We start from the raw sequence: 57671 nt of genomic DNA on the forward strand, positions 1-57671 counted from the left end.
GAATTCATTGCAATTTGCTATCTTTCGGACATGGCGGATAATCATAGCTGATTTTCCGCAACGAGCCATACACAAAACCGTTGGGCAACATACAAAAAGCCCACCGCACAAACAGCACATTTGGTTTTTGCCGACACGAAAGCCAACGCTGAAAAAACCAAAAGAGCTGTTTTTTGCCAACGCTCGACAGAAAGACATAAAAAAAGTAAATTTTATTCCAAATATGTTAATATCTTTGCGTAAAACAAAAACATCTTGACAAATATTGAAATAAATAGAATCAAGGTCGCTCTAGCAGAGACGAGAAGAAAAAACAAGTGGTTAGCTGAACAACTTGGGAAAGATGAATCAACCATATCTCAGTGGTGTTCAAACGCAAGACAACCATCGTTAGAGAACTTACACAAAATTGCTCTTGCATTAGAGATTGACATTCGAGAACTTTTAAATCCAACAAAAACTAACAATGACTAGCAAGAAAACATACATAGACCTTTTCGCAGGTTGCGGTGGACTTTCTCTAGGATTGTATAATTCTGGATTATGGAAAGGAAAATTTGCTGTTGAAAAAAGTCCAGACGCTTTTGAAACGCTAAAATATAACTTGATTGAGAAAAAAAATCATTTTGAATGGCCAAAATGGTTGCCAAAACAAAATCACGACATCAATGAAGTAATTAAAAATCATAAGGACAATTTAAAATCACTAAGAGGTGAAATCGACCTTGTCGCAGGTGGTCCACCTTGCCAGGGATTTTCAACAGCAGGACGAAGAATTGAAGGAGATTCAAGGAATGAATTAATTAAGTCATACATCAAATTTATCAGACTGGTTCAACCTAAGGTTATCTTTTTTGAGAATGTAAAGGGTTTTACACAGAAGTTTGACAAAAACAAAATCAAGGGAAAAATCTATTCTGAATACGTTACTAATGCACTTGAATACGATTCTCCAAAAGGCGATTTTCAGGGTTATAAAGTTGAGGGCAAACTGATTGATTTCTCAGAGTTTGGCATTCCGCAAAAAAGAACAAGATTTATTTTAGTTGGTGTTAGAAAGGATATTGCCAATCAAGTAACGCCAAACGGTTTTTTTGAAAAAATCCAAAAGCAAAAAGAGACATTTTTAATTAAAAAAGGAATTGGGTTAACAAATTCGTTGGAGGATGCTATTTCAGACTTGCTAAAAATTAATGAAGTTGTTTCTCCCGATACAAAATCATTCACAGCAGGTCTTTACAATCCCATTCAATCAAAATATCAAAAATTACTTAGAGGTGAAGTTGATTCAAAAATTCCAGACAGTCACAGATTTGCAAAACACAGCGAGGACACATTAAGAAAATTTGAGTTTATTCTCCAAAATGCCGAAAAGAATAAAACACTTTCAAACGAATTAAAAGAAAGGTTTAATCTTAAAAAGAGGACGGTAATTCCGTTATCAGGTCAAACACCTACCCCAACAATAACAACTTTGCCAGACGATTATATTCACTATTGTGAGCCTAGAATTTTTACAGTCCGTGAATATGCAAGAATACAATCCTTTAATGATTGGTATGAGTTTAAAGGAAAATACACTACTGGAGGTAAAAGAAGAACTCAAGAAGTTCCAAGATATTCACAAATTGGAAATGCAATTCCCCCACTTTTTGGCGAGCAAGCTGGATTAATTTTAAACTCAGTTTTAAATGGATAAGGGTAAACTAAAATTTGATGTTAAAACTGGGATGAAAAACATCATTGGTAGAGATTTAATTACTGATGATTTCATTGCAATCTATGAGCTCGTAAAAAATTCTTATGATGCGTATGCTGATTATGTAAAGATTTCTTTTAGCAAAAACGAAATTATCATTTCTGATAATGGAAAAGGGATGTCTAAAGATGATTTGGAAAAGAAATGGTTTGCAGTTGCTTATTCAGCGAAAAAAGATAATACAGAAGATAATGATTTAAAACGGGATTCGCATTTAAATAATCTAAAGTCGAGAAGGTTTTATGCAGGAGCAAAAGGTGTCGGGCGTTTTTCCTGCGATAGATTAGGCGAAGATCTTGAATTAATAACTTCCAAAATCAATTCCAACATTACGTATAAAGTAAATGTGGATTGGCGTGAATTTGAAAAGGATGCCCAACAAAGCTTCGGTTCAATTGAAATTCCATTTGAAGAAATTGGGAATGAGAATATTTTTCCTCAAAAAAAAACTTACGGAACAATACTAAAAATAAAAAATCTCAACTCAACCTGGGACAAGGGAAAACTTCTAGAATTGAGAAGGTCACTTGAAAAATTAATCAATCCCTTTTCAAAGGTAAACTCATTTAAAATTGAAATTGTAGCAGAGGAATTTATTGAAGTAGATAAAGATTCCGGAAATAATAGAAAAATCAATGGTGTGATTGATAACAGTATCCTTAAGGTACTTGACATTAAAACTACTCAAATTGATTTAAGCTTAAAAGATGATACAATTACAACCAAAATTATAGACAGAGGTACACTAATTTATCATATAGAGGAACCTAATAATTATAAATCAATAATAGATGATTTAGAAATCAATCTTTATTTTTTAAACAGGAGTGCTAAAATTAATTTTGGGAAATTAATGGATATTGAACCAACAAATTATGGGAACGTCTTCTTGTTTAAAAATGGATTTAGAGTACAGCCTTATGGAAATGTTGGTGATGATAGTTGGGAATTAGATAACAGAAAACAACAAGGGTATAATCGTTTTTTAGGTACAAGGGACTTGTTCGGAAAAGTTGATTTAACCACAGAGAACTTTGAACAATTCAAAGAAGTTTCAAGTAGGGATGGTGGTTTAGTAGGCACTCTCGGAAAAAAGATTCTATTTGATATATTTAATGAAAAGGCATTTTTAAGGCTTGAAAGATACGTGGTTGGCGTTTTATGGGGTGAAGCATTTAAAAGAAAGAAGTATTTTTTAAACGAGGAAATTGCTGAATTGCAAAGAGAGGGATTAAAACAGGATAAGGATAAGGATACTTACGAAGATGCATTAGGTAATATTGGGAGTAAGATTGACTTTGTAAATCTAATCAAGACCTTAAGCGATGATAAAGAAATTAAAATTATCGATTACAATAAAGACTTGGTAAGTTTTGTAAATGAAAAGTTAGATATAGTACAGCCTAAATTTATTGCAGAATTAGAAAAAATAGCAGAAAAAACGAATGATAAGATTCTTTTAGACCAAGTAAAGTTAACTGAGGATAATTTTAACAAGCTAGCTAAAGAAAAGGAAGATGCTGAGAAACGTGAAGAAGAAGAACGCAAAAAGCGTATTGAAGCTGAAAAACAAGCTGAAATAGAAAAACAGAAAAGAGAAGAAGCTGAAAGAAAACAAAAGATAGAAGAAGAAAAAAGAAGAAAAGAGGAACTTGAAACTTTAAAAAAGGAAAAAGAAAGAGCTGAAGCAGAATTAGCTAAAATTAAGGCAGAACAAAGAGCTCAAGAAGAAAAAGAAAAGAGCAAGAATTTATCTGATAAATTAAATATTGAAACTAAAAAAAATCAATATTTAAACGCTACCCGAAAAACACTTAGTGATGATGCTGAACAGCTTGTTCACTCTATTGATTTATATGTTGGTAATGCTTCGACTTACATCAATGAATTGATTACATCAAATATCAGTGATGAGATTAAGACCAAATTATATTCAATAAAAAGCAATATTGATAAAGCTATTAAGGTTTCTCAAATTATAATTAAGTCGAATTTCGACTACAAGTTTACTAATCAACGCGTCAACTTGCCAAAATATATTTCAGAGTATCTAGAAGATTTGTCTGTTTCATTCAAAGGTCTAAAAGTGAAAACCGTTAATGTTATAGATAAATTTGTTTTAATAAACCCGATTGAAATTGATATCATATTAGATAATTTGGTTTCAAATTCTAGAAAAGCGAATGCCAAGGAAGTTATGGTAGAGTTTAAAATAAATGGCAATAAATTAGAAATCTATTACTATGATAATGGTGATGGAATGCCTGAAAATTTAGTTAAAAACTCTCAATCAATTTTTGAATTAGGTGTTCGAGAATCAAAATCGAAAGGCTCAGGTATTGGGATGTTTGATGTCAAAAAAAGAGTTAATAGTTTAAAGGGAACCATAGACTTTATTGGGAATAATGTAAAGCTCAAAGGGGCTTGTTTTAAAATTGTAATCTAATGAGTCAAGTTGAATTGAATTATTTAGTTTTTGATGATGATTCTGATGCTCCAAATCAGTATAACAATAAAATAACTATTGAAGGATGTCAAGTTAATCCTATTGTTATAAATCCAAATGATTCCTTTAATGTTGATACGAATGAATTTGAGTTTGAAAAGTTTAAAACAGAGGTTTTAGAAAAATCAAAAGGAAGAAATATCAACTTAATAATAACAGATTGGAACATCATACCAGATAATACAGATGGATTTGCAGGAATTAAAGGTTGGGATATAATTGAAAATGTTTTAGAAATTAAAGACAAATGGAAAAGTAAAACTTTCTTAGTTTATTCTTCTGACATTAAAAAAGCCTCTGATTATGTTATTGGAAAAATAAAAAATGAATTAGAAAATCAACCTGATGATATAATCCCTGCACTTAACTTTATAAGTAAGGTAATTGAGTTAAAGGTTAAGTTTTGCAGAAGAGACGATCAGCGTTTTCAGGAAATTAAAACATTACTTAGAGAATCAAATACGATTTCAAATGTTGTTTTAGATTCCGTTCTTTCCTTTGATTCAAATATGGTAATTAACACGGGAAATTCTGATTTTGATGGTAAAAGAATTGCAGATATTCTCAACACAAATAGCCTAGATATAGGAGGGTTAAGATTCATTAAGGAATTTATTGATTTATCCATTTCACATTATTCTAGACTGAATGAATAATTATGACAAAATATTAATCCTTCACGCTTTAGATAAGTCAACTAACTTTTTAAGCGTTTATGAGGATGAATTCAAAGATTATTACTTTTCTTTTAATTCAGAACAAGAATCTATAAACCGTGCAAAAAGTCTATTGGGAGACTTGGAAGGGAAATCATTAATTATTTATCTTGGTCACGGGAGTTCTTCAGGATTATATGAACCTGATGATAGTCATACATATGAAAAGTATTTCCTAGATGCTACTTGGGGAAATTACTTTTTTGACCAACACGACATATTTTTATTAAGCTGTAAATCAAATGAATATATCAAGAAAATATACAAATCAAATTCTTCTATTGGTTTTGGCAATATCATAAGTTCAAAATTTGAATTAGACCATCACAATGAAAGTAATACCGTAAAAATTCCTTTACAGCAATGTGATATAGAAAGATTTAATGAAATCTATGTAAACTCCTCAATCAAAGTCATTAAAAAACTCATCAATAATGAAATTTACTTTTTTGATGTTCCTAAATACTTTCGGTTTATGATTAATTCTGATATCAATCAGCTTTTACTTGATAAAAACAATTCTAATAGACTTCATTTCTCACGACTATTATTTGATTTTAGAAATGAGTTTTTGTACAAGAAAAATCCAAAAGCTTAATAATGAAGATTTCCTCAAGCAACAGCCACACACATTGCCAAGCCACACCGGCCAACGCTCAAACCCAAGCTTGGCAAAGAGTGTTTCTGCCCCTACGCTCAAAAGAAAAAGAAAAGTACGATTGCCCAACAATGGCTATAAGCAATTGCTTGTTATCGCCTACTTCTGAAAATCCTCACGGATTTTCAGTTTGGTGTGTACTTGCAAAGTTAATCGCTAAACCACGCAACTACTCATAGCCGAGACCGTTAGCGGTCAGCTGAAAAATAAAACAGGAAACGAATGTTAAAGAAAATACTTATAGGAATATCAATTGTAATCGGAATTGGAATTTTGGTTTTTATGGGTTGGACTTTAATGGTTGTATCAGCTTTCGGTGGTTTTGATAAAGATTATTCAGTTACTGACTTAAAGGAAAATTTTGAGAAGAACAAGACAGAAATCTATGAACTTAAAAGATACTTCAATGAAATAGTACCAAAAAATAGGTTTGTTGAAATCGAGTTTGATAATGACAATACTTTGGGGCGATTTGGAATTAAAGCTTTAGACTCTACAGCAGGAAACCCAAACGGACCAATGTTTTTGGAGTGGGACTTAAAAACGAATACTGCGAAAATGGATAGCTTAATTGAACCAATGGGTTGGACAAGGGAAACTTTAAAAACACTTAAAGAAAAGCTAGATAAAGCTGACTGTATCCAAATTGAAAGTGGAGAACCAACCAAAATTGGATTTAAAAGAAGTGGAATGGGAATGTATTCATTTAACGTTTTTGACCAACCAATTCCTGATAACTTGATTGAACAGTATAATGATAGTTGTACATATATTTTAGTGAATAGAAAACTTGTTTTAGAATACGGTGGCGGAGCAATTGGAAGTCAGTGTTTCTACAACTTGGAATAGAAAAAAAATAAAGCCGAACCGCTAACAATGTATATAAAAAAATAGGCGAAATAGTTGTAAAATAAAGCCTTTGGACTCGTTTCAAACTTTGTGCTTAACCGAAAGTTTAGTGCTTCGAAATCGCCTACTTTTCATATACTAACCGTTATGCATAATATAACCAAATGAAACACTCAATTTTTTTTATCATTATTACCTTTTCCACAAGCTGCTTCTGCCAAAAAGCAGATTCTTTGACTCCTGAAGAATTAACCCTTGCATTTATCAAAGACTATTATGAATGGAATGAATATGCGTTTCGGACGGATAGGGGAAATGGAAGTAACGATGCCGAGATAGAACGTAATTATCGTAAGATCATTCGTAAATATTGCATTCCACAGAAAGATTATCAGGGCATTACTTTTGGATCAGAATCGAGTCATCATCCCGAATATGAAAAAATTGTAACTACGGACTCAAAGGAGTCAAAAGTTATTATAAAAACCCATTTCAACGATCCTAATCATCCATATAGTATTGCAGACTGGGAATATCACTTTCTTTTTATAAAAGGCAAATGGCTTTTAGAAGAGGTCTATTACATAGCCGAAGAAGCAAAATATAAAGCTCTTTGAAAATATACCATGCACAACATTTCAAAATGAAAAAAATCAACTTCTTTTACTTTTTAATTATTATTTGCTTTAACATGTCGGTTTCACAAAACCGCATCGTTTATACGCTTAATCACACAACAAATTCAGGGAAAATCAATATTGAAATGGAATTTGATACTTTAAAGGCAAATTTCATAAAATTAGTAATCCCAAGAAGTGGACCTGGAACATATGATCTCACAAACTATTTGGCATTTGTTAGTGATGTTAACGGTTATTCTACTAGTGGAAAGACCTTGAAAGGGCTTATTGGAGATGGCTCATATTTCATCTTTGAAGAAAAGGATGAAATGCTAAATAAAATTAGTTATGAGGTTGATGTAAAAAAAATGGAATTGGATTTGTTGGGAGCATTTGCAAGTTCCAAAATGAGAGAAGACTACCTTGGCATTTTGGGTTATTCTGTTTTTGGTTTTATAGAAGGATATCAAAAGAATGGGATAATCTTAAAGATTAACACAAACAAAAATTGGCCAATTTTTAGCACTTTAAGACCCGCTATCGATAGAAATAAAGGAGTAGACACTTACGAGGTTGATAATTTTGATATACTGGCAGACGCACAATTTTTATTAGGGAATGAAGTCCAAGTCTATCAAGTTAAAGAATCCAAAATTCCGCTATTTGTGGCAGCTTATGCAGAAACACCAATCAGTGTTGAGGAGATAGGAAGGAGAGGCTTATTGTCCCTCAACGGACTGGAAGATTATTTCGGTTACATCCCTATGCCACATTATACAATGTGCTACGAATTTCTTAAGCCATTATCTGAACATCACAGCTATGGTTTTTCAATGGAGCACCTAAACAGCATGACGGCCAGCTTAAATATTTCTAATGCAATAAAAGAGTATGATGAAAATGCCCGAATTGGTGGAATTGTTCATCACATGGGGCATTCGTGGCTTCCTTTACGATCATATGGAACAGGGTATCGTCCATTTGAATGGCAAACAGCACCAATTATAGAAACCATTTGGTTAAACGAAGGCTTTATTTGGTACGTTAGCTTTTACAATGTATTAGGCTTTAAGAGAATTTTAAATTTTTTTAATTCAACAATTGACGAGGCTCCAGAATATATTCAGGATAAATCATTAAAGGATTTATCTATATTAGGTTCCACTCAATATTCTATGGATTTTAGAATAGGCAAAAACCTATTTTCAAGAGGTGCGCTTTTAGCACATGACCTTGATGTACTAATACAGAAAGAGACAAAAGGTGTAAAATCATTCAAAGACGCTATTCTAGGTTTATTGAAATGGACTGAAGTCAATAAAAGAGCATTTGAATATAATGAAATTGAATCGATAATGTCGAAAAGTACTAGTGTTGATTTAAGTAAAGTTTGGAACAAATGGCAAAAGCCCATAAGAAATTAAAAACGTTGTGTAACCATGGCTATAAGTAATAGCTTGTTCTCGCCTACTTCTGAAAATCCTTGCGGATTTTCTATTTGGTTTGTATTTGCTAAATTAGGTGCTTTAAACACGCAACTAACCATACCTAAACACGTTGTGCTTCATTATGACCAACCAATAACCAATGATAAAATTTTTTAGAAAAATTAGACAAAACTTACTTTCAGAAGGAAAAACTGGAAAGTATCTGAAATATGCCATTGGAGAAATCATACTTGTTGTGATTGGTATTCTAATTGCTTTACAGATTAATAATTGGAATCAAGAAAGTGAAAATAAAAAGCTGGAAATAATTTACATGAATTCTCTAGCAAGTGACTTAAAAAAAGACACTTTGGATATAAGTCGTATTACTGAAATACAACTTGAAGATAATAAGACTACAGAAAAATTATTAAAAAGAATCTATAAACCGTCCAGTAACATTGATACCATTATAAAAATAGCAAGAAACGAATTAGATGATGGTTTTAAAGTTAAAAGAGACTATTCAAATAACACCTTTAACACCATCATATCATCAGGAAATATTAATCTTCTGAATAAAGATTTAATAGATAAGTTAATGGACTTAAATAGTATTCAAGAAGACCAATTAAAACGATTTGAGAGTAATCTAGATACTTATAAAAATGTAAGTACTTATTATGCACAGCATTTCAGTTATTCAAAGGGGCCAACAGGTAATATTGTTGATGAGATTTTATGGAATAACGTTAATGAAAAAGTTTTAGTTAGTAGTCTTTCTAATTCGCTTACACAGCGCAAATTTATGTTTGACAACACCATTAGAGGACATTTAAGAGTAAAGGAGAAATCTCGAGAAATATTGGAACTAATTGAAAAATTGCTGAAAAAATAACGAAAGCAAAACAATGTATAACCACAATTCCGAGCGGATTCGACTGCGTCCGAATCCACTCGGAATTGCTAACGCCAGTTATAAACCGAAAATTAACGCATATTAACCCGTAACTGACGGTTATACGAGACCGTTGTAATTCATTATGACCAACCAATAACCAATGATAAAATTTTTTAGAAAAATTAGACAAAACTTACTTTCAGAAGGAAAAACTGGAAAGTATTTTAAATATGCCATTGGAGAAATTATTCTTGTGGTTATTGGAATTTTGATTGCTCTTGGAATCAACAATTGGAATGAAGAGAATAAAATCAATAAAACAAGAACCCTAAAATTATCTCAAATTAAAAGTGATTTAAGAGCAGATGTTGTGTCTTTAGAAGAAGGAATTTTAACTAAAGAAAAAGAGATAGCCACTTTAAAAAACTATCATGATAGATTATCGCAATCTAATGCCTCGATAGACACTTTAGATAAAATAGTATATACTGAATTTGTTGGTACGATTAGAATTGGATTTTCTGGTTTTAACAATATCACTTACAATTCGATGGTACAATCAGGAGAGTTAGGAATACTGAGTGATGATCTTATTAAAGATTTATCTAACTTAAATATTCTACAACAAAAATCAATAAACAGTCATAATGACCACTGGGAAATATATTTAAAGCGTAGTCAAAGTTTCAATGCTAATTATCCTGTAAAAGGGAAACTACATGTTATTGGAGGTGGTCCTTTGGGTGATTATTTAAGAGAGCATAGAGACGAAAAGAACTTTATTGTTTCCTTTAATGAAGTCTTTTTAGCCAAAATGCTAATGTACAATCAAAACCTAGTTCAACACAAAAACATATTAGAAATTACAAAAGCTATTTTAAAAAACCATTTTGCAGAATGATAAAATTCTTTAGAAAAATTAGACAAAACTTATTGATGGAAAATAAAACTGGTAAGTATTTTAAATATGCTATTGGAGAAATTGTGCTTGTGGTTATTGGGATTTTAATCGCGCTTCAGATAAATAATTGGAATGAAACTCGGAAAAGTAACCGATTATCGGAAGAGTTTCACCAAAAACTCGCTGATGAATTAGATGCTGTTAGCATTAGATTTGAAAATGATGCTGAAAGAGCGTCTCAACTTGTTAATTTTATTGGTAAATCTGTTATCATATTAAGGAAGGGAGCACTAACGGAAAAAGGAAAAGACACACTAGATTTTACTTTAGGCAACTTTTTTCAATTTGTAAGAATAGAGGGGAAACTTAAAACTTTTCAAGAATTGGAGAGTACCGGTCAATTAGGATTAATCCATAATAAAGAATTAAAATTTAAAACATTTGAGTTCTTATCTCAATTCGAAGCGGTTAGTAAAATGTATGACCAAATAGCTGATCAAGTTAACGATACAAAATTAGTTGACAAACATGTAACTTTAGTATTGGATCCAAATTCTATGTATAGCAAACTAGATTATGATTTTATAGATTTAGCTGAGGATAAATTCTTAATTAACAGACTAGCAAGATTTGGGTATTTCTGGCAAACAAAACAGGCATTTTCCAAAACTATTTCTGAATCTTCCAAAAAATTAAAAGAAGCATATATAACTCAACTAAATAAAAAATAACGAAAGCACAACACCGTGAATAATTAATGGCTAGGTCACTGCCGACTTACGAAAATGCCGCAGAAATTTTCTATCTATGATTTGTTTGCTAACTTTAGGGCTTATCCACGCAACTAACCATACACAAAACCATTGCCATTCATTGCTAAAAAACCTAACGCAAATATTTTGAAAATTATATTAAATGGAAATAACTGAAATCAGTGTTCAATTCAGAAGTACAATTGAAATTAAATTCGATAATCATAAATCAATCTTGATTGATGGCGAATGGACAATGACTCCTGCATTTTATGCCAATATAAGCTCAATTAAAAAATGGAAAAAACCTTTTGATAATGTTTTAGTTACGGATTTAGAAAAAAGAGAAATAATTGATAAAACAATCAAATATTCAAGAAAAAATGGTCCATTACCAATCTATTTTGATTGAAAAATAAAACTTAATTTGTCGGACTTTTAGCTTGTTTTCGAAATTAAAACTCAAGAAAAATTTGACTGACAAACAGTAAATAACTGTTGCGACGAACTGACGAGGGAATCGAAAAAAAAGTTTACGACTGACCAAAAACTGATAAAAAACAGCGAAATGCCAACACCGAACAAAATTAATTGCTTGCTTTTTGCTCACTTACGAAAATCCCCGCGGATTTTCTCGCAACGAATTTATATCCAAACCGTTAGCACACATTTTATAAATACAGTATTTAAAATAATTACACCATGAAAATATTAATATTAGCCACCTCTTTAATATTCTTGATACAATTTGAAGTGACAGCTCAAACAGAATTCATATTAGAACCGTCACAGAGTATGATAATGACGGGTAAAGGACCTGGGCAAGACGGAACAATTAATCCCTATATTGGACAAAATTGCTATGCAATAGTAAGAAATATTGGAGATAGACAATTCTCAATCAGAGTTCAACAAGACGGAAAGATTATTGAAGAAATTTCTATTCTTAAGGGTGAATTAAAAAAAGTAAAACTTATAAAAGGTTATGAACTTTACTTAGATCCAAATCCAGAAGGAATAGCAAAGGCCAGCGTTGATTATGAAAAAATAGATGAATAAAAAACGTATGCTAACACCGTTTAAAATTAATTGCTAGCGCAAGTCTACTTACAAAAATCCTTGCGGATTTTCTATTCGGTTTGTATTTGTTAAATTAGGTGCTCTAACACACAAGGAAATCATACACAAAAACGTTAGCCACAATCATAGAAAATGAGAATATATAAATCAATATTTATAGTCATTTTATGCTTAATCTCTTGTCAATCACAAGAAGAAAGGAAGAAAGATTTCATCTCATTTGATGGAATTAAAATTGCTTATTCTGACCATGGAAACGGAAAAATAGTTTTACTAATTCATGGTTTTATAGTCGATGGCAATTGGAATTGGGGAACATCGGAATTAAAAAAACAACTGATTAAACAAGGCTACAGAGTTATTATACCAGATTTAAGAGGTAATGGAAATTCAGATAAACCTATTGATGAAAATGCTTATAAAAATAATGCCGAGATAAAAGATTTAATGGCACTAATTGACCATTTACAATCTGATGAATATATGGCTATAGGGTACTCAAGAGGCGCCATTGTTCTTGCAAACTTAGTTACTAAGGATAAGCGCATCACCAAAGCTGTATTTGGGGGAATGGGAATTGGATTTACGAATCCAACTTGGCACAGACGAATTGAATTTGGAAATGTCTTTTCCGGACGGACTGAGCCTAATGACATGACAAGAGAGGCTGTAGAATTTGCAAAAGATCTTGATGTGAACTTCAAAATAATGGGCTATTTACAGGACTATCAACCAGAAACAACTATTGCGGAACTTAATAATATTGAGGTGGAGACTTTGGTAATTTGCGGAGATGATGATTTAGATAATGGAAATCCGAAAGAATTACAAGAACAATTACCGAATAGTAAATTGAGTCTCGTAAGTGGAGACCATATGAGTGCACCTTTTTCAATGGACTTCGCGGAAACGATTATTGAATTTCTTAATGAAAAATAACAGTAGCTAACACCGTGTATAATTAATAGCTAGGTCACTGCTGACTTACGAAAATTCCGTTGGAATTTTCTATCTGTGATTTGTTTGCTAATTTTAAGGCTTAACCACGCAACTAACCATACACAAATACGTTGTGCTTCATTACCAAAAACAGCTAACCAATGATAAAATTCTTTAGAAAAATTAGACAAAACTTACTGATGGAAAATAAAACTGGTAAGTATTTTAAATATGCTATTGGAGAAATTGTGCTTGTGGTTATTGGTATTCTGATTGCCTTATCAATTAATAATTGGAACCAGAACAGAAAGGAGAATAATATTGAAAACAAAATTTTAGTAGAAATCTTGAATGGCTTAAATGAAGATTTGATTGACATAAGAGCTAATATGCTTTTCCATAGAGTTGGTTTAAAAGCTTGTAGATATTATCATGACATGTTTACTAACAAGCAAGTTCAAACAGATTCAATTCAATATTATTATAAATATTTAACCATGGGCTTCATCTCAATCCAAAACAAATCAGGTTATGAATCATTAAAATCAAGAGGTCTTGAATTAATTAAAAATGATTCTTTGCGAATTGAAATAATTAAGTTATATGAACAAGATTATTCATTTATTAGAAAGTTGGAGGAGCAAGACCCAGAAGGGAACTTTTACGATAACTATTATAAAGAAATTAACAACCACGTTTCACCCCACCTGATATTTGATAGAAATGGTGAAATAGAATCCATACAACTTCCTTTGAATATAACAGATGCTAATCAAAAAAAGATGTTAAGTTATTTATGGAAAATGAAAGATGATAGAACATTTATATTGAAAACCTATTCAAAGATCCTGGAAAAAGTATTGAGGCTACAATCAAATATAGAACAAATAAAAACGAAAGGCTAACACCGTGTATAATTCATTGCTAGTACTTCCCTACTTACGAAAGCCCTCGCGGACTTTCTATTCGGTTTGTATTTGCTAAATTAGTTGCTTAAACACGCCACCAATCATAAACAAACACATTGGCAACAATTAATACCAAATGAATAGTAAGAAAAAAATCATTAGAACCTGGAAAGGATGGACTTCACTAGAAAACGCCGCTAAGTATGAAAATATGCTTATTAATGAGGTGTTTCCTGAAGTGAAAAGAAAGGGTGTTGAAGGTTTGGAGAAAGTCAGTATTTCGACAATGGAAAAGAATGATGAGATGGAGTTTTTTCTTGTGCTTCAATTTGATTCGTTAGAATCTGTAAAATTGTTTGCTGGCGAAAAATATGATACTGCATATATCCCAGACAATGCAAAACGTGTTTTATCGAGATATGAGGAGACTGCACAACATTTTATCTTAAAAGAAGAATTGATATTAACATAAAACTTTTTCCAAAAAATGTATAAACGGCAATAAAACGACCGTTTATAAGCAACCATTGACAATCATTGACCAAAACTCACCGGAAATAATAAATTGAACCAAATGAAAAACTTAAAATATCTATTAATTCTGACTTCGGTAATGATGTTACCCTCATTTGCACAAGAATATAATTTCATCAAAGAATATTTGGAACGATTAGAAAAATCGAAAGAATATTTAATTCTTGTGGCTGAAACAATGCCAGAGGACAAATATGAATTCAAAGCAACACCTGAATCAATGAGTTTTTCAGAAAATTTAATGCATATCGGTTGGGCAATGGACTGGCATAGTCAATCATTAATGGGTGGACGTGAAGCCAGAAACTGGAATACCGACACGGAACTCAAAGTGGACAACAAATCAAAAAAAGAAATGATTTACAAAATCATTGAAACCTTTGACAAAACAATAGAATTCATCTCAAATTTTGACCCGAATAGACTTGATGAAAGATTGGACTATTTTGGAGCGAACAGAACAAAAAGACAGATTTTATTATTACTTGCCGACCATATTACCCATCACCGAGGACAAATGCTTGTCTCAATGCGACTAAACGGTTTAAAACCGCCAAGATATGTTTTGTACCAATAATCGAAACAGGGTATTAAATAGGAATCTAAAAAACAGACCGTAAAAATGGAGAAAACAACGAATTGGCTACACCATATGAAATTAATTACTTGTTGTACCATAAACAAGGTTAGTTCCTTTATTCGTTGGCTTCTGATTTTCTGTCGGAAAATCCTCGAACGCAAACTCGTAACTTTCCATAAACAAATAGATTGACAATCATTAAAAATTAAATTTCAGGAAAAAACCAAATTAAGTTGTTATATATAAAAACAAATTATGAAATCATTTATTAGACTTAATATTATTCTTTTATTATTATTCAGTCTTGCATGTTCAAAAGATGACAACCTACCAAACTCAGAGCTTGAATTAACTGTCACTGATGCCGATGGTAATATTTATAACACCATTAAAATGGGCAATCAAATTTGGATGTTAGAAAATCTCAAAACAACAAAATACAATGATGGTTCTCCAATTACCCTTTATACTTTTGAAGAACATGGCATTAATTGGGGTAGTTTAAATAACCAAGAAGCATTTTACCAATGGGCATCTACTGAAGATTTAAATAATGTAGTCGACCAAGAATTACCTTTTGATTATTATGGTGCAATGTATAATCATTTTGCAATTGAAAGCGGTAAGTTAGCGCCAGAAGGATGGCGCATACCTACTGAAGCTGATTTTAGGGAGCTAGAAAGGTTTTTGGCAAGTGAGGGACATGAAGGCAATGAAGCAACCGTACTAAAAACAGAGACAGGATGGCTTCCAGGTTTTGGTGGCGGAACAAATTTATATGGTTTTAATGGTTTGCCAAATGGTTATGTTAGCGCTGTCGGAACTCCAACTTTTGGTCAAGGCGTTTGTACTTGGGCTACCTCTGATTTAATTGGCGATAACTTACCATCTCAAAGAAGAATTTTGGTTCAATTATTTGATCAAAACACTATATTATTTGATGATGCAGCAATTCAAATTGGAGCAGGAATTAGGTGTATTAAAGAATAACTTGCCCATAACTTTTAAAAATAATTTCTTGGATATAGCCTAATGCTAAAATTCTCGCGGATTTTATTTATCATTATTTATTCACTAACTTTTGTGCTTTAAACACTTACCCAATTATATACATGCACTTATGTGTTTTTAAATGAAAAAATATGGAAGCATTAAAGGAATTTTTAGAATTTGAGCTTATTAGTATTGGTGAAAATAAGATAAGGGTTTATACATTAATGACTATTCTATTGATTTTTCTAATTACCAAATTAATATTATGGTTAATTAGGAAAGCGCTATTTGTGAAGCGTAAGTTCAAAAAACTTGACAAAGGAAGTGCTTATGCCCTATTTCAAATCATTAGATATGTAATATGGGTCATTACAATCGGGCTTATTTTAGAAACTATTGGCGTTAAAGTAACGGTATTAATAGCCGGTTCTGCAGCTTTACTTGTTGGGATAGGATTAGGATTACAGCAAACATTTAATGATATCATATCAGGAATAATTTTACTTTCAGAACAATCTATAAAAATCGATGATGTTTTAGAAATAGATGGCGATGTGATAAGAATTCAAAGTATTGGAATAAGAACTTCAAAAGGATTAAACACAGATGATATTTCTGTTATAATTCCAAATTCATTAATTACAACTAATAAAGTAATAAACTGGAGCCACCAGACAAAAAAAACTCGCTTTAGAATTGATGTTGGGGTTGCTTATGGAAGCGATGTGGATTTGGTTATTAAAATTTTGGAAGAAAGTGCCTTTGAGCATCCAGATATATCTGACCGGGAATTAACTGAAGCTCGATTAGTGAATTTTGGAAATTCCTCATTAGATTTTCAAGTTTTGTTTTTTAGTAAAAATATATTTAGAATAAATAAGGTAAAAAGCGATATCCGTAGAATTATTAATCAAAAATTTACTACAAACAAGATCGCTATACCTTTTCCTCAAATGGACCTGCATTTAAAGTCAAATTATACTGAATTATTGAAGAAGAATAATTAAAAACACCACAAAACGAGGCTATAGTTAATGATAGCTGAAAATTACTACTCGGAATTTCATTCCTTTTTGGTAAATTTATAGTATGACAGCCAAGACCGTTGCCAGTAATTAAAAAAAACTCTAATGAATACATCAGCAGTCCTGTTGACCATTTTCTCTTTTTTGGTTTTAACATCTTGTTCAAAAAATTTGGCTTCTATTCAGGATAAAACAACTGAACAAATTTCGGCCATATATCAAATAAATAAAAATGTTTCATACGGAGCAGATGCCGAACAGAATATGGACATCTATCTTTCCAAAAACGCAAAGTCATATGGAAAGAAGAATTACACCATTGTTTTCCTACATGGAGGAGCATACTATTTTAGCGACAAAAGTAAAGAAGAAAGATACATCGAGCCTTATTTGAAAAAAGGATTAAATGTAGTAAATATGAATTACCGATTAAAAAGAGGGATTCCAATTGCTACTAAAGATTTAACAAACGCTTTAAATTTTCTAAAAGCAAATAATAGCGTCTACGACTTGAACTTGAATAACATTATTGTAACAGGTTTTTCTGCGGGAGCTCAAATAGCTACTAATGTTGGTGTTTCTCAAAACAATGTTAAATATCCAAATAAGTTAAATGATGGAATTGAAATAACTGGCATAATCAACTTTTCAGGTCCTGTGGATGGACTGGATGTTATAGAAAAGATTTTTGTAGACCACCAAATTGACTTATTCAGTAAGGCAGGCCATGCCCTTTTTCCTTCAGAAGGTTATGAATCAAAAGAAAAAATAATAGTTTATGAACCGATAACATATCTTGACAAAAAAGACCCACCAATTTTTATATGGCATGGAGGAAAAGACGACCAAGTTCCCCCTGAAACATTCGCGAAATTTGTTGAAGTTCTTAACAACAAGAAAGATTTTGTAGATTATAATCCAGATGGTTTTCACAGTCCAAACCCAATGGAATTAAAAAACGCTTACATAAAGATTTTTACGTTTTTAGATAACATGTGAATAAACTACCTGCTGGCAAAAATGGCTTTAAGTAAATACTTGGTACAAATTACATCCGAAATCTTAACTGATTTTTGAGTTTGGCTTAATTAGAAAAAAATAGTTAAATGAAAAGAGCATGCGTCGTATTCATAATTTTATATTCGTTTTTGGTATTAATATGTTCTTGTGATAAAAAAGATAAAACGAAAAATCTTAATAATGAGAAAATTGAAAAAACAACTGTTTCAATTTAAAGTATTAATAAAATGATTGACAAGCAATGGAAGCTCAAATGGGCTGATGAATTTGATAAGGAAATTATAGACTCCAATAATTGGACTTTACAAGTTGTTAAGGCTGGGAGGTTTAATGATGAATGGCAGCGTTATACAAACAGTAATAAAAATGCTTATATAGAAAATAATTGTTTGGTTATAAAAGCTATACATGAGAGCGACAAACACGGTTTAAACCAATACACTTCTGCAAGAATTCACACTGCGAACAAGCAATCTTGGAAATATGGAAAAATAGCTGCTCGCATAAAACTTCCACAAGGCAAAGGTATATGGCCTGCTTTTTGGATGCTAGGAGCAAATATAGACGAAAATGGAGGGGATACGCCTTGGCCTCATTGTGGAGAAATTGATATTTTAGAATTATACGGTACTAAAGACGATGGCCTAATTGAATCTAATGTTCATTACGCAGATCCTTCAGGTTCACATGCCATGATGGGAGCTACTTCCTTTAAATTAGATAATGGTAAATTTGCAGATGAGTTTCATATATTTGAATTAGTGTGGAATGAAAAACAACTTAGTTGGTTTGTAGATGGCAAACAATATGCTGAGATGGATATTTCATCAGATGAATTCACGGCGTTTCATAAAGATTTTTTTATTCTTTTTAATTTAGCTGTAGGAGGAACTTATGCTGGCAGACCAAATAATACAACTAGCTTCCCTCAACATATGTATGTTGATTGGGTGAGAGTTTATGAAGAAATAATAGACTAAGTTTAAAAAAGCAATAAATAATTTCTAATTATCGCCCAATTCTAAAAATCCAAGCGGATTTTTAATTCGGTTTTTATTTGCTAAATTAGTTACTTAAATCACACAATTACTTATCGACTAAAGGGTTTTGAGGCAAATTGAAAAATCTAAGCATTTTTTAAAAAACGAAAAAGCCGAAATCCTTAAAAAGTAGGCACAAAAAAAATCAGAATGATGAAAAAACAAATCAACCAACTGACTTTACTCGCAACACTTTTTGCATTGGCTTTTGGATTCCAAAGTTGTGAACAAAAAGAAAAAACGAAAGAAGTTGAAAAAGAAGTAACAATTGAATCGGAAAAACCTGAATACTTTTTACTTCGCCCTGAAGTAGAAAAAGCTTACGGATATTCACACGCCGTAAAAATCGGAAATGATATTAAAATCTCTGGGGCAGTGAGTATGGATGATGAAGGAAATCCAACCGCAATTGGAGACATGGAACAGCAAATGAAAAACTGTTACTCTGACTTGGAAAAAATATTAAAACACTACGGTTGTACATTTGATGACGTAGTTATAGAAAACATTTTCACAACCAATATGCCTCTATTGCTAGAAAAATCGGGGTTTAGAGCTGAAATTTACAAAAATCATTTTCCGACTGGTTCTTGGCTTGGAGTTAAGGAATTAGCGCTTCCTGAATTTATGGTTGAAATCGAAATGGAAGCGCATAAATCGGAATAAAATACGTAGGTCATTCAGCGCGTATAATTAATTGCTTTAATCCTCCTCCTTGCGAAAATCCTTTTGGATTTTCTATACGATTGTTATTTACTAAATTAATGAATTAAATTACTTAAAAACAAAAATGTTATGACCACTATGTGCTCTGCATTTATTCATAAATAACTTAGTTCCAATGACAACAATCAGTGGTTTAGATTTTATTGTAAAGATTGATGAACTTCAAAAATCTGAGTTTGTAGCAAAAAGCTATTCTGGCGAACTTTTGTCGAATCAAGTGCTTTTAGAAATTGAAAAAAATTCTTGCTTATAACTCAATAAAATCAAAATGCAATTGGTCATAGTCCAAAACATGATTATTTACCAGTCTGCATTATACCAAGATTGTTCTAGATAAAAAATGAGCATATACTTCAGTTAAAAAATTAACTTTTTGTTTACTTTTAACTTACCTTACAAATAAACCAAAGGCAATACGTGAAGATGTTATAGCCCCAACACTTTTGTTATAATGAGGTACTACTTTAAAGTCTTCCCAAGACAGTTTATATGAATCATACCAAGTAATAACAGGTTATTATCCAACCGAAAGAAAACAAAAAGAAATAACTGTTAAAACAAAAAAATTAAATGCCATAATTTTTACATTGGCACCACATCTTAAAAGGGAAATAATTCTTGTTTATTGCTTTACTTCAACAATAGTTAAATTATCGTATTTTACTAAATACGCGCTATCATTATAATAACCTCCAAACATCTTCTTTTTATATTCAAATTTGTTTTCCACATATTCTGTTAAAGGTGTGTTTTTAACAGATAAATACAAATTCTCCGATGTTACTAATCGTAACACCACATCCATGGTTAAATCGAAACCCTTTACAGCTCTTTTATTTGGCGTTGTATTGTAAATACTTTTATAAGTTTTTACAAACGAATTCTTATCGTTTTCATTATACTCTCTTGAAGATGCAGCAAAATGAAATTGTAATTTTGACAAGTGCGTATTGTTTATTTGATCACCCTCAAAAGCTGAATTAATATTTGTGGTCACCAATTTAATTTCAATAGGTTTTTGTTGTAATTCAATATTTTCTTTATTGTTTAAGGAGGCTAGAACACTGGTTACATTGGATGCAAAACCTTCATTTGTGGTTTCTAAAAAAACTATATTTTTGCCAGGTTTCAATACGTTTTGTATATCTTCTTTGGTAACGAAAAACTCATCTTTACCATCCTTATTTTTACGCGAATATATTTGCCTTGCTCCATTAAATTCCCTTTTCAAATCGTTGCTTACATTGATGGTTTTAGAATCAGAAATAATGATTATATTCTTTGGTAGCGTATCGGATTTTATAAAGTCTATAACCTTTTTTTTCAATAATTCATCAGATGGTTTAGATTGAAAAACATTATCATACAAATTTAAGTTGGAGCCAATAGGCGAGAATATAGGTGTATTGTATCGTCTTAATTCTGAAGCTGCTTTATCAAAAGTCTCGGAAGTTAACGGACCTATTACGGCATCTATATTTTCAAAATTGTTTTCCTCAATTATTTTCGAAACTTCACTCACTTGGTACTTTGTATCAAAAACATCCACTTTTAAGGAGATTCCCAATCTTTTCAAAGAGTCTAAAGCCACTAAAACCCCCGAATAAAAATCTAAAGAAGCACTTAAATAAGGGTCATTTTTTATACTCTTTTTTGTATCTGCTACAGTATCAAATTCTACCCTATTCAATCTAAAAGGTAACATTAAAGCTATATGTTTTATTCCATAATCTGATATGCTATCTGTTAAATTTACCCGTTTAGAGTCCGTAATTAAAATACCATCCGCTAAATTTGAATATGGTATTTTCAAAATCATACCATCTTTTAAACCACTTTCTTTTAAACCTGGATTTAAAGCTTCCAATTGTTCTTGGTCTAATCCTAATTTGAGCTTTAAACGATAAAACCCTTCTTTGGGCATTACTTTATAGTAGCTGTATTTATCGTCAATCTCCTTTACGCTCTCAGTTTCAAGGTTTGGTACATTTATAATTTCGCCCTCTTTCAAAACTTCTTGCATAGTAGGGTTAAGTGCTTCCAACTCTTTAACGGTAATTCCAAATTTATAGGCAATACGCCATTTTCCTTCTTTAGGCAAAACGGTATATTCTTTTGTTAATTTAGGCGCTTCTACGATTTCAGTAATTTTAAACTTAGGTATTTGAAGTTTATCACCTTTACGCAATGGGTTGGCATATAAGAATGTATTATATTTCTTTATGTCATCCTCTGTTATGCCATACGCTTTTGCCAAACTGTATAAAGTTTCCTTGCGCTTTGTTTTATGCTCTGTAAAGCCTTTTAATTCTTTTTCTATGGTGACTTTCGGCGGATTTGCTTTAGAAATAGGAATGATTAAAATGGTGTTAGGTTTTAACTCCTTTTTGGCATCTGGATTCAGTTGATAAATATCAAAAGGAGTTACATAATATCTCTTTGCAATTTTTTCAATCGTTTCACCTTCTTTAACTTGATGTGTGCTGAAATTTTGCGCATTAAGTGATGTAAAACCCAATGCTAAAACAAAAATTAGTGTTAATAAAAATCTATTCATATTATAATAATCTGCTGAACATAAATATAATGAAACATGCTTAATGTTATCATATACGTATGTTTTTTACTTTTAGGATGACGGTAAATAAATCCTATTTCTGCTTTAATGGAGTGCACATAGCATGCCAAAAATTACTCCCATTCAATGGTTGCAGGTGGTTTTGAACTAATATCGTAAACTACCCTATTAACGCCTTTTACCTTATTTATTATATCGTTTGATGTTTTTTGAAGAAATTCATATGGCAAATTCACCCAATCGGCAGTCATTCCATCAGTACTTTCAACAGCTCTAAGCGCGACACATTTTTCGTATGTACGCTCGTCTCCCATGACACCAACGCTATTTACAGGAAGCAACATAGCACCTGCTTGCCAAACTTTATCATAAAGTCCCCATTGTTTTAAACCATTGATAAAAATAGCATCTACTTCTTGAAGGATTCTAACTTTTTCAGCGGTTATATCACCCAAAATACGAATACCCAAACCAGGCCCAGGAAAAGGATGACGACCCAAAAGCTCAGGATCAATGCCTAAAGTGGCTCCTACTCGCCTTACTTCATCTTTAAAGATAGCCCGCAGTGGCTCCACTATTTTAAGTTTCATAAAATCGGGCAAACCGCCTACATTATGATGACTTTTTATAGTAGCTGATGGCCCTCCGGTAGCCGAAACACTCTCTATTACATCTGGATAAATGGTGCCTTGCGCTAACCATTTAACGTCTTCAAGTTTATGAGCTTCATCATCAAAAACCTCTATAAAGGCATTACCTATAGCTTTTCGTTTTTTCTCAGGATCTTCGATACCGGCTAAAGCATCCAAAAACCGTTTTGAGGCATCAACGCCTTTTACATTAAGCCCCATGCCCTTGTATTGATTCAATACACTTTCAAATTCATTTTTGCGAAGTAAGCCATTATTTACAAAAATGCAGTACAAATTTTTACCAATAGCCTTGTTTAATAAAACCGCAGCTACTGTAGAATCTACACCTCCAGAAAGTCCTAAAACCACTTTATCATTTCCGACTTTGGATTGAATAGCTTCAACGGTTTCTTCAATAAAAGAATCGGGTGTCCAATCCTGCTTGATGTCTGCAATATTGACCAAAAAGTTTTCCAACAGTTGTTTACCATCAGTTGAGTGGTAAACTTCTGGATGAAACTGAATTGCATAAGTGGTTTCACCTTCAATTTTAAATGCTGCATTTTCAACATCATGGGTACTCGCCAATAAAATACCATTTTCTGGTAAGTGCTTAATGGTATCACTATGGCTCATCCAAACTTGACTACCTTCTTTAATTCTGGCAAAAAACGGCTCTCCCTTTTGAATGAAAGATAGATTGGCTCTACCATATTCCCTAGTATTTGATGGCGCCACTTCACCCCCTGAAAAATGGGCTAAATATTGTGCCCCATAGCAAACCGCTAGCATAGGTTTTATACCTCTAATTTGAGATAAATCAGGATGTAAAGCTTCTTCACCTCTTACAGAAAACGGACTACCTGAAAGTATGACCGCCTTATAATCTTGAATATTTTCTGGAATTTTATTGAATGGATGAATTTCGGAGTAAATGTTGAGTTCCCTAACTCTACGGGCAATAAGTTGTGTGTATTGCGATCCGAAGTCTAAAATAAGTACCTTGTCGTGTTGCATGCGCAAAAATAGGAATTGATTTTTTATTGAGGAATTACCTATCGTTCTTTTATCAACAATTTTTAAACCATTGAATTTAAAATCATTTTTATATCCTTTTCTGTGGTATCTGGATTTATGAAACAAAAGCGGGATACGGTTTCAAAAGTGTCACCTATTTTCCATTTTGTAGGTGTTACCAAGGCAAATCCCTTTTCATGATTTTCGTATGTCCAATGTTTATAATCATCCGGTAACCAACCGATTCTTCTGTATAAAACGCATGACAAACTTGGTTCCCTGACCAATTCTACGTGTGGCATATCACTAATTATTTTTCCTGCAATTTGCGCCAATGCAATACCACGTTCCACCGCTTGCTTATAACGATTAGTGCCATGAGTTGCCAATGAAAACCATAAAGGTAAACCTCTAACCCGACGTGTTAATTGGATTTGATAATCGGATGGATTGAACCCATGTGCACCTTCATCTTTGAAAATATCTAAATAAGAACCTTCTTGGGAATGCGCCTGTTTAGCCAACTCAGGTTTTTTATAAATAACGGCACCACAATCGTAAGGCGAAAACATCCATTTATGAGGATCGATGGTAATGCTATCTGCCTTTTCTATCCCTTTAAATAAATGACGAACAGAGTCTGCCACCAAAGCACCTCCGCCATAAGCAGCATCTATATGAAACCATAAGTTTTCCTTTTCACAAATAGAAGCAATACCTTCCAAATCATCCACAATACCTGCATTGGTTGTTCCTCCTGTAGCAACAATTGCAAATAAGCGCTGTTTTTGGTGGGGTGTTAGATTATTAATGGTTATTCGTAAAGCATCTGCTTCTAATCTATCTTCTGTATCAACCAACAAAACATCAATATCAGCTACTTTAGCCATGGCTTTTATAGATGAATGGGCTCCGATTGAAGTAATTATCAAACCCTTCTCTTCCTTATTTTGTTCCTTTAAGCTTCTCCAGTACTCCCTTGCGGTTACAATTGCTGAAAGGTTAGCAGCCGTACCACCACTTGTAAAAACTCCAAAAGCACCTTCGGGCATACCTGTTAAAGAGACTATCCATCGCATAGCTTCATTTTCACAAAAAATACCTCCAGCACCTTCCATCCAATAAGCCCCATGAATACTGGATGCCGATGTCACCAAATCGAACATCACGGCTGCTCTAGTAGGCGATGCAGGAACAAATGCCAAATGCCTTGGATGATCAATTGGAACATTCGACTTAGTTAAATACTTTTTCCAAAGTTTAAATGCTTGCTCTCCCCCAATACCTTTTTTTGTTATTGTTTCTCCAACCAGTGCTTTAAGTTCTTCTTCCTTTTTGGGCTTCCCAATTTTATTTTTAGTGGATGATAACCTGTCTATTACGTATTTCATAACATCCATGGTCATCTCAATCAAATCTATGTCTATTTTGTGCATAATTAAATCGTCTTAAAGTTGAGTTTCATCTGTATTGAGTAAATTTAACATTAACCCACGAATTATCGATTGAATAAGATTCAATATTAATAAGGTTTGATATGTATTAATGATGACGTAACTACTACCTGATCTCATGCGAAATTAGTTAATGCTTAACTAAATATTATCAATGAATTAGTTCTAAAAAATTGTCAAGAACTTCAAAATATTGCAAGAAAGTTTAAAAAAACTGGCGATCCCAGCAGAAAAAATTAGGAATATCCAAGGATGAATCTTTACAAAATTTGGTATTTATCCTTTGAGTGTCAAAACTATAAACTCGCTATTTAAAGGCTCCAAACATTCAACCAATGTTGGTATTAGATTTTCACCATACTCTAAAAAAAACTCTGAAAAATTAGTGTTACGCTCTTGCAAGCTGGCATTCGGAAACAACTCATTTTGGATGATTGTTATTCTAGAAACCTCATCGTCTAATTTCCTTTTTTGGGCCTTTAGCAAACGTTTTTCAAGATTTTCCAGTCCTTTTATTTGTTTAACTTCTTGAGCTTTTACGGCACCTAAAAACGAATTATCGGTCTGTTTAGCCAGTTTGTATAAATCTTGAAATTGGTTCACTAAATACTCCTTTTGAGTGGAGAAATCAATATCAATACTTGAAATTTCTTTTACTTTTTTACTTACAAGTTCATCTTGATTTAAAAAGATGTCTTCATGAGAGATATGTAGTCTCTTAAGTTTTTCACTTTGCTTTTCAGTTTGAATTAAAACCGAATTTCTCAATAATAAAATAGGGAATGGAACTTGAACTTTATCGAAATACTCTTTTAATTGAAACCAATAGGCCAGTTCACCACCACCACCAATATAGCAGAGGTTTGGTAAAATAACCTCCTGTAATAATGGTCGCATGATAACGTTGGGAGAGAATCTTTCGGGAAAATCGCTTAGCTCTTTTAGTATCTCAACCTTATTCCAAGTAATATCAGTATTTACAACGCCATAAACACCATCTTCAAATACAATACGCTCTCTTAAATTTTCTTTTAAATAAAATAAATTTATATTTCGCGGATTTACTTGAAGTTTATAATTTTGAGGTAATTCATTTATTTTTTTATTTGTTTCTGAAACGGACTGAAATGACGTTTGATTAGTCAATTCTTCTTCTAAAAACGGAATAAATTGTGCTTTTAAATCTTTATCATGAGCATCTATGATAACCAACCCATAGTCCCTAAACAATTCATTTGACAAAAAGCGTGTTGCATCAGCCAAATTAGTGTGTTCCAAATAGGCTTTACTGAAAAGTTCTTTTAAGTATTCAGCATTTTTGGTAGACCCTAACTCTAAAGAAAATAAGTCAAAAACAGCCTCCAACCCATCCGTGGACAATTCACCAACAGCACCATTTGAATTTTTATTCCATTGTATTTTTTTTCCTTTAAAATTGAAATAATTGATTTCTTCAAAATCATGATCTTCGGAAGCCATCCAATACACAGGTACAAAATTACAATCTGTATATTTCGCTTTTAATTCTTTAGAAAGATTGATAGCAGATACTATTTTATATAAAAAATACAGAGGTCCCGTTAACAGGTTTAGTTGATGCCCAGTAGTAATAGTAAAGGTGTTTTCAGAAGATAAACTTTCAATGTTTTGAAGTGTTAATTCCGAAGCTTTAATGTTTTTATATTGATTTTTGAGAACTTTTGTTAAGACTGTTCTTGATTTTGAAGAAACCGAAAGACGCTTTTCTTCAATTTGATTTTTAAAATTTTCAATATTTGGAAAACGATTATAAAACGGTTTTAAATCTGATTTTTCGTCTAAATAGTCACAAATTAACGATGAGAAATAACCTGTTTTATGAAAAGGAATTGAATTTTGCTGCATACTAAGTTTAAAAATCATGTAAATATACAGCTATTCTGTTTTTTGAAATCTAAAAATTACGTTAAGAGTTTAATTATTGAACGATGAATTGATAGGTTCCAGAATCTGAAGTGTTTCCTAATGAGTCTTTAGTAATAACTTTCCAATAATAAATGTTTCCAGATGTTACAGGTACATTTGTTTGGGTAGCTGTAATATCCGAAACTTTGATATTAGGATTTGCGCTGGTACCAAAATACACGTCATAACCTGCAATATCATCATCCACATCGCTTCCCGTCCATTGTAAAGTAACTGAGCTCGTTGCAGCCAAATTTTCTGCCATATTTGGTGCTACAATAACTGCTGGGAAAGGTGCATAAGACTGCACTCCTGGTCCAGAATTATAAAATTGCCAAGTAGGGCTTCGTTCTGTTTTTGAACCCTTTACTGATACAATAAACCATTTGTATGGTGTGGCACGCTGCAATACTATTGGTATGATATCGGCACTAGTTTCTTCTTGTATAACATTGCCAGTTAAAAGATTTTCTATGGTTATTTTATAATTATCAGAGCCATTGGCTTCCCATTCAAAATACACGGTACTCTCGGTTGGCGTTACATTGCTTCCGATATTGCATAACATATTTTCCTGTGGGAAATATAGTTTTACACCGCCATCAGTTCCTTCATTTCCAACTAATTCTGGATTTTCTTCACCATTACCTTCATCGGTTGAAGATTTACTACATCCAAAAACCAAAAAAGCGAAGCAAAAAATAAATATTATGTGTTTCATTTTTTTACAATTTTAAATGTTGAAACAGATGATTTTGATTGCACTGAAACCGTATAAATTCCATCAGACAAATGACTAGTATCAATATCAACTGTGTCCAAATTATGATTCACAATATCTTTGGAATATATCAATTGACCCAGATAGGAATACATGTTAACATGTATGTTTTCCTTATCCATATTTCCCAAATAGAGATTGATACTTTCTTGAAATGGATTAGGATATACAAACACTTTATCTGAAACCAAAATGGTTTCCTCATAAATACCTTGGCACTCAAAATCTGTACTAACTTTGATGCTATTTTTTCCTTCCTGTAAATTCAATGTAATTTTAGAATTGGTGGTATTGAATTTCAATCCATTGAAATTGATGTTATAACTTGAACTACCAGACATATCTATGGATACTGTTTTGCCATTATTTATCTTTCCTGTTAAAACACTTAATGGTTCTGGCTGGCTGATTACTATATCATAACAACTTATATAATCTGGCCATTCTTCTATGGTGATACACATTTCATAGGTGCCTGCCAATAGATTTAATATATCAATCTCATTGGTGAAATAGTATGCCTTATTAAAATCATCCTTAGTTAAAGTTGCTGTGTAATTATAGTATTGAAGCGTAGAAATATTTATTTTTCCATCGTTATTATTTAAACAGGTTTCACTTGTTATTAAAATGGTAAAATTATTGTTTGGCAAACTTAAAATGGAGCAACCAAATAAATCTACCACATCACCAAAAGGTGTGTTTGGGCATTGATCATCTGCATTCGCAACGCCATCATTATCGGCATCAGCGCAAACCGTTTGGTAATTGGCCGTTGCATCTTTAAACCAGCCATCGAAATCACCATTGGCATTTGTAATGACTGTGAATGGATCATCCACTAAAATACAACTCAACAGAGGATTATTGGTAGCATTAAAAATTTTAAGATTTTGATTATTGCCATTTTGAATGTTTAATTGGTCGCTAACAAAAAGATTGGATTGACAATATAAGCTTGTTAAATTGAGGTTGTTTATGACTTGAAGCGAATCCAGTTGATTATTCGAGCAATTTAATGTTTGTAAACTAACCAAAGCATCCACATTTAAAGACGTCAACACATTTTCTGAAACGTTCAAACTAACCAAGTTTACATTTGAGTTTAAATCCATTTGAGCTAAACTGTTATTTGAAAGATTTAATGTTATCAAATTAACGTTTGAGGTCACATCAATACCTGTAAATCCATTACCTGAAGCATCCAAATTTGTTAAAAGGATGTTGGCACTTACATCCACATTTGTAATGGCGTTACCGGTAATGTTTAAACTGCTTAAACCCAAGAAATCCTCTATACCTGTTAAATCAATAATACCTTGATTGCTCACATTTAAGGATGTAATGTTGCTGATATTTGAAGTCAATACATAATCATCTAAAGTACCTGAATCGTAGCCTAGTGAGATGAGAGCTTGCTCAAAGGCATCATCAGGCACATAAGTTTCTCCATAATGACATTCAACAGAATAACTTGCCGTGGCATCCTTTAACCAATTGACTCCTCCTGGGGCATTACCAGTATCGGTTTCAATACAGGTTAAAGTGGCATTATTTTGTACATTCAAATTTAATAAACTGGTATTTTGTCCGTTTTTAAGATTGAGACTTTCCAATACATTTGATAGACAACTTACATTGGTTAATGCCGTATTTAATTGAAAATCCAAATCTATAATTTGATTGGAATCGCCATTAAAAACTTGCAACGTTGGTATAACACTGGCATCAAATTCTGTAAAAAGGTTGTTTGAAATATTTAAGTTTATCAGATTTGGATTGCTACTCAAGTCTAGATTAGCTAATGAATTATTTGAAGCATTAATTTGGGTTAAATTGATATTTTGAGATAAATCTACTGTATTTACAGCATTGCTTGAAAAATCTAAATTTTGTAACGCAATAAAATCTTGAATCCCTGTTAAATCTGCTATGTTATTTCCGCTAACATCTAAATTGGTTATAACCTCAATAGTAGCGGTCAAAATATAATCGTCCAAAGGTCCAGCATCATATCCTAAGGTAATTAAGGCTTGTTCAAAATTATCATCGGGCACGTATGTTTCACCAAATCTACAATCCACGCTATATTGAGCAGTAGCATCTTTTAACCAACTGGCACCAATATTATTGATGTCATCTACTTGAATACAGGTAAGGTTTGGGTTGTTGGTTGCTGAAAAATTGATTATCTCACTATTGATTCCGTTTTGGATATTTACAAACTCTAATTGATTACCAGAAACATTAATCGTTATGGAATCTGGGCAAAAATCCAAAGGATTATTTTGGTTTTTAGTTGGACATGTACCTGTTCCCAAAGTTGTTAAATCGAAATCGCCCGTAATTAGATTATTACTACAGTTAAATGTTTTAAGTTGATTTAAATTGTTAGGTAATTGTAAAGCAGTTGTTTGATTGTTGCTTACATTAAGCTCTATTAAATTATTATTTGTACTGATGTTTAAATCTGATAATTGATTATTATTGAGAGACAATTGCTTTAAATTCGGGAAATTATTTAGTATGTTTAACTGGGTTATTTGATTACTATCTAGGATTAAACTTTCTAAAACAGGAGACGTTAAATCATTAATTTCTACCAATTGATTTTGTGAACCTGAAACGGCTATTAAATTGGTTTTACCAGATAAGTTAACATCTGCCAAATCGTTATCTGAAAAATCCAAAACTTCCAATGCACTATTTGAAGTAATATCAAGCTGTGTTAATGTATTGGATCTACAATTTAAAGTGGTTAATGCCGAATAATTAGTAACCAAAAGCGTATTTAATGCATTACTTGAACAACTCATTTTAAGTAATGAAGTATTAATAACCGTAGCAGTAGATAAATTAGTTATTGGGTTGCTATTACAATTAACCTCAACCAAATTAGTGTTATTGCTAATATCCAAAGTGGTTATATCATTGTTGGAACAATCAAGTTCTTCTAAGTTCGTATTTAATGATATGTTTAGATCGGTTAAGTTATTATTCGCACAAAATAGTTTTGTTAAACTTACTGTTCCAGAAGTATTTAGTAGTCCATTAGTATTTGCAGGATTATTGGTTAAAAAATAATTGGAACCACAATAAAGATTTTGCAAATTACCCATATTGCTCACATCCAATTCATCTAAGTAATTGTTACCACAATCCAATTCTGTTAATGATACAAAAGCTTTAATGCCTTCAAGACTTTCAATATTTTTACTATTGACATTCAATGAGGTTAAATACTCAATATTAGCCGTTAAAACTTGATTATCCAAAGCTCCAGAATCGATTCCCAAATCAATTAAAGCCCGTTCAAAATTGTTATCTGGAATGGGCGTGTATCTATTGTTGGCACAATCGTCATTATAACTCGCCGTGGCGTCTTTTAACCAACTTCCAGGGATGCTTCCTATGACGGCAGTATCCACATTTATACAAAACAAATTAGAATTGTTGGTAGCATTGAACGTGGTTACATTGATGTTATTTCCATTTCTGATATCCAAAAATTCCAATGCATTATTATTACAAATAATGCTTGTTAAGGCAGTATTTTCGGTTAAGTCTAATTGAATAATAGCATTATTGGAACAATTTAAAGTAGTTAATGCTAAAAAATCTTCAATACCAGTTAAATCGGTAATATTGTAACCGCTTACATTTAAATTAGCTACTCCAACAATATTAGCAGTTGGAACATAACTATTGAGGGTTCCAGTATCAAAACCTAAGTCAATTAAGGCTTGCTCAAAAGCATCATCGGGCACATAGGTTCCACAATTAATTGCATAAGATGCAGATGCATCAACAGCCCAAGTAACACCCCCAGGCACAGTTCCAGTATCAGTTTCAATACAAGAAAGGTTTGGATTATTTATAGCACTAAAATTAGCAAGATTTCCGTTTTGACCATTTTTTAAATTTAAAACTTCAAGGGTATTGGAATCGCAATTAAGATTAGTTAAAGCAGGATGATTGCTTAAATTCAATGATTTTATATTGTTGTTAGAGCAATTCAAATTATTGATCGATAGATTGTTGCTCAAATCTAAGCCAGATAACGTATTATTAGAAACATTCAGAATTGTGAGATTGGTATTGTTACTCAAATCTAAATTAGTTAAGCCATTAGATGAAGCATTCAAATTCACCAACGAGGCATTGTTGGAAAGATTGATTTCATCTAAATTATTATTGATACAATTAAGTGTTTGTAACGCAATAAAATCTTCAATTCCTATTAAACCATTAATATTTGAATTTGAAATATCAAGCGTTGTAATTGGATTAATATTTGATGTTAACACCAAATTATCCAACACCGTATCATAACCCAAATCAATTAAAGCTTGCTCAAAATTATCATCCGGCACATAGGTGTAAATATCAGTACAGGTAGTATCTGAATAGTAAGCCCAATCATCTTTCATCCAATTAGAGTTAGGCGTAAAACCCGAATCTACTTGAATACAAAATAAATCAGGATTGTCCTGGGAATTAAATGAGGTTAGTAAATTGTTATAACCATTGGCAACAATTAAAGAATTTAGTTGATTATTTGATATATTAATGGATGATGCGCCCTGACAAGCAGTAACTGGATCGGTTTGTGGGTCTGGGCAAATTACCGTATTAATGGTACTTAAATCTAAAGTAGTTAATAAATTATTGGAAGCGTCTAGTGTTTTTAGATTGGTATTTGCCGATAGATTTAAGTTAGAGATTTGATTGGAAGCGCAAAATAAACTTTCCAGATTTGAATTGTTATTTACATTCAAAACACTTAATCTATTACTTGAAATTGCTAAAGAGGTTAACTCGGTATTTTGACTTACATCTATGGCACTAATTCTATTATTAGAACAAGTCAGACTTTTTAAAAGAGAATTATTGGCAACATTAATTGCAGTAATTTGATTATTAGAGCAATCCAAATCCTCTAAATTGGAATTAGACGTTACATCTAAACTTAACAATTGATTAGAACTACAGAGTAAAGACTTTAAGTTTGCATTATTTGAAATATCAAGACTTACTAAATTATTGTTATTACATATTAATGTTTCCAATGCATCAAAATCCTGAATTCCGGAAAGTGTGTCAATGTTTAAATTACTAACATTTAAAATAAGCACAGAATTGATCCTGTTCGTTAAAACCAAACCATTACCATCTACTCCATCTCCCATACTTGAGCTATCTCCAATATTTACCGTATTTCCATTGGCATCATGAGTTTCTAAATAATTTTCAAAATTAGCATCTGGTATAGACGTATTTTGTGACCACATCATGGATACGGCAAAAAAAGAAACTAAAAAGAATGTTAGATTGTTGTTTTTCATAAACTTGACTAGAAGCCTTATTGCTTAATGTCTGCCCTTTTTATCAATCGCTTTATGATAATGTACTTGCTTATCTAATTTTTTCTGAATCTCATCAATAAAACGCTCTCTGAACTCTGTATCGTTATCAATCCTTTCAAAAAACTCTCTGTTTCTATCATATTCTCCAAACTCAGTCATTGTTTTTCTGGCGTATGCTAACCCATCTTCTATGTCCTGTCTGGTTATTTCGAAATAAATGATTTCTGTTTCAACAGCTTCAATTACTGTAACCTTTCTGTCCGAATGGCTGTTATGCACTACTTTTTCTCCTTCATTTGTAGTCGAATCTGAACTAACTTCACTACTAACTACATGTCCTGATTCAATTCTTGAAATATTTGTCAATATTTCTTCTATTTGTCTTTTTAGAGTGTTGATTTCTTGAGCCTGTTCGTTCACTTTGTTTTCTAGCTTCCCAAGAATTAAACCACTATCGTTTCTATTTAATCCAACCGCTACATTTATTAAACTAAAGCCAAAAGAAACATCACTTTCAGACCATGCGACACCCACAATATCTTTAATTTGGTTTATAGTTATTAAGGAAGGTTTTACTGCGATACCAATTCCATCATTTTTTCCACTAGGAATTATGTAATCTCCAATATTTACTTTTCCAAAAACTTTAACAGGAACTTGCCCCATAAAAGCCACTTTTTCATATTGGTTTTCTTCATTTTGCTGTGGCATATTACCCAAAACAATGGGTTTATATGAAACCACCATAATTCTCTCTGCACCAGCTAAATTTTTTGATATTTTACCGCCTTTAACACCAACAACATCTCCATAAGTCATTTTTTCACCTATATTTTCTCTCAATAGATATTCGGCATAATCTCCAGCACCAGAAGCATAAGTAACTCCTTGAAAGGTATCCTTATTGTTATTGTAAGTAACCAAATTATCAATGGCTATAACCTCTCCAGCAATGGCAACTGCGGTTTTAACTGCCTCAGCTACAAGTCTGAATTTAGTACTAATAATAAATGATGGAGGCGGAAGTGCAACACATGGAATTGGACCTACACATGGAGCTGCTGCTGAAGCTGCAGCTAAATTATCGGCAACAGCGACGGCTGTATCCCAAACTGCTGATAGCACATCAAAACTGGCATCAAAAATATCATATTGAAGAGATCTTTGATCAAAGTTATAATCTGCGTTATTAGTATATTCAGAAGGAGTTTCTCCTTCAATCCTTCCCCACATAGTCGGATTAGTAGTGGTCATATTAGCTCCAGACATTGCTGGACTGGAAGAGGCAGTAGTATCCCAAAATGAAATAAAATTATTTTTATTAGTTCTACTTTCATTTACCACTATGGCTATTCCTTGCTGACCACCTTCAATTTTTAATGGGTAATTGTTAATATCCGTATCATCATCACCATCTAAACTTGAGGTTATGGTAATTTGAGAATCTGAATTCATTGCAATGCTGCCATTTAATTCAGATGAATTATTTACTGTTAAATCTTCAACCGTTAAACCTGTAAATGAGGATTCTCCTACTACTGTTAGGCTTCCATTGAGAACAGTAGGTGCGTTATCATCTGGCAATCCTGTAGCTACTCCAACATTTAATGCCCCAGATAAATTGGTAGTACTTTGATTATTTACGTTTAAATCGCTATTTAAATTGGTAACACCATCTACTGTTAAATCCCCTGTTAAATTACTTTCGTTACCGCCATCAACCAAAAGAGTACTGTTTAAAGTTGTTGGACCTCCAACGGTTAGCTCCCTGTTTAAAAAGGTGTCATCATCAACATCTAAAGTACCGGTTGCTGTAATGTTTCTATGGTAAGCATAAGGCACAAAAGTTAGCACCTCTCTGCTCATATCTATGTAACCATCGCCATTACCAAAATTAATTTCAACTTTTAAATCTTTTGGCGTACCATCCCAACTTATTTTTTCAAAATTATCATGTTCTACCGCTCCTATTATAAGGTTGATTCTACCAAATTCATCTGTAGTAGTGGTTTGTATTTCCTCAAACTCTACTTGATTTCCTGAATCAAAAATGATGAATTTAACAGCTACATTAGCATTTGGTAAATAGTTGCCTTCTGAATCTACACCTGGTAATTCTAAAACATCGGGTGCAATAATAACAGCTTGATAACTAAGGCCATCAGTCTGCGCAAACAATCTAAATGTTATTAGAAGAAATATTCCTAAGGTTAGTATATGTTTCATGTTTGGTAAATTTTAATACTGATTATTTTTTTATGAGTTTTACATTAAAGCGTCTATTGTTTGATAAAACCTTTAAAAGATAAGAGCCACTGGAAATATTATCGAGTTGCAATTGAATATTTTTTGATGGAGCATATTTGTTGGAAAAAATGAGTTTTCCTGACAAATCAAAAACCAAAACATCAATATCTCTTTCCATATCTTCATTGAAAGAAATAGAAACCGATTCCTCAAAAGGATTAGGGTAAATGGTTGCCAATAAATCATTGTTTTTAAAAACCTCATCAACGACTTTAATTTTGCTCACAGGCTGTTGGTAGCCATGCCTTAAATAATAGCCATTTTTATTTGAAGTACCTATGACACTGGATTGACCAATACTTTGACTCACTATGTAGTTACCTTTTGAGGTTGCTATTTTTTGTGATGATCCACCAGAACCCATATTGGAACGTGTAATTTTGTAAGTGTTTTTATTTTGGGCTTGTATTGAAAAAACAAAACATAAAATGCAAACTAAAAGTAAATTTATTTTCATGAATTTTATCTTTGAGAGTTAATGTAATAACCATTTATTGATAACTAAGTTAATACAAAAACCGTGTTGTTAAATGGGTGTCCATACTTTGTCCACCTTAAAATGTATTTATAGTATTAAAAATCACAAAAACAATTGGGAAGGTTTATTATAAAACCTATCCCAAACTGATGTGCATTCAATTTTAATTTTTCGGCATTTTCGCCACTACTTATCAATACAGATTTTCCATATGAATATCCCGCATAAATTGCTGTACTATTTGATATGGGATATTGAATCCCTAAACCCACTCGTAAAAAAAGAATGTTGTTATTGAATTCTTCTTCACCAACCAAATCAAAAACATCATTATTTATGGTTTGATTCCCTCTTATTAAAAATTCTGAAGCAATAGATCCTTTAACATAAAATGATAAATCCCTTAATTGAAATATTCTATAATCCAAACCTGCTTTTATACCCAGATAACTCACATCCCATTCAAAAAAATTGTCTACACTGCTTTCACTTCCAATAGCACCATAATTGTTATATGTAAGACCCAAAGCCAGAAATAGTGTTTTTTCATTATTGATAACTTGTCTGTATCCCATTCCAAAATATGAGTCTGATTTCGACAATAAATTATTTAATGGAAGCCCTTGAGAATTTGTATAGTCAAAAGAAGAAACAGTCGAACCAAGTTCCATGTACAATTGCTGACTGAAGCCCGAAATCCCAATTAAAAAAATAAGATTTGCTAGTAATTTTTTTTTCATAAAAATGTATATCCAGCCAATATAACTTGTAGCTAACTACTAAACAAATAAATATCTACCAAGTCCATAATTTGTCTATAACCTGTAATGTAGATTTATCGCTTGACTGGTAAAACTTTATTTATATAGTACAATCCAAAATAGCTCAAAAATTTATAAGTGGCAATTTTTTAGTTAATTTTACAATATAATTTTTTAGATGGTGATAGAATTCTTATTAACAAGTGATGCTATAATGGCATTACTTACTTTAACATTTTTAGAAATAATTTTAGGAATAGACAACATTGTGTTTATTTCCATTGCTGCCAATAAACTGCCCGAACACCAACGTTCCAAGGCCACCACTATTGGGCTGTTTTTGGCAATGGCGCAACGTATAGTCCTTTTGTTTTTTGTTAGTTTTTTAATAGGTCTTAAAGAACCTTTTTACAACATTAATTTGTCTTGGCTGCAAATAGGAGTAAGTTGGCAAAGTATTATATTATTTTTAGGTGGTCTCTTCTTGATTTATAAAAGTACCTCAGAAATTCACGAAAAAGTGGAAAACCCAAATCTTGATGAAAACAGCATGAATAAAAAGAAACTAAAGAGTCTTTCTCAAGCCATATTTCAAATACTGATTATAGATTTCATTTTTTCCATAGATTCTATTTTAACTGCTGTAGGCATGACCAATGGTTTACATCCTAACCACAATTACAATCTGGTTCTCATGATTATTGCGGTGATGATCTCCATTGGTATTATGATTGGTTTTGCAAACCCCATCAGAAAATTTATTGACACGCACCCCAGCGTTCAATTGTTAGGCTTAGCCTTCTTAATACTCATAGGTTTTATGCTAATAACGGAAGCTGCACACCTATCACATACTAATTTTTTTGGAAACCAGGTTGGAGCCATTCCAAAAGGCTACTTATACTTCGCCATTGCTTTTTCATTATTTGTTGAATTTTTGAATTTCAAAATTCGAAAGAAAAATAACGCTTAATTTTTAACATTTATTTATGCAAATAGCTATTTGATTACTAGTTTATTAGCTCGTAAATTTGTATCTTAAAGCCACTATTTTAATTTATATTGCTATGAAAAAATTAATTAGATTATTAGTCATTTACATCGTTCCTCTTATAATAATAAGCTTTAATTCCAATGCTCAAAATGAAGAAGCATTCAAAGAACTTAAAGGTATAATAATAGATGCCAATACAAATGACCCTTTAATGTTTACAGATATTGTCATTAAAAATTCTAACATTAGTACCGTAACCAATACTGATGGGGAATTTCTGTTAAAAATACCTGAATCTTTTTTTGATGGTATATTAACGTTCACTCACTTAGGTTATGAAAAAAAAGAAATTCTAATCTCATCAATAGGAGAGAACGATAAAATAGCCCTATCTCCAGCCATAACTGAATTAGAAGCCATTAGTATAACCACGACTTCTAAAGAAGCTAAAGACCTAGTTATTGAAATGCTGAATAAAAAAAGTAAGTTATACAATACCAATAATACCTTGATGACGGCTTTTTACAGAGAAACCATAAAAAAAAGAAGGCGCAATGCCTCACTTTCCGAGGCTGTTGTTAAAATCCATAAACAACCCTATGATAATTTAAAGAAAGATTATATCGAACTTGTTAAAGCTCGCAAAAAAACGGATTACTCAAAACTAGATACTTTAGCTTTAAAACTTCAAGGTGGCCCATTTAGCAATCTTTACACAGATATAATTAAGTATCCTGAATATATTTTTACTGAAGAAGATATTCCTTCATACAACTTTAGTTACGGGCAATCTACACGCATCAATGATAAGTTGATTTATGTTGTGAACTTTCAACAGAAAGAAAATATCTCAACCCCATTATATTTTGGAAAACTATATATTGATGCTAATACGCTTGCGCTTACCAATGCTGTTTATAGCTTAAATGTATCCAATAGGGAACTTTCTAGCCAAATGTACGTGCGAAAAAAACCCAGAAAAGTCGATGTATATCCAACTGAGGCTACTTACAGAGTTAATTACAGAACCACTAACGGAAAATGGCACTATTCATATAGTAACATCTCATTAACCTTTAAAGTGAACTGGAGAGGCAAACTGTTTAACAGTATCTATACCTTAAACAGTGAAATGGCTATAACAGATTGGGAAATAAAGGACAACAATATGGTGAAAACAAAAATAGATTTAATTCGTCCAACAACCATTATGACTGATAGAGCTTCAGGTTTTTCAGACCCTAGATTTTGGGGGGCATATAATATTATTGAGCCTGAAAAGTCCATCGAATCTGCCATCAAAAAAATACAGAAACAATTAAAAAGAACCTAAAAAATATTAATCTGCTAAAGTGATAGCTTGAGTCACTTTAAAACTTAGAGTCTTAAATTTTCTCTAAAATGTTAATATTTTATACTTTTTATCGAATATATTTGCATTTTATCGTATTTTTGATAAATCTTATTAGATTTGAATGCCATTTGGCTTTATATCAAATCTAGCTTTAAAGACAAAACCAATGAAAAATATATTCAATATTACCATAATTATACTTTTTAGCATGTCTGTAATGGGTCAACGTCTTGTATATCCTGGACAAAATCAAATAAATCATTACATGGAGGACCCATCGTACCTAGCATTAAATGGGCAATACAATATGACCGGTATTATTCAAGCCTCTGATACAGATATATCCAATACAACACAATATGTCTATGCCCAACTTTCCCCTTTCGATAATGCTGCTTTCGGTTTAGACTATGCTAGACATAGCTATCAAGTTTTTAGATATTCACAAATATTCTTAAATAGTCGTTTTAGATTTAATCTTGGAAATGAGTTTCATTATATAAATTTGGGTGCATCCATAGGTACAGATAGGCTAAATGAAGATAGGACCTCAAAAGAAAACAATATTAATACCATTTTTAGATTAGGGTTACACTACACCAATTTTAATTTAACTATTGGCGGTTTTATGAATGAACTTCCAGTACAAAATAACCTTTTGAACACATCTCTAGACCCCTTAACAACATACAATGGATATACTACATACTTATCTTATATGATAAGAGTATCAGATAATTTTAGACTCACCCCAACAGCTAGATATAACTCGTATTCTGATTTAACTTTTTTCGAAGGAGTAATGAATTTAAATTATAAGGGCAATTATGAATTAGCCATTTCCTACAAAAATGATTATTCAGTAAACGCAGCGGTAAGTGGAAGATTTTTAAAACACATTAGGGTGAGTTATTCTTTTGAAAATGCTATAGGAAGTCAAAATTTTAATAATGTTCATTCGGTTGGTGTGTCGGTTGATTTAACTCCTAAAGAAAATGAAATTCCTGAATGGCTAGCAAATGTTAAAAGAAATAGGGTGAAATTAAATAGTATTAAAAAGGTAAAAGAAGATCCTGTAGCATTGGTAGAAACTGAAACTATTGAAAAAGCAGAAACAGATAATATTGAAAAAATTGAAGAAACGATAAGTGCCGAAGAGGCCGAACTCGCTAAATACCCAATAATGACAGAAGACGCTCCATCTGATATTATAGATAACCGATTAAAACCTGGTTATTATATCATTCTCGGAAGCTACAAACAGGTAGAAAATGCTGAAAGGGAAATTGAACGATTAAGAAAAAATGGTTCGTATGCAAGGTATGGGAAAAAAGATGCCAATGATGACTTTAACTATGTATATGTAGATCGATACGACAACAAAGATATCGCATCAAAACGAACTAGGGCTAAACAAAAAGAAAATGGTTTTGAAAGAGTATGGCTTTTAAAAATTGATTAAGGTCATAAACCTCTAATTCATAAAAATATTAGAACAACGTTATTTGTCCTTCGCTATCAATTTCAAAATCATCATCGAGTTTGCTTTTAGTAGTATTGGTTTTATTTTCAGTTATACCATTATCATCTGGCTTAACCTCGGTTTCATCAATTACCTCAAGTTCATCTGCATGAACTTCCTCGGGAGCTTCATAGGGCAACGGGTCGAGTAAATTGATTTGGTTTACCTTTTCCTTGGTCAATTGATTGCCTTGAGCAGATATGCCTTTTATGTCAATAAACTCTTCTAAGTTAATTATTAAATTATCCCTTCTATCTTTTCCTCGCTCTTTAGCAAAAACAACTTCTGCCATGGGTTTCCAATCCGTAGAAACAATTTCCAATAACGAATTGGGATGCTCAGAAATAAAGGTTTCTTCCTTGCCCTCATTTTCAATCAAGAAACGTTTCACATAATAAAGTTCTTTTTCACCATTGTAATAAATGGCAGAAATTGGTTTTTTAGGCACCCATTTTTCCAAAACAATCATATCATCATCAAAATGCATGGTAACCTCAGGCGTTACGGTTTTAATATTGCCAGATTGGGTAATGATTAATAATTTATCTTCTCCTCTAAACTCGCCTACCAACTCGCCTCTACCATCAACATTTAGACGCTGAACAGCATCATCAAACCAAATTTTTCGGGGTTTTAATGTTGAAAGCCCTTTTTCCTTAAGTTCAACTCTTTTTACGGAATATTTAGTTACCAAATTCCCCTTTGAAACACGTCCTTTTATGAGAATATCCGCAAAATCAATATCCCACTTCAATTTTTTAATACTACCAGCTTGCCTTAATAAAATAGTAACTACTTCTGCTTCACCATTGGGATTCGCCGAAAAATATAAAACCAATGAATTTTTATTTCCATTTGTTAAATCGTACTCCCTATCTCTGGTAATACCAGTAACCGCAAATCGTTTAATGTATGAAGGACCTCCTTTACCATCACGATAAATCATATTATAAATGGTTCGCTTATCTTTCTTTTTAAACACGGCCACATGGATAATATCTTTACCTACAAATGTTTTGGAATCCACTTTGGTTACCATCATTTTTCCATCAGCATTAAACACAATAATATCGTCAATATCGCTACAATCACAAACATATTCGTCTCGCTTTAGTGAGGTTCCAATAAAACCTTCTTCTCTATTTACATAAAGCTTGGTGTTTCTTATAACGACTTTAGTGGCATCAACATCATCAAAAGTTTTTATCTCTGTTTTACGCTCTCTACCAGCTCCATATTCTTTTTTTAATCTCGTGAAATAAGCAATCGCATATTCTATAAGGTGCTCTAAATGATGTTTTACTTTCGCTATTTCTTCCTCTAAAGCATCAATTTTTTGTTGAGCCTTATCGATATCGAATTTTGAAATACGTTTGATTCTAATTTCTGTTAAACGCACAATATCCTCTTCGGTAATGGCACGTTTTAAATGCTTGATGTGAGGTTGAAGACCTTTATCGATGGCTTTAATAACGCCTTCCCAAGTTTCTTCTTCCTCAATATCACGGTAAATCCTGTTTTCGATAAAAATACGTTCCAGAGAAGCAAAATGCCATTGTTCTTCAAATTCCCCTAATTTTATTTCTAGTTCTTGTTTTAAAAGCTGTACCGTATTATCTGTGCTGCGGCGCAGCATTTCGGTAACCCCAACAAACAATGGTTTATTATCTTCGATAACACAACCCAATGGCGATATGGAAGACTCACAAGCCGTAAAAGCATACAAAGCATCAATGGTTTTATCGGGAGACAAACCTGAAGGCAAATGAATCAATATTTCTACATCAGCAGCTGTATTATCTTCTATTTTCTTAATTTTAATTTTTCCTTTTTCATTGACCTTCAAAATCGAATCGATTACCGAAGAAGTCGTGGTTCCAAAAGGAATTTCAGTAATTACCAGGGTATTTTTATCTAATTGTGATATTTTGGCACGAACGCGCACTCTTCCACCGCGCATGCCATCATTGTAATTTGAAAAATCAGCTTCGCCTCCTGTTGGGAAATCTGGCAAAATAGTAAATCGCTTTCCTTGTAAATGCTTTATAGAGGCATCAATAAGTTCAATAAAATTATGTGGCAATATTTTTGTTGAGAGACCAACCGCAATACCTTCGCCACCTTGAGCTAAAAGCAGAGGGAACATGACAGGTAAGTTTACAGGCTCTTTTCTTCGGCCATCGTAACTGGCTTGCCACTCGGTAATTTTTGGGTTGTAAACCACATCTAAAGCAAACTTAGATAATCGTGCCTCAATATAACGTGAAGCCGCTGCACTATCACCCGTTAGAATATTTCCCCAGTTCCCTTGTGTATCAATCAACAAATCCTTTTGTCCAATTTGAACCATGGCATCGGCAATACTGGCATCTCCATGTGGGTGATACTGCATAGTATGTCCCACTATATTAGCCACTTTATTATAGCGACCATCATCCAAGTCTTTCATAGAATGCATAATACGGCGCTGTACAGGTTTAAATCCGTCTTCAATAGCTGGTACAGCACGTTCTAAGATAACGTAAGATGCATAGTCTAAAAACCAATCCTTATACATACCCGTGACTCGGGTAATCGTTTCCTGAGGTTCGTCTTGCTGGTTATTTAAGTTGTCGTTTTCTTCTTCTATCATAAGTTTTTAAACTTTCTCGTCTTCAATTAAATCCAATTCAACTTTCAAATTATCGATAATAAATTCTTGTCGTGTTGGCGTATTTTTCCCCATGTAGAATGATAATAATTCCTCAATAGACATCCCTTCATCCAACATTACAGGATCTAAACGAATATCATCACCTATAAAATGTTTAAATTCATCAGGTGAAATTTCACCAAGTCCTTTAAATCTTGTTATTTCTGGTTTTGGTTTTAGTTTTTCGATGGCATCCCGTCTTTCTTCTTCGGAATAGCAATAAATAGTTTCCTTTTTATTACGAACACGAAATAGTGGCGTTTGAAGAATGTACAAATGGCCTTCTTTTATCACTTCAGGAAAAAATTGGAGAAAGAACGTGATTAATAACAATCGAATATGCATACCATCCACATCAGCATCTGTCGCTATTACCACATTATTATAACGTAAATCCTCAAGCGACTCCTCAATATTTAAAGCCGCTTGCAGTAAGTTGAATTCTTCGTTTTCGTAAACAATTTTTTTGCTTAAGCCATAGCAATTTAATGGCTTCCCTTTTAAGCTAAAAACCGCTTGGGTATTCACATCACGGGATTTTGTGATACTTCCAGATGCGGAATCTCCCTCGGTTATAAATAAAGTCGTTTCTAAATTTCGCTCATTTTTTATGTCGCCAAAGTGTACCCTGCAATCGCGTAACTTTTTATTGTGGAGACTAGCCTTTTTTGCCCTATCTTTTGCTAACTTTCGAATACCTGACAACTCTTTACGCTCACGCTCGGCCTGCAAAATTTTACGCTGTATTTTATCTGCAGTCTCGGGGTTTTTGTGTAAATAATTATCCAAATAGGTTTTTACAAAATCGTTAATATAAGTTCTTACCGTTGGGTAATCGCCACCCATATCGGTAGATCCTAATTTGGTTTTAGTTTGACTTTCAAATACAGGTTCCATCACTTTTATGGCAATAGCACTTACTATGGATTTTCGAACATCGGAAGCATCGTAATTTTTTCCATAAAATTCGCGAATGGTTTTTACAAACGCTTCCCTAAAAGCATTTAAGTGCGTTCCTCCTTGGGTGGTGTTTTGTCCGTTTACAAAAGAGTGGTATTCTTCACTGTATTGAGATTTACTATGTGTTAAAGCGATTTCAATATCGTCACCTCTCAAATGGATGATCGGATATGTTCTATCTGATTCATTGATGTTTTCACTCAACAAATCTTTAAGTCCGTTTTCACTAAAATATTTTTCACCGTTAAAAACTATGGTTAGGCCAGGATTAAGGTACACATAGTTTTTTAACATCTTGATGATGTACTCGTTCCTGAATTTATAATTCTTAAAAATGGTTTCATCTGGGATGAAAGATACCTTGGTACCTTTTCTTCGAGACGTATCGTCCAATAAATCTTGATTTATAAGATTACCTTGCTCAAATTCTGCGGAGGCACTTTTGTTATCACGGGTAGATTCTACTCTAAAAAAAGATGATAAAGCATTCACTGCTTTCGTACCTACCCCATTTAATCCCACCGATTTTTTAAAGGCCTTAGAGTCATATTTTCCCCCGGTATTCATTTTTGATACTACATCCACCACTTTTCCTAAAGGAATACCTCGACCATAGTCCCTAACCGTTACTTTGGTGCCTTGAATGGATATTTCTATGGTTTTTCCAGCACCCATAACATACTCATCAATGGAATTATCTAAAACCTCTTTTAAAAGAATATAAATACCGTCATCAGGCGAGGAACCATCACCCAACTTACCAATATACATTCCCGGACGCATACGAATATGTTCTTTCCAGTCAAGTGAACGAATATTATCTTCGGTATAATTGGTTTCTTGAGACATAAAATGTGTGAAAAATTAAGAATAGGACGCTAATATAGCACTTCGATGTAAAAAATGAAACCTATGTTGAGTAAAGTAATTAACAATAAAAAACCAATGTTGTTGAGAACATTGGTTTTCTGTTGTTAAGATGATATTTCTAGTTACATGGTCTGTTTTAATAGCTCATTTCGACCTAAACGTTAAATAAGAAGTGCATGACATCACCATCTTTAACAATGTAATTTTTTCCTTCAACACGCATTTTACCTGCTTCTTTCACTTTAGCTTCACTTCCATAAGACACATAATCATGATATGCGATAACCTCAGCACGAATAAAGCCCTTTTCAAAATCGGTATGGATAACCCCAGCAGCTTGAGGCGCTGTAGCACCAATATCGACAGTCCAAGCTCGAACTTCTTTAACACCCGCCGTAAAATATGTTTGTTGGTTTAATAACTTGTAAGCTCCTCGAATCAATTTAGCAGAACCTGCTTCTTCCAAACCTAAATCTTGTAAAAATAGTTGACGCTCTTCGTAATCATCCAGTTCATTGATATCTGCCTCAATAGCTACAGCTAAAACCAAAACCTCAGCTTGTTCATCTTTTACAGCTTCTTTAACTTTTTCAACGTAGGCATTACCAGAAACAGCAGAAGCTTCGTCTACATTACATATGTACATAACAGGTTTATCGGTAATAAACTGTGAAGGCTTTACAAAATCGTTGTAATCATCTTCGTTAAATTCTATGGCTCTAATGGAGATACCTGCCTCTAAACTTGACTTTATCTTTAGCAAAGTCGCTTCTTCTTTCTGGGCCTCTTTATTACCTGTTTTAGCGGCTCTTTTTACCTTATCTAATTTTTTATCAACGGTTTCAAGATCTTTAAGCTGCAATTCCATATCAATGGTTTCCTTATCCCGAATGGGATTCACATTTCCATCAACATGCACTATATTATCATTGTCAAAACAACGCAAAACATGCAAAATAGCATCAGTTTCACGAATATTGGCTAAAAATTGGTTACCTAGTCCTTCGCCTTTACTCGCACCTTTAACCAAGCCTGCAATATCTACAATTTCAACGGTTGCAGGCACTACACGCTCTGGTTTAACTAATTCTTCAAGTTTCTCCAAGCGCTTATCTGGCACATTAACCACACCAATGTTGGGTTCTATCGTACAAAAGGGAAAGTTTGCACTCTGCGCTTTTGCATTTGATAAACAATTAAATAAGGTTGATTTTCCAACGTTTGGTAGGCCTACGATTCCTGCTTTCATAATTTACTAGGATTTTTGCGAGTGCAAATATAATGTATAATAATAGTAAATAAGTAATTTTTAATATCACTTGAGAATAAAAATAGGTTTTACATAATTAAATTCAACATGATGGGCAAGAACCAAGTAGCAGAATTAAGATTGTTCAGGTAAATTTTAAATAAAAAGGTTTTATTGTAAGTATTATATTACGATAACATTAAGATATCCTAAGTTATTTACTTACTTTTTTAACAGAACAACAAATAAAATTAGGTTATATTAAATGTTTCTAAAAAAAGACACTTTTTGGCAAAATATATTTGCAACCTTAGCATTTTATCTAGACTTTTATGCTCAACTAATTCAAACTATTAAAATATGAAAACAAAATTCACTAGAATTTTAATACTGTTTATGGTATTTGTTGTGCAGTTAAGTTTTGCTCAACAAAAAACAGTAACAGGTACTGTGACAGAAACCTCAGGAATGCCGCTTCCTGGAGCCTCGGTAATAATTAAAGGAACATCAACAGGAACATCAACGGACTTTGATGGAAAATTTACCATTGATGCTAAAATAGGACAATTTCTAGTTTTCAGTTATGTTGGATATTCCACTCAAGAGGTTGAAATTACATCAACCCTATTAAATGTGGTTTTAAATGAAGATGCAGAATCTTTAGACGAGGTAGTTGTTACCGCTATTGGTATTAAACGTAAACCAGATGAAATTACAACAGCTAATCAGGTTGTTAAATCAGAAGAACTTAATCAAGCTAGTAACCCCGATGCAGTTCAGGCACTGGCTGGAAAAGTTTCCGGTTTACAAATCAATACCACCTCTGCAGGTTTAACACCTAATACCCAAATAACATTAAGAGGTAACCGGTCGATCTCTGGTAACAACGCCGCACTGATCGTTATTGATAACATTGTGTCTTCTGCTGAAGTTTTATCGACTTTAGACCCAAACACCATTGAATCCATGAACGTTATTAAAGGTGCTAATGGTGCTGCCTTATATGGCGAACTAGGTGCTGCGGGTGTTATTATTGTTACAACTAAAAAAGGTGTAAAAAGCCTTGATAAATTTTCAGTGAATGTGATATCATCTGCAACCGTTGAAGAGATTGCCTACTTACCTGAAACTCAAGACCGTTTTGGACAAGGTTGGGGAGGTAATATTGAATCTGTAGATCAAGGATCATGGGGTGTACCCTATAATGGTATTTTAATCCCAATAGGAACTCCTGATTCGGAAGGTAATTTTAGATATTTTCCTTACAGCCACATTGAAGATAATATCCTTCCCTTTTTTAACAAAGGTATTAACTTACAAAACTCCGTATCCATTTCTGGAGGAAATTTAGATTCAGGCTACATAACATTAAGTTTTTTAAACCAGAGTCTTAAAGGTATCATACCCGACAGTAGATTAACTAAAAACAACTTTTCTTTAACAACAGGGAAAAAACTTGGTAAATTTAGTGTACAAGGTATTGCTAGATATACAAGCCAAAAAACAAATGATGTTAATAGTATAGATGTTGATAATAAAAATGAAGATAACACCTACCCAGGCATAAGCATGTATCAACGACTAATGAATACTGCTGGTAATATTCCTGTTCAAGCCTTTAGTAGTGGTGATAATAATGACCATTGGACCATTTATGAAGATAGCCCCTATTGGACATTAAAAAATGATCGAAGATATGGAAACAGAAGTATACTCGATTTATCAGCAGAGTTCATGTATGAAATTAACGAAAATATCAATACTGTACTGAGATCCTCTATTAGAAGCACTCAAAATAATGATGAAATAAACAGAAATGGTTTCCAGGATACCTTTTTCTACGTAGGTGGCGACCGCTCTATTCGTTCGTTTTATCAAATAGATAATAACGATGAGCGCTTCATCTACACTGATTTTTTAGTTAACTTCGATTATAACCTTAATGAAAATATCACATTTAAATCCAACGTCGGTGTAAACCTAACGGATAGAAAGTTTACTCGTGAAGTTAATGGAGGGTTTGATTTAGCAATCCCAGGATTATTTCAATTATCAAATATCACTTCTTTACCTGATTATTGGGAAGAAAATAGAAGAAGTAGAACTCAAAGTATGTTCGCTCAATTAGATTTTGGATACAAAGATTATTTATTCTTAAACATTACAGGAAGGAACGACTGGAATTCAGTATTACCCGAAGCAAACAGAACCTTCTTTTACCCATCGGTGGGTGTTGCTTTTATTCCAACCAAAGCTATTGAGGGCTTAAAAAGCGATATCTTACACAAAGCAAAATTATCTGCTTCCTATGTAAAAACAGGTAATGCAACAGCTTTGAGTCCACAACAAGTACCAACGGTAGGATTGGTTGATACATTTTATCCAGATTCAGGACTTGTATCCTTAATTGGCCAAGGTTCGGTAGTCGATCAAAATGTTAAAAATGAATTTATTAACTCTTTTGAGGTGAACGCCAATTTAGAATTTTTAAATATCCAAGTACCTAGAATAACGCTTGATGTTTCAGCCTCGATTAGTAAAAACTCTGACCAGATTTTAAATATCTCAAGTTCGTCAGCAACAGGATTTACTAATTCTTTAATTAATGTTGGTGAAACAAAATCTAAATCTTTAGAAATCGACCTAGGGTTTACACCCATAAAAACTCAAGACTTGGAATTAAGTGGTAGAGTAGGTTTTAGTACATTCAACACCAAAGTTGAACAAGTAACTGATCAATCTAACAGAGTCGAAGTAGCAAATCTTGGTGGAACCATTGGTGCTTATGCCGTAAAAGGTCAGGAATTCCCTCAATTATTAGGAACAGCTTATGAAAGAGACGATCAGGGAAGGGTTGTTGTTGATAGTAATGGAAATCCTTTAATTAATTCAGAATTACAAGTTTTAGGTCAAGCAACTCCTGATTTTATTCTAAATTTCGCCCTTAATTTAAACTACAAAGGCATCAGATTAGCTGCTGTGGCAGATTATAGAACGGGGCATCAATTTTATTCTGGAATTAAAAACCAATTATCTGGTCAAGGTAGAACTTATGAAACCACCTTTAATGATAGACAACCGTTTATCTTTCCTAATTCAACCGTTGAAGGAAGTGGTGTAAACAATACAACCGTACTAACAGCAGCAGGTTCCAGTGGAAATGATCAAGCATTAGGAGAAGCTTATGGATATTACACTGGAGACCACAATACTATTGATGAAAACTTTGTAGTAGATGCCACCGCTTTCAAATTGAGAGAGGTAAGCTTAAGCTATGATTTACCTGCTAAATTTATTCAACAATTAAAATTATCCAGATTTAATATCGGGGTAAGTGGAAGAAACTTATTAACTATATTACCTCGATCAAATTTTGACTACAACGATCCGGAATTTGCGGGTAGATATGGGTTAGCAGGCTATGGTATTACACCTCCTACAAGATATTATGCGTTAAATGTTAACTTATCATTCTAAAAAAATACAAATGAAACAGATTCATAAAATATTGGCATTTTTAATACTTATTTTAGGTGCCACCTCGTGCGACAGTTATTTAGATGTTAATGACAGCATTGACAATCCGAATTTAGATGAACTTAATCCAAACCAATTAATCGTTGGAGCGCAAGCATTAAGTGCTGAAACTTATACCAATAGAGTTAATAGAATAGGCAACTGGATGGCCGTAGCATGGTCTGGAAACTATCAAGCTTTTAATGATGCTTACGGACCTGAAAGTCGATACCAATTTTCTTCTACATTCTATGATGATATTTGGGATGATTTATTTCGGTATGTCTCAAATTTTGCAACCATTGAAAAATATGAAGATGGCAAAAATTGGGGAAATCAAAAAGCAGCGGCAAAAATACTTAAAGCCTTTTATTTTCAATACATTGTAGATTTATATGGTAATGCACCTTACACGGAAGCATTTGATGGAACAGATAATTTGTTTCCAAAATATGATGATGCACAGGACATTTACCTCAGCTTAATTGATTCGATAGATGAAGCTGTAAGCTTGATAGATGCTAGTTCTGAATCTTTTGGCAATTCAGATATCACGTTCAATGGCGATATGGATCAATGGGTAGCTTTTGCCAATACCGTAAAACTACGTTTACTTGTGCGTTTAATTTTAAAGGCTGAAGGTGATGCTACGCTACTGTCCAAGGTAAATAGTGAATTTGCGGAACTTAATAGCGCTACATTCATCACTGAAGATGTTACGATTAATCCAGGTTACGCTGATACGGATGATAGACAAAATCCTTTTTGGGAAGTTTACGGTTTTACACCTGCGGGTGTTGAAACAAATCAAGGAAGACAAACAGGCCCTTCACTTTTTGCCGTTAACCTAATGAGTGGTGACCCTAGATTAAATTTAATTTGGGACGGCGCTGCTGGTACCGAACAAAATGGTGGTGGCAGTTCCTCTGGTATTGGTGATGGTATTTTAAAAGGTCCTGATGCCGATTTACCAATTATGCTTGCTTCAGAAAGTTATTTTCTACAAGCGGAGGCTATAGAAAGAGGGTATTTAAGTGGCAACGCACAAACTATGTTCAATATGGGAGTTCAAGCCTCTTTTGACACACTTGGAGCAGGTGATGCTTCTGCCTACATTACCAATACCGATGCGGATGCCAATTTAGGCTTTAATGGTGGTGATGCTTTAGGCGCGATTATAACCCAAAAGTGGATTGCACTTACAAGTGTGTCTGGAGCAGAGTTGTGGATTGAGTATAACCGAACTGGTTATCCAGCCAATTTACCTTTACCAGCTAACTCTACTGATCCTAATATTCCTGTACGATTATTATATCCTGCATCAGAATATTCAGGTAATTCAGACAATGTTATTAGTCAATCAAGAAGTGATGCATTTAACTCTAAAATATTCTGGGATGTTAACTAAAAAAAATAACCTTATGAAAAATTTAATCCAAACCAAATACATATTAGCACTAGTTTTTGGCATGGTATTACTGTCTTGCGACCAAGATGATAGTATACCCAATACACCATTAGCGAATACCACCCTAGCAGAAGTCGTTGAAGATAATATTACGGTTACTGAAGGTAGTGATGTCACATTTACCATTTTACAACAAAATTTAATAGAAGGTAAATCTGATTTCTGGGAAGGTAGTTATGTTTATGATGATCCTATCTCTGGACAATTAGGCATGAGAATCACGGGTGGTACGGCCACTGAAGGTGAAGATTTTGTACTTAATAATTATGACTGGGACAATGATACTGGTAACTATAATTTTATGTTCATACAAGATTTTAGTCCTTTTTTACTACAAGATGGTTATATATATAACTATGATGCGACTACCAGTCTTCAAAATTTGATTACCGATTTTATTACTATTATAGACGATGGTATTAGTGAAGGTGCAGAAACTATTGAATTTCAATTATACCCGGTGGCATTGGGATTCATCATCATTGACGATTCTTTTACAATCACTATCAATGATTAAAACGTTTTATTGAATTATAATAAGTCGTCTAAAGAGTCTTTTTTAGGCGACTTATTTTTTTGATAACCTTAGTAAAACGCTCATGGCCTTTTCGGCATCTTTCGCATTTACAAACAAGTGGTCATGATAGTAGCCCGCTATCACATTACAACTTATGTTATGCTTTGCTAACGCTGATGAAAATAGTGCTGTTAAACCCACTGCATCCAATGATGAGTGCACCATAAGCGTAATCCATGAAGCTACAAAATCATAATCAAATTTAAATTCATCGGCCTTTTTTTGTTCCATTACTAGGGTAATGCCTTCCGGTTCTTTAAACTCACATAAAATATCAGCCCTGTTTATAAAACTTACATCGGTTACCGAAACAAAAACATAGTTACCCCCATGAAGCTTTGGGTTCATTTCACGAATCAACTTAGCTAAGTTTTTTTCTCCTGTCATTTTTGTAGTTTAGCAACAAACCTAAGAAAAATTTAAGAGTAAAGCGATGCTTCTGTAACATATCAAAACATGAATCGTTGAGTTCATATAAACCATCACGTATGAAATATCTTTATTTACTTATTGGTATATGTCTATGCCAATTTTCAGGTTTCGCACAAAGTGTTACAGCCAGATTAATTGATACAAACACTAAAAAACCCATTCCGTATGCAACCATAAAAACAGGTGAATTTTCTGGAATTATCTCCAACGAAGAAGGCTATTTTACCTTAAACACGGATGAGGGTAATTTAAAAACAGTTAGTATTTCGTGCTTGGGTTACCAAAGTAAAACCTTATCTATTGAAGACATTGAAAAGACCAATTTTGTAATTGCCCTTAGCGAAGCCATAAACCAACTAAATGAAGTGTTTATTAGCAATAAAAAACCTAATGCCGATTCTATCATAGCGCGAGTTAAAGCGAATATTACAACCAATTACAACACCAATCTTTATCAATACAACATTTTTCACAGAACCACCAATTATGTGGATTTTGGTGAATTAACCTTTGAAATTGATAAAGCCTCACACTTTGGTAAAAAAAATTTAGAACAAGCCAATGCCGATTTAAACGCCCTATCTAAAAAAATAAGTGAAAGCGATATCAAACACTTTACCGATTTTAAAGGCGAGTTTTACAACTTAACCAAAGACAGTAGCAAACTAACAGTAGTTAAAGCCACCAAATTGGTGGACTATAAAAACGATTTTTCTATGGAAGACGTGGAAGAAAAAGCAAAAAAAATTGTCCTTACCTATTTAGATACCACCAAAACCTATAAATTAAAAACGGGAATTTTTAAAATTGAAGATTCGCTATCTCTAAAAGACGAAGATTTTAAAGATAACAACCCGAAAGAAGAGTTTACGTTAAAACATTTAAACAGTCAGGCAAAATCCTTGTTACGACGCGCCCAGTTTTACGACAACTCCTTTTTAAACAAACTCTTAGATGCCAATTTATACGAATACACCTATCAAGGCATTACCTATAACAATTCAGAGTTAACCTATATGATACACTTTGAACCCAGACGTGGCAAAGCCAAATACACTGGCACCTTTTTTATTAGTGATGACACCTACGCCATTACCAAAGTAGATTATAATTACTATAAAAACAGACATGGCGACAAGCTCAATCTAAAACTTCTTATAGGCGTAAAATATATTGAAAACCTCAGTGAAGGCACTATTCTGTTTGAAAAAAATAGCAATAATATCTACCAACCCAAGTATGTAAAACGCCATACAGGAAGTTACTTTTATATAAGCCGTGGCTTAAAGTTTATTGAAAACAGCAGTGCCAAAAACAAGGTAAGTTTTGACTTCACCTTTGAAGGCGATGCCAAGGAAAAAGAAGAATTGCTTATCACCCAAAACAGCGTATTAACCCTTGAGGATTTTAAAGCCATAAAACAAGAAAAAGTGGCACCTTATAAGGTATTAAACAAATTTGAAAAATCCACTTGGGAAAACGAAGACACCTTGGAAGCTACCCAAGAAATGAAAGCGTTTGAGGTTAAGGAGTGATTTTTTGGTGATTCGCTTATCGTATTAGGATATGAATCCGTTTTAATGATTTTATATCCTCCGATAAGCGAAGTTAGGAATTTCTTATCAGAAAATAAATACAATAATAGCATTATCAAGCAAAAGATATAAACAAAAAACCCCAAGCATAGCTCAGGGTTTCTTGTTAATTCTCAATTACTAATTGTCAATTTTTCATTACTCTTCAGGGTGCATAAACCGTTGTTTTGCCAACAGCTCTTCTTCGGTTTCTACATGGTTATCGTCAGGCACACAACAATCTACAGGGCATACCGCCGCACATTGTGGCTCATCATGAAAACCTTTACATTCTGTACATTTATCGGGTACAATGTAGTAAACCTCATCACTTATAGGTTCTTGGGCCTCATCGGCATCCACTTCCTCACCATTGGTTAATACCACCTTACCTTTTAAACTGGTGCCGTCTTTATATCTCCAATCGTCGGCACCTTCATAGATGGCGGTGTTTGGGCACTCGGGTTCGCAAGCACCACAATTTATACATTCATCTGTTATTATAATTGCCATAGCGTTTTTTTCTTTCTAACTTTGCAATCGCAAAAATAAAGCCAAAACCATTCATAACCAAATTAGAATGCAATTACAACAAAGAATTAACGCTTTTGTAAAATTAGGAGCGTTTTTAGGGCAATTTTCTAATGTCAATATCCAAAAACACGAGAATATTGAATGCAACGATTTGTTTTTTGATGGCTTTAAACACCAATTAAAACTCGCCGAAGAGCACAACGGTTGGTTTACTCCTGAAAACATGAGGTTTGCACTCCAAGGATGGTCAGAATCGCTCACCAAAGCAAACCTAAACACTTGGTTACAATCGTATAATTTAGAAAATATTCAGCCCAAAAAAGTGGCCATTATCATGGCTGGAAACATTCCTTTGGTGGGTTTTCATGATTTTTTAACAGTGCTTATCACCGGGCATGAGGTTTTGGTAAAACAATCCTCAAACGACAAACATTTACTACCCTATTTAGCCAAATATCTGGAGCATGTAGAACCTAATTTCAAGGGGAAAATAGGCTTTACTGAAGAGAAACTTGAAGACTTTGATGCGGTTATTGCCACAGGAAGTAACAATACCGCACGCTACTTTGAGTACTATTTCAGGGGCAAACCTGCCATTATCAGAAACAACCGAAATTCAGTAGCCGTTTTATCAGGTAATGAAACCCATGAGGAATTAATAAACCTATCGGAAGATATTTTTCGCTATTATGGTTTGGGATGCCGCAACGTATCTAAACTGTTTGTTCCAAAGGGCTATAGCTTTGATACTTTTTTTGAAGCCATGTACCATTGGCATCCCATTATTGAAAAAGCAAAATATGCTAATAACTACGATTATAATAAAGCAGTGTATTTAATGAGTGAGTTCGACATATTGGAAAATGGTTTTTTCATGATAAAAGAAGATGAAAGCTATGCATCGCCCATTGCGACGTTGTTTTATGAATTTTATGACGATAAAAATGAATTAAAAGAAAAGTTAAAAACCGATAAAGAACTAATTCAGTGCATCGTTTCCAATGGTTTTATTGAAAATGAAATTGCTTTTGGAGCGACCCAAAAACCGAAACTTTGGGATTATGCGGATAGTGTTAATTCTGTTGAATTTTTGTTAGCAATTTGATGAAAAAATTATTGAATTTTTAATATGAAATACCTAATTAATTAGCAACTTTACACCTTAAATTTTACTTCGAAATGAAAAAACATAATTTTAGTGCAGGACCTAGTATTTTACCTCAAGAAGTCTTATTAAAAGCATCGGAAGCAGTGATGGATTTCAACAACGGGGGCTTATCGCTCTTGGAAATTTCACATAGAAGCAAGCCCTTTGTGGATGTGATGGAAAAAGCCAGAGCACTCGTTTTAGAACTTTTAGGACTTGAAGGTAAAGGTTATAAAGCACTATTTCTTCAAGGGGGTGCCAGTACCCAATTTTTAATGGTAGCCTTGAACTTACTTGAAAAAAGAGCAGGCTATTTAAACACCGGTACTTGGAGTAAAAAGGCCATAAAAGAAGCAAAATTATTAGATGATATATATGAAGTGGCTTCCTCTGAAGCCGCAAACTTTAATTACATCCCGAAAGGCTATGATATTCCTGAGGACTACGATTATTTTCACTGTACATCAAACAATACCATTTTTGGTACCCAAATAAAATCCTTCCCAAATTCGCCCATACCAATGGTTTGCGATATGAGTAGTGATATATTTTCCCGCGTATTGGATTTTTCAAAATTTGATTTAATCTATGCGGGGGCTCAAAAAAACATGGGGCCTGCAGGAACGACCCTTGTGGTGGTAAGAGAAGATATTCTAGGGAAAGTATCTCGTAAAATCCCTTACATTATGGATTATAAATTGCACATAGAAAATGGCAGTATGTATAACACACCGCCCGTTTTTGCAGTTTACACCTCCATGCTAACTTTGGAATGGATTAAAAATTTAGGTGGTGTAGCTAAAATAGAGGAAATGAACGAGAAAAAAGCACGCTTGATGTATTCCGAGATAGATTTAAACCCATTGTTCAATGGTTTCGCTACCAAAGAAGACCGTTCTATCATGAATGCAACCTTCACACTTAAAAATGAAAATTTAAAAGAAACCTTCGAAACCATGCTTAAGGAAGCTGGTATAAGTGGTTTAAATGGTCATAGAAGCGTGGGTGGTTATAGAGCATCCATGTACAATGCCTTACCTATTGAAAGCGTTAAAGCCTTGGTTGAAGTGATGAGCGAATTGGAAAGTAAAGCATAAATCAAATCGTCATTCCGAACAAAGTAAAGGAACCTTATTAAATAGATTGCCACAACTTTTTCAAAGTTTCGTAATGACAAAACAAATAAAAAATTAACTTAAAGTTGGATTATTAAAGTTCTAAGAACTTTTAACTTTTAACTTTTAACTTTTAACTTTTAACTTTTAACTTTTAACTTTTAACTTTTAACTTAAACAATGAAAGTATTAGCAAATGATGGTATTTCAAAAAGCGGTATAGAGGCTTTAGAAAAAGGCGGATATGAAGTTATAACAACAACCGTAGCACAAGAACAATTAATAAATTATATAAACGAAAAAGACATTGCGGTTTTATTGGTTCGTAGTGCAACAACCGTTCGTAAAGATTTAATCGACGCCTGCCCAGGATTAAAAATTATTGGTCGTGGGGGTGTTGGCATGGATAATATTG

49 protein-coding genes (1 of these 49 running past the window's edge) are annotated in these 57671 nt (G+C 33.0%); 35 read left to right on the plus strand and 14 right to left on the minus strand.

Annotated elements, in window-relative coordinates:
• The 25 genes from ABD963_RS09535 to ABD963_RS09655 all read left to right on the plus strand — a co-directional run.
• Positions 1-259 (plus strand): hypothetical protein (locus ABD963_RS09535; protein ID WP_345276740.1); only part of this gene is annotated, 259 nt, incomplete at its 5' end.
• Positions 256-474: a helix-turn-helix transcriptional regulator gene (locus ABD963_RS09540; protein WP_345276741.1), complete on the plus strand. Its 219-nt coding sequence runs from the start codon at positions 256-258 to the stop codon at positions 472-474. The genes ABD963_RS09535 and ABD963_RS09540, both read left to right, overlap by 4 nt.
• Positions 467-1699 (plus strand): DNA cytosine methyltransferase, encoded by a 1233-nt coding sequence (locus ABD963_RS09545; protein WP_345276742.1) that lies wholly within the window; start codon positions 467-469, stop codon positions 1697-1699. Before ABD963_RS09540 ends, ABD963_RS09545 begins: the two co-directional genes overlap by 8 nt.
• Positions 1692-4205 carry an ATP-binding protein gene (locus ABD963_RS09550; protein WP_345276743.1) on the plus strand — a complete coding sequence of 838 codons (2514 nt, stop codon included), beginning with the start codon at positions 1692-1694 and terminating at the stop codon, positions 4203-4205. Before ABD963_RS09545 ends, ABD963_RS09550 begins: the two co-directional genes overlap by 8 nt.
• Positions 4205-4921: a hypothetical protein gene (locus ABD963_RS09555; RefSeq protein WP_345276744.1), complete on the plus strand. Its 717-nt coding sequence runs from the start codon at positions 4205-4207 to the stop codon at positions 4919-4921. The genes ABD963_RS09550 and ABD963_RS09555 overlap by 1 nt, the downstream gene beginning before the upstream one ends.
• On the plus strand, positions 4914-5579 hold the full coding sequence (locus ABD963_RS09560; protein WP_345276745.1) for a hypothetical protein: 666 nt from the start codon (positions 4914-4916) through the stop codon (positions 5577-5579). The genes ABD963_RS09555 and ABD963_RS09560 overlap by 8 nt, the downstream gene beginning before the upstream one ends.
• A 282-nt stretch (positions 5580-5861) precedes the next feature.
• Complete coding sequence (locus ABD963_RS09565) at positions 5862-6488, plus strand: hypothetical protein (RefSeq protein ID WP_345276746.1); 627 nt, start codon at positions 5862-5864, stop codon at positions 6486-6488.
• Positions 6489-6652: 164 nt separating this feature from the next.
• Positions 6653-7105: a hypothetical protein gene (locus ABD963_RS09570; protein ID WP_345276747.1), complete on the plus strand. Its 453-nt coding sequence runs from the start codon at positions 6653-6655 to the stop codon at positions 7103-7105.
• 26 nt (positions 7106-7131) lie between these two features.
• Complete coding sequence (locus ABD963_RS09575; RefSeq protein ID WP_345276748.1) at positions 7132-8532, plus strand: M61 family metallopeptidase; 1401 nt, start codon at positions 7132-7134, stop codon at positions 8530-8532.
• Between the two features lie 15 nt (positions 8533-8547).
• Complete coding sequence (locus ABD963_RS09580; protein ID WP_345276749.1) at positions 8548-8712, plus strand: hypothetical protein; 165 nt, start codon at positions 8548-8550, stop codon at positions 8710-8712.
• Positions 8696-9433, plus strand: coding sequence for a DUF6090 family protein (locus ABD963_RS09585; RefSeq protein ID WP_345276750.1), 738 nt, complete (start codon positions 8696-8698; stop codon positions 9431-9433). The genes ABD963_RS09580 and ABD963_RS09585 overlap by 17 nt, the downstream gene beginning before the upstream one ends.
• Positions 9434-9596: 163 nt before the next feature.
• Positions 9597-10337, plus strand: coding sequence for a DUF6090 family protein (locus ABD963_RS09590; protein WP_345276751.1), 741 nt, complete (start codon positions 9597-9599; stop codon positions 10335-10337).
• Positions 10334-11068, plus strand: coding sequence for a DUF6090 family protein (locus tag ABD963_RS09595; RefSeq protein ID WP_345276752.1), 735 nt, complete (start codon positions 10334-10336; stop codon positions 11066-11068). The genes ABD963_RS09590 and ABD963_RS09595 overlap by 4 nt, the downstream gene beginning before the upstream one ends.
• A gap of 184 nt (positions 11069-11252) precedes the next feature.
• Complete coding sequence (locus ABD963_RS09600; protein WP_345276753.1) at positions 11253-11501, plus strand: hypothetical protein; 249 nt, start codon at positions 11253-11255, stop codon at positions 11499-11501.
• 290 nt (positions 11502-11791) lie between these two features.
• On the plus strand, positions 11792-12148 hold the full coding sequence (locus tag ABD963_RS09605; protein ID WP_345276754.1) for a hypothetical protein: 357 nt from the start codon (positions 11792-11794) through the stop codon (positions 12146-12148).
• 153 nt (positions 12149-12301) lie between these two features.
• Positions 12302-13108, plus strand: a complete 807-nt coding sequence (locus ABD963_RS09610; protein WP_345276755.1) for an alpha/beta fold hydrolase — start codon at positions 12302-12304, stop codon at positions 13106-13108.
• A gap of 161 nt (positions 13109-13269) precedes the next feature.
• A complete protein-coding gene (locus tag ABD963_RS09615) occupies positions 13270-14013 on the plus strand; it encodes a DUF6090 family protein (protein ID WP_345276756.1) in 744 nt (247 codons plus the stop codon).
• 139 nt (positions 14014-14152) lie between these two features.
• On the plus strand, positions 14153-14488 hold the full coding sequence (locus ABD963_RS09620; protein WP_345276757.1) for an antibiotic biosynthesis monooxygenase: 336 nt from the start codon (positions 14153-14155) through the stop codon (positions 14486-14488).
• 102 nt (positions 14489-14590) lie between these two features.
• The gene (locus ABD963_RS09625; RefSeq protein WP_345276758.1) at positions 14591-15127 is read left to right on the plus strand and encodes a DinB family protein; all 537 of its coding nucleotides are present in this window, start codon (positions 14591-14593) and stop codon (positions 15125-15127) included.
• A 258-nt stretch (positions 15128-15385) separates the two neighbouring features.
• The gene (locus tag ABD963_RS09630) at positions 15386-16120 is read left to right on the plus strand and encodes a fibrobacter succinogenes major paralogous domain-containing protein (RefSeq protein WP_345276759.1); all 735 of its coding nucleotides are present in this window, start codon (positions 15386-15388) and stop codon (positions 16118-16120) included.
• A 152-nt stretch (positions 16121-16272) separates the two neighbouring features.
• On the plus strand, positions 16273-17130 hold the full coding sequence (locus ABD963_RS09635) for a mechanosensitive ion channel family protein (protein WP_345276760.1): 858 nt from the start codon (positions 16273-16275) through the stop codon (positions 17128-17130).
• Positions 17131-17253: 123 nt separating this feature from the next.
• A complete protein-coding gene (locus ABD963_RS09640) occupies positions 17254-18147 on the plus strand; it encodes an alpha/beta hydrolase fold domain-containing protein (RefSeq protein ID WP_345276761.1) in 894 nt (297 codons plus the stop codon).
• 248 nt (positions 18148-18395) lie between these two features.
• On the plus strand, positions 18396-19148 hold the full coding sequence (locus ABD963_RS09645; RefSeq protein WP_345276762.1) for a glycoside hydrolase family 16 protein: 753 nt from the start codon (positions 18396-18398) through the stop codon (positions 19146-19148).
• Between the two features lie 213 nt (positions 19149-19361).
• On the plus strand, positions 19362-19874 hold the full coding sequence (locus ABD963_RS09650; RefSeq protein WP_345277104.1) for a RidA family protein: 513 nt from the start codon (positions 19362-19364) through the stop codon (positions 19872-19874).
• A 175-nt stretch (positions 19875-20049) separates the two neighbouring features.
• Entirely contained in the window at positions 20050-20187 is a 138-nt protein-coding gene (locus ABD963_RS09655) for a hypothetical protein (protein WP_345276763.1), read from the plus strand.
• Between the two features lie 369 nt (positions 20188-20556).
• On the opposite strand, the gene ABD963_RS09660 is transcribed toward ABD963_RS09655, so the two are convergent.
• From ABD963_RS09660 to ABD963_RS09700, 9 genes are all read right to left on the minus strand, one after another.
• Positions 20557-22491 carry a LysM peptidoglycan-binding domain-containing protein gene (locus ABD963_RS09660; protein WP_345276764.1) on the minus strand — a complete coding sequence of 645 codons (1935 nt, stop codon included), beginning with the start codon at positions 22489-22491 and terminating at the stop codon, positions 20557-20559.
• Between the two features lie 134 nt (positions 22492-22625).
• Complete coding sequence (gene guaA, locus ABD963_RS09665; protein WP_345276765.1) at positions 22626-24161, minus strand: glutamine-hydrolyzing GMP synthase; 1536 nt, start codon at positions 24159-24161, stop codon at positions 22626-22628.
• Between the two features lie 62 nt (positions 24162-24223).
• Complete coding sequence (locus ABD963_RS09670) at positions 24224-25597, minus strand: pyridoxal phosphate-dependent decarboxylase family protein (RefSeq protein ID WP_345276766.1); 1374 nt, start codon at positions 25595-25597, stop codon at positions 24224-24226.
• 294 nt (positions 25598-25891) lie between these two features.
• Complete coding sequence (gene bshC / locus ABD963_RS09675) at positions 25892-27499, minus strand: bacillithiol biosynthesis cysteine-adding enzyme BshC (protein WP_345276767.1); 1608 nt, start codon at positions 27497-27499, stop codon at positions 25892-25894.
• A gap of 73 nt (positions 27500-27572) precedes the next feature.
• A complete protein-coding gene (locus ABD963_RS09680) occupies positions 27573-28280 on the minus strand; it encodes a hypothetical protein (RefSeq protein WP_345276768.1) in 708 nt (235 codons plus the stop codon).
• Positions 28277-33685, minus strand: coding sequence for a T9SS type A sorting domain-containing protein (locus ABD963_RS09685; RefSeq protein ID WP_345276769.1), 5409 nt, complete (start codon positions 33683-33685; stop codon positions 28277-28279). The genes ABD963_RS09680 and ABD963_RS09685 overlap by 4 nt, the downstream gene beginning before the upstream one ends.
• 24 nt (positions 33686-33709) lie before the next feature.
• The gene (locus tag ABD963_RS09690; RefSeq protein WP_345276770.1) at positions 33710-35932 is read right to left on the minus strand and encodes a hypothetical protein; all 2223 of its coding nucleotides are present in this window, start codon (positions 35930-35932) and stop codon (positions 33710-33712) included.
• 22 nt (positions 35933-35954) lie between these two features.
• A complete protein-coding gene (locus tag ABD963_RS09695) occupies positions 35955-36470 on the minus strand; it encodes a T9SS type A sorting domain-containing protein (protein WP_345276771.1) in 516 nt (171 codons plus the stop codon).
• Positions 36471-36586: 116 nt separating this feature from the next.
• Positions 36587-37231: an outer membrane beta-barrel protein gene (locus tag ABD963_RS09700; RefSeq protein WP_345276772.1), complete on the minus strand. Its 645-nt coding sequence runs from the start codon at positions 37229-37231 to the stop codon at positions 36587-36589.
• A gap of 202 nt (positions 37232-37433) precedes the next feature.
• Between ABD963_RS09700 and ABD963_RS09705 the strand changes: the two genes are divergently transcribed.
• The 3 genes from ABD963_RS09705 (at position 37434) to ABD963_RS09715 (ending at position 41062) form a co-directional block, all read left to right on the plus strand.
• Complete coding sequence (locus ABD963_RS09705) at positions 37434-38225, plus strand: TerC family protein (RefSeq protein ID WP_345277105.1); 792 nt, start codon at positions 37434-37436, stop codon at positions 38223-38225.
• Positions 38226-38319: 94 nt separating this feature from the next.
• Positions 38320-39579, plus strand: coding sequence for a carboxypeptidase-like regulatory domain-containing protein (locus ABD963_RS09710; protein ID WP_345276773.1), 1260 nt, complete (start codon positions 38320-38322; stop codon positions 39577-39579).
• A gap of 187 nt (positions 39580-39766) precedes the next feature.
• Positions 39767-41062: an SPOR domain-containing protein gene (locus tag ABD963_RS09715; protein ID WP_345276774.1), complete on the plus strand. Its 1296-nt coding sequence runs from the start codon at positions 39767-39769 to the stop codon at positions 41060-41062.
• Positions 41063-41090: 28 nt separating this feature from the next.
• Here ABD963_RS09715 and ABD963_RS09720 read toward each other — a convergent pair whose 3' ends face one another.
• From ABD963_RS09720 to ychF, 3 genes are all read right to left on the minus strand, one after another.
• A complete protein-coding gene (locus ABD963_RS09720; protein WP_345276775.1) occupies positions 41091-43754 on the minus strand; it encodes a DNA gyrase/topoisomerase IV subunit A in 2664 nt (887 codons plus the stop codon).
• A gap of 6 nt (positions 43755-43760) precedes the next feature.
• Positions 43761-45623, minus strand: coding sequence for a DNA topoisomerase IV subunit B (locus ABD963_RS09725; RefSeq protein ID WP_345276776.1), 1863 nt, complete (start codon positions 45621-45623; stop codon positions 43761-43763).
• A 175-nt stretch (positions 45624-45798) separates the two neighbouring features.
• Positions 45799-46893 carry a redox-regulated ATPase YchF gene (ychF, locus tag ABD963_RS09730; protein ID WP_345276777.1) on the minus strand — a complete coding sequence of 365 codons (1095 nt, stop codon included), beginning with the start codon at positions 46891-46893 and terminating at the stop codon, positions 45799-45801.
• A 360-nt stretch (positions 46894-47253) separates the two neighbouring features.
• Between ychF and ABD963_RS09735 the strand changes: the two genes are divergently transcribed.
• The 3 genes from ABD963_RS09735 to ABD963_RS09745 are packed head-to-tail and all read left to right on the plus strand — an operon-like array spanning position 47254 to position 52394.
• Entirely contained in the window at positions 47254-50370 is a 3117-nt protein-coding gene (locus ABD963_RS09735) for a SusC/RagA family TonB-linked outer membrane protein (RefSeq protein ID WP_345276778.1), read from the plus strand.
• Between the two features lie 10 nt (positions 50371-50380).
• A complete protein-coding gene (locus tag ABD963_RS09740; protein ID WP_345276779.1) occupies positions 50381-51817 on the plus strand; it encodes a SusD/RagB family nutrient-binding outer membrane lipoprotein in 1437 nt (478 codons plus the stop codon).
• Between the two features lie 13 nt (positions 51818-51830).
• Complete coding sequence (locus ABD963_RS09745; RefSeq protein ID WP_345276780.1) at positions 51831-52394, plus strand: hypothetical protein; 564 nt, start codon at positions 51831-51833, stop codon at positions 52392-52394.
• A 51-nt stretch (positions 52395-52445) separates the two neighbouring features.
• Here the strand turns inward: ABD963_RS09745 and ABD963_RS09750 are convergent, their stop codons facing one another.
• Complete coding sequence (locus ABD963_RS09750) at positions 52446-52841, minus strand: ACT domain-containing protein (RefSeq protein ID WP_345276781.1); 396 nt, start codon at positions 52839-52841, stop codon at positions 52446-52448.
• A 101-nt stretch (positions 52842-52942) separates the two neighbouring features.
• On the opposite strand from ABD963_RS09750, the gene ABD963_RS09755 reads away from it, so the two are divergent.
• The gene (locus ABD963_RS09755) at positions 52943-54421 is read left to right on the plus strand and encodes a carboxypeptidase-like regulatory domain-containing protein (protein WP_345276782.1); all 1479 of its coding nucleotides are present in this window, start codon (positions 52943-52945) and stop codon (positions 54419-54421) included.
• Positions 54422-54619: 198 nt separating this feature from the next.
• Here the strand turns inward: ABD963_RS09755 and ABD963_RS09760 are convergent, their stop codons facing one another.
• Positions 54620-54973: a 4Fe-4S dicluster domain-containing protein gene (locus ABD963_RS09760; RefSeq protein ID WP_345276783.1), complete on the minus strand. Its 354-nt coding sequence runs from the start codon at positions 54971-54973 to the stop codon at positions 54620-54622.
• A 67-nt stretch (positions 54974-55040) separates the two neighbouring features.
• On the opposite strand from ABD963_RS09760, the gene ABD963_RS09765 reads away from it, so the two are divergent.
• From ABD963_RS09765 to ABD963_RS09775, 3 genes are all read left to right on the plus strand, one after another.
• On the plus strand, positions 55041-56099 hold the full coding sequence (locus tag ABD963_RS09765) for an acyl-CoA reductase (RefSeq protein WP_345276784.1): 1059 nt from the start codon (positions 55041-55043) through the stop codon (positions 56097-56099).
• 74 nt (positions 56100-56173) lie between these two features.
• A complete protein-coding gene (gene serC / locus ABD963_RS09770) occupies positions 56174-57238 on the plus strand; it encodes a 3-phosphoserine/phosphohydroxythreonine transaminase (RefSeq protein WP_345276785.1) in 1065 nt (354 codons plus the stop codon).
• A 198-nt stretch (positions 57239-57436) separates the two neighbouring features.
• Positions 57437-57671: the 5' end (the start) of a D-2-hydroxyacid dehydrogenase gene (locus ABD963_RS09775; protein ID WP_345276786.1), read on the plus strand. Its footprint extends 716 nt past the window's final position; only the first 235 of its 951 coding nucleotides appear in the window; its start codon is at positions 57437-57439; its stop codon lies off the right edge, out of view.

Origin of the sequence: Litoribaculum gwangyangense, assembly GCF_039543505.1 — a bacterium.
Lineage (GTDB): Bacteria > Bacteroidota > Bacteroidia > Flavobacteriales > Flavobacteriaceae > Litoribaculum > Litoribaculum gwangyangense.

What these genes read in the sequence shown, in the direction of transcription:
- ABD963_RS09545 (WP_345276742.1), top strand. Translation starts at nt 467, where the DNA reads ATGACTAGCAAGAAAACATACATAGACCTTTTCGCAGGTTGCGGTGGA.
- ABD963_RS09550 (WP_345276743.1), top strand. Translation starts at nt 1,692, where the DNA reads ATGGATAAGGGTAAACTAAAATTTGATGTTAAAACTGGGATGAAAAAC.
- ABD963_RS09555 (WP_345276744.1), top strand. Translation starts at nt 4,205, where the DNA reads ATGAGTCAAGTTGAATTGAATTATTTAGTTTTTGATGATGATTCTGAT.
- ABD963_RS09560 (WP_345276745.1), top strand. Translation starts at nt 4,914, where the DNA reads ATGAATAATTATGACAAAATATTAATCCTTCACGCTTTAGATAAGTCA.
- ABD963_RS09565 (WP_345276746.1), top strand. Translation starts at nt 5,862, where the DNA reads ATGTTAAAGAAAATACTTATAGGAATATCAATTGTAATCGGAATTGGA.
- ABD963_RS09570 (WP_345276747.1), top strand. Translation starts at nt 6,653, where the DNA reads ATGAAACACTCAATTTTTTTTATCATTATTACCTTTTCCACAAGCTGC.
- ABD963_RS09575 (WP_345276748.1), top strand. Translation starts at nt 7,132, where the DNA reads ATGAAAAAAATCAACTTCTTTTACTTTTTAATTATTATTTGCTTTAAC.
- ABD963_RS09580 (WP_345276749.1), top strand. Translation starts at nt 8,548, where the DNA reads ATGGCTATAAGTAATAGCTTGTTCTCGCCTACTTCTGAAAATCCTTGC.
- ABD963_RS09585 (WP_345276750.1), top strand. Translation starts at nt 8,696, where the DNA reads ATGATAAAATTTTTTAGAAAAATTAGACAAAACTTACTTTCAGAAGGA.
- ABD963_RS09590 (WP_345276751.1), top strand. Translation starts at nt 9,597, where the DNA reads ATGATAAAATTTTTTAGAAAAATTAGACAAAACTTACTTTCAGAAGGA.
- ABD963_RS09595 (WP_345276752.1), top strand. Translation starts at nt 10,334, where the DNA reads ATGATAAAATTCTTTAGAAAAATTAGACAAAACTTATTGATGGAAAAT.
- ABD963_RS09600 (WP_345276753.1), top strand. Translation starts at nt 11,253, where the DNA reads ATGGAAATAACTGAAATCAGTGTTCAATTCAGAAGTACAATTGAAATT.
- ABD963_RS09605 (WP_345276754.1), top strand. Translation starts at nt 11,792, where the DNA reads ATGAAAATATTAATATTAGCCACCTCTTTAATATTCTTGATACAATTT.
- ABD963_RS09610 (WP_345276755.1), top strand. Translation starts at nt 12,302, where the DNA reads ATGAGAATATATAAATCAATATTTATAGTCATTTTATGCTTAATCTCT.
- ABD963_RS09615 (WP_345276756.1), top strand. Translation starts at nt 13,270, where the DNA reads ATGATAAAATTCTTTAGAAAAATTAGACAAAACTTACTGATGGAAAAT.
- ABD963_RS09620 (WP_345276757.1), top strand. Translation starts at nt 14,153, where the DNA reads ATGAATAGTAAGAAAAAAATCATTAGAACCTGGAAAGGATGGACTTCA.
- ABD963_RS09625 (WP_345276758.1), top strand. Translation starts at nt 14,591, where the DNA reads ATGAAAAACTTAAAATATCTATTAATTCTGACTTCGGTAATGATGTTA.
- ABD963_RS09630 (WP_345276759.1), top strand. Translation starts at nt 15,386, where the DNA reads ATGAAATCATTTATTAGACTTAATATTATTCTTTTATTATTATTCAGT.
- ABD963_RS09635 (WP_345276760.1), top strand. Translation starts at nt 16,273, where the DNA reads ATGGAAGCATTAAAGGAATTTTTAGAATTTGAGCTTATTAGTATTGGT.
- ABD963_RS09640 (WP_345276761.1), top strand. Translation starts at nt 17,254, where the DNA reads ATGAATACATCAGCAGTCCTGTTGACCATTTTCTCTTTTTTGGTTTTA.
- ABD963_RS09645 (WP_345276762.1), top strand. Translation starts at nt 18,396, where the DNA reads ATGATTGACAAGCAATGGAAGCTCAAATGGGCTGATGAATTTGATAAG.
- ABD963_RS09650 (WP_345277104.1), top strand. Translation starts at nt 19,362, where the DNA reads ATGAAAAAACAAATCAACCAACTGACTTTACTCGCAACACTTTTTGCA.
- ABD963_RS09655 (WP_345276763.1), top strand. Translation starts at nt 20,050, where the DNA reads ATGACAACAATCAGTGGTTTAGATTTTATTGTAAAGATTGATGAACTT.
- ABD963_RS09660 (WP_345276764.1), bottom strand. Translation starts at nt 22,491, where the DNA reads ATGAATAGATTTTTATTAACACTAATTTTTGTTTTAGCATTGGGTTTT.
- guaA (WP_345276765.1), bottom strand. Translation starts at nt 24,161, where the DNA reads ATGCAACACGACAAGGTACTTATTTTAGACTTCGGATCGCAATACACA.
- ABD963_RS09670 (WP_345276766.1), bottom strand. Translation starts at nt 25,597, where the DNA reads ATGCACAAAATAGACATAGATTTGATTGAGATGACCATGGATGTTATG.
- bshC (WP_345276767.1), bottom strand. Translation starts at nt 27,499, where the DNA reads ATGCAGCAAAATTCAATTCCTTTTCATAAAACAGGTTATTTCTCATCG.
- ABD963_RS09680 (WP_345276768.1), bottom strand. Translation starts at nt 28,280, where the DNA reads ATGAAACACATAATATTTATTTTTTGCTTCGCTTTTTTGGTTTTTGGA.
- ABD963_RS09685 (WP_345276769.1), bottom strand. Translation starts at nt 33,685, where the DNA reads ATGAAAAACAACAATCTAACATTCTTTTTAGTTTCTTTTTTTGCCGTA.
- ABD963_RS09690 (WP_345276770.1), bottom strand. Translation starts at nt 35,932, where the DNA reads ATGAAACATATACTAACCTTAGGAATATTTCTTCTAATAACATTTAGA.
- ABD963_RS09695 (WP_345276771.1), bottom strand. Translation starts at nt 36,470, where the DNA reads ATGAAAATAAATTTACTTTTAGTTTGCATTTTATGTTTTGTTTTTTCA.
- ABD963_RS09700 (WP_345276772.1), bottom strand. Translation starts at nt 37,231, where the DNA reads ATGAAAAAAAAATTACTAGCAAATCTTATTTTTTTAATTGGGATTTCG.
- ABD963_RS09710 (WP_345276773.1), top strand. Translation starts at nt 38,320, where the DNA reads ATGAAAAAATTAATTAGATTATTAGTCATTTACATCGTTCCTCTTATA.
- ABD963_RS09715 (WP_345276774.1), top strand. Translation starts at nt 39,767, where the DNA reads ATGAAAAATATATTCAATATTACCATAATTATACTTTTTAGCATGTCT.
- ABD963_RS09720 (WP_345276775.1), bottom strand. Translation starts at nt 43,754, where the DNA reads ATGATAGAAGAAGAAAACGACAACTTAAATAACCAGCAAGACGAACCT.
- ABD963_RS09725 (WP_345276776.1), bottom strand. Translation starts at nt 45,623, where the DNA reads ATGTCTCAAGAAACCAATTATACCGAAGATAATATTCGTTCACTTGAC.
- ychF (WP_345276777.1), bottom strand. Translation starts at nt 46,893, where the DNA reads ATGAAAGCAGGAATCGTAGGCCTACCAAACGTTGGAAAATCAACCTTA.
- ABD963_RS09735 (WP_345276778.1), top strand. Translation starts at nt 47,254, where the DNA reads ATGAAAACAAAATTCACTAGAATTTTAATACTGTTTATGGTATTTGTT.
- ABD963_RS09740 (WP_345276779.1), top strand. Translation starts at nt 50,381, where the DNA reads ATGAAACAGATTCATAAAATATTGGCATTTTTAATACTTATTTTAGGT.
- ABD963_RS09745 (WP_345276780.1), top strand. Translation starts at nt 51,831, where the DNA reads ATGAAAAATTTAATCCAAACCAAATACATATTAGCACTAGTTTTTGGC.
- ABD963_RS09750 (WP_345276781.1), bottom strand. Translation starts at nt 52,841, where the DNA reads ATGACAGGAGAAAAAAACTTAGCTAAGTTGATTCGTGAAATGAACCCA.
- ABD963_RS09755 (WP_345276782.1), top strand. Translation starts at nt 52,943, where the DNA reads ATGAAATATCTTTATTTACTTATTGGTATATGTCTATGCCAATTTTCA.
- ABD963_RS09760 (WP_345276783.1), bottom strand. Translation starts at nt 54,973, where the DNA reads ATGGCAATTATAATAACAGATGAATGTATAAATTGTGGTGCTTGCGAA.
- ABD963_RS09765 (WP_345276784.1), top strand. Translation starts at nt 55,041, where the DNA reads ATGCAATTACAACAAAGAATTAACGCTTTTGTAAAATTAGGAGCGTTT.
- serC (WP_345276785.1), top strand. Translation starts at nt 56,174, where the DNA reads ATGAAAAAACATAATTTTAGTGCAGGACCTAGTATTTTACCTCAAGAA.